Below are 57,208 nucleotides of genomic sequence, written 5' to 3' on the forward strand. Positions count from 1 at the left end.
GCCCCWCTCTAGGGGCAGGCCCTTTCGTGTCGACTCCGTCGCCACGCAGGGACCCGGCTGCCCCTCTCTAGGGGCAGGCCCTTTCGTGTCGACTCCGTCGCCACGCAGGGACCCGGCTGCCCCTCTCTAGGGGCAGGCCCTTTCGTGTCGACTCCGTCGCCACGCAGGGACCCGGCTGCCCCGCTCTCGATGGCCCGTTTCGCTGTTCTACACAGGGACGAAGTACCTTTAAGGGGTGCTGAAAACTGCCCTCAAACCCCGCTGGATCGCAGGACTCGTGTTCGCGATCGCCATTTCCGGGGTCTTTGTGCTGCTCAGCCAGTGGCAATTCGGCCGTTCAACGCAGGCCGAAGCCCCGGTCTCCACCACAACGGAGCAAACGCGGCAGCTCACCTCGGTCCTGCAGCCGGGTGGGTTCTTCCCCGGATCCGTGGCTGACCAGATGGTCTCCGCCACCGGCAGCTACGACCCCCAGAAGCAGGTCCTCGTCCCCGGCCGGCTCAATGACGGGGCGAAGGGCTACTGGATCGTGTCGGCCTTCGCCGTCAAGGATGCCCCGGCCCTGAAAGGCGGCGGGGCCACACCGCAGACCTGGATTCCGGTCGCACGCGGATGGGTGGCGGATCCCGCGGACGCCGTGGCGCCGCCGTCGGGCACCATCGAACTGACCGGGCGGCTGTTGCCGTCCGAGTCCCCGCTGCCGCGGACGGATCCCGGACCCGGCCGCGCCAGCGCCGTCTCGGTTGCCGAACTCATCAACGACTGGAACGTCAGCAGCTACCCGGGCTTTGTCGCAGCGACCACCGAACTGGCCGGCGGCACCGACGTCGGGGCCGCGGCCGCAGGCGGCGACGTCAAACCCCTCCGGATCGGCCCGCAGCCGCCCGCGCAGCAGGTCAACTGGCTCAACCTCTTCTATTCCGTGGAATGGGTGGTCTTCGCCGGTTTCGCGTTGTTCATCTGGTGGCGGCTCGTCAAGGACGACTACCGCCGCGACCTCGAAGACGCGCTCGACGAGGAAACGGCCGGCGAAGAGCCCCCAACCGACCGCCACGCGGCCCACCACAACGCGGCCCACCACCAGGCGGCCCACCACCAGGCGGCCCAAGCGCCCACCGACTCCCATCCCACAGCCCCCCAACCCACAGACCCGAGAGTGCAATCATGATCGAGCCCCAGCCCGCCATCCAGCCGCAGTCCACCAACGGCACGGGGAAAGCCGGAAAGAAGCGCCGCTTCGGCGGCACCGAGGCCCAAATCCGGTCCGCCCTGAAGTTCTACAAGGTGCTCGCCTACCTGACGGGCACAATGCTGCTGCTTCTCTGCGCCGAACTGATCGCCCGGTACGGCTTCGGTCAGTACCTCTTCGCCGGCGGCACCAACGCCGTCACCGGCCAGCCGTTCGGCCTCGGATTCGCCGACGCCGAGCCGCCAGGGGTGATCGGGGGCGTCAACCTCTCCATCACGGTCCTGATCGTGCACGGCTGGATGTACGTCGTGTACCTGATTTCCAACTTCCGGCTGTGGTCGCTCATGCGCTGGCCGTTCACCAAGCTGGTGGTTATGGCCCTGGGTGGCGTCGTGCCGTTCCTGTCCTTCTTCGTCGAGAAGAAGTTCCACGCCGAGGTCGAGGCCGAACTCGCAGCAAACCCGCAGGCGCCCCAGCGGTACTGAACCCCTCCTGACCCGGCGCCCTTTCTGATCCGTCCCGATCAGTCCTTCCGGAACAGTGACACGACGCCGGCAGCCGCCGTCGGGCATGTGAGTTCGCTTACCTCGGCCCGCGATTCGGGCCCGCACCGGCTTCTCAATGTGCGGGCGGGCAGCGGCGCAAAGTAGGCTAGTGGGGTGACTACTCCCACTGCATCCCAGACGTCCCACAGGCCGGTTCTGGTTGTTGACTACGGTGCCCAGTACGCGCAGCTGATTGCCCGCCGCGTCCGGGAAGCGAATGTGTATTCGGAAGTGGTTCCGCATACGTACAGCACCGAGCAGCTGCTGGCCAAGAATCCCGCCGCGATCATCCTCTCGGGAGGGCCCTCGAGCGTCTACGCCGACGGCGCCCCCAGCGTCGGTGCCGACCTCTTCGAGGCCGGCGTCCCGGTCTTCGGCATCTGCTACGGCTTCCAGGCCATGGCCAACGCCCTCGGCGGCAAGGTGGCCCAGACGGGCCTGCGCGAATACGGCGCCACCGAGACCACCACCCTCGGCGAGGGCCGTTCCATCCTGGCCGGCATGCCCCAGCACCAGAGCACCTGGATGAGCCACGGCGACTCCGTCCACGAAGCCCCCGAGGGCTTTGAGGTCCTGGCGACGACGGCGGGCGCCGACGTCGCGGCCTTCGCCAATGAGGACAAGCGCCTCTACGGCGTCCAGTGGCACCCCGAAGTCAAGCACTCGGCCTACGGCCAGCAGGTCCTGGAAAACTTCCTCTTCAAGGGCGCCGGGCTGGAACCGAACTGGACCACCGGCAACATTCTGGAAGAGCAGGTCCAGCGGATCCGTGACCAGATCGGCGACGCCAGGGTCATCTGCGGCCTCTCCGGCGGCGTCGACTCGGCTGTGGCCGCCGCCCTGGTACAGCGCGCCGTCGGCGACCAGCTGACCTGCGTCTTCGTGGACCACGGGCTGTTGCGCGAGGGCGAAGCCGAACAGGTCGAACGCGACTTCGTGGCCGCCACCGGCGTCAAGCTCTACGTCGCCAACGAGCAGGAGCGCTTCCTGAGCGCCCTAGCCGGCGTCAGCGATCCCGAGACCAAACGCAAGATCATCGGCCGCGAATTCATCCGCGCCTTCGAGGAAGCCGAACTGGCGATCATCGCCGAGGCAGCGGCGCACGGGGAAAAGATCAAGTTCCTCGTCCAGGGCACCCTGTACCCCGACGTCGTCGAATCCGGCGGCGGCGAGGGTGCGGCCAACATCAAGAGCCACCACAACGTGGGCGGGCTCCCCGAGGACCTGCAGTTTGAACTGGTTGAACCGCTGCGCGCCCTGTTCAAGGACGAGGTCCGCGCGGTCGGTGCCCAGCTCGGCCTGCCGCAGGAAATCGTCGGCCGCCAGCCCTTCCCCGGCCCGGGCCTCGGCATCCGGATCGTCGGCGATGTCACCAAGGAACGCCTGGACCTGCTCCGCAAGGCCGACGCGATCGCCCGCGCCGAGCTGACCGCGGCCGGACTGGATGACGAAGTGTGGCAGATGCCCGTGGTGCTGCTGGCGGACGTCCGCAGCGTGGGCGTCCAGGGCGACGGCCGCACTTACGGACACCCGATTGTCCTGCGCCCCGTGTCCTCCGAGGACGCCATGACCGCGGACTGGTCGCGGCTGCCCTACGATCTCCTGGCCCGGATTTCCAACCGGATCACCAACGAGGTGGAAGGCGTCAACCGCGTGGTGCTGGATGTGACCAGCAAGCCGCCGGGAACCATCGAGTGGGAATAGCAATCTGAGTGGCCGGCCTTTCGAGGCCGGCCATTTCATTTTGTTTCTGACAATTCAGCCTGAATTTCGCACCGCCCAGTGTTGCGGCCCCGCACCTGCGGGGGATTCGGGCTACCCTCGAAAGCATGCCGGTATGGTCCAAGGCGTCCCGCGCGAGCCTGGCCACCGCGAGCACACAAGATGCGGCCAGGGAAAGCGCGGACGCAACACAGACGAGCGTTGATACGACGAACCCGCCAGAGTCGAGCCCGCCGCGGTCCGGCACAGAGAAGTCGAGCACAGAAAAGAAGGCAGCAGTGTCAGTTGGTCAAGGCCACCCCGAGGGCTCCGAGGAGTTCAGGAAATGGCTGTCGGGGCTCAAGCCCGTCACCGGTGCAGATACCATGCTGCGCTTCACCAAGACGCCCGAAGGCTCAATTGACCTGACTCATGCCCATCCCTCGGGGCTCGCCCAGCTGATGGCAGGGCGGCGTACCCGGCTCTCGACCCTGATCCGCGACCGCCAGCAATTCGTTGTCGCGGCCAGGGCATCACGAAACCTGCGCTCCAAGATTTTCGAACTCGCCAATGACCGCGGCATCGACGCGGGGTATTTCTCTGCCGGCACGGTCGTCTGGACGTCCGCCGTCGGCGGTAAGCCGCAACGGATCTCGGCCCCGGTCATGCTCACCGCCGTATCCCTCACGGTGCGCCCCGGCGAGGACGACTATGAGTTGCAGCTCACCGAACAGGCGCAGATCAACCCGGCGCTTGTCCGGCACCTCAAGACCGTCCACGGGATCGTTTTCGACGTCAACGCGGTGACCAGGATGGCGTACAGCACGGCCCGTTACGACCCGCAGCCCGTTCTGGACCGCCTGGGCACCCTGGTCCAGCCGATTCACGGCGCGGAGGTCGAACACAACCTGCTCGTCTCCACCTTCGCCGACCTCTCCGGCAACCTCGATGATCCGTGGATCAACCAGAACAACCCCTTGGTCACCGCGCTGGCCCGGTCCGGTTCCGGCGAACTGGTCGACGTGCCTGCTCTGGAACCCGGCCGCTTCCCCAGCACGGACGACCGTGACCCCGCCGACGAGCTTCTGCTGCTCGACGCCGACACGGACCAGCAGTATGTGGTCGACGCCGTCCGGGCGGGCGACTCGCTGGTGGTCAGCAGCCCGCCGGGCACGGGCCAGACCCAGACAGTCATCAACACCATCGGCGCCCTGGTGGACGAGGGCAAGTCCGTCCTGGTGGTTGGCGACAGGCGGGCCAGCCTCGCCGAGATCTCCGGGCAGCTGGATGGCCTCGGCCTGGATTCGGTCCTCTTGCAGCTGACGGGCAGCGCCAGCCCGCTGCAGCTGAAGGGCCAGCTGGTCCGGGCGATCGTCCGCAACGAGAAGTCGCTGCAGCCGCAACTGAGCAACCTTCACGCCACACTGACCGGGCACCGCCACGCCCTCATGGACCACGTAGCCTCCCTGCACAACGTCCGGGCGCGCTGGGGTTGCTCGCCGTATGAGGCCATGCAGTCCCTTGCAGAGCTGACCTCCATCCAGCCGGCACCGGCGACGACCGTCCGGCTCAAGCGCAGCGTGCTGGACAATATCCGGGACCGCGAGGAGCTCGCAGGCCGGCTCCGCCGCGCCGCCGAGCTCGGCAGCTTCAGCCGGGCGTCGACCACCAGCCCCTGGCACGGCGCGCGCCTGCTGACCCGCAAGGAGACGCAGGAAGCGCAGGGCGTTGCCCAGTCCGTTGCGGAAAAACTGCCGTTGCTGCGCGGGCGCATGGATGCCGTGGCGGAACACGCAGAGATCCGGCTCGGCCGGACCTTCGCCGAATGGGGCGAGCAGATCGAACTTCTCGTGGCCGTCCGCGAAAGTCTGGACAAGTTCACTCCCGACATCTTTGACCGGCCCGTCCACGACCTGATCTCGGCCACCGCGTCCTCTGCCTGGCGCAGGGAACGCGGGATCGAAATGCCGTCCATGCAGCGCTCACGCCTGCGCAGGGTGGCCAAGGAGTACGTCCGGCCCGGCGTGCACATCGCGGACCTGCACAGCTCACTGGTCCTCGTGCAGGAACAGCGTGCAGCCTGGTCCGGCTACGCGACCACGCAGCGGCACCCGGCCGTGCCGTCCGGGCTGGATGAAATCAGCGGCCTTTACCGGGAGCTCGCAGCGGAACTGGCTGAACTGGGCCTGGCTGTCAAGCACACCGCTGCCGGCGGCGACTTGGACCGCGCACCCTACGACGAGCTCCTGCCCCGGGTGCGGCGGCTCGTCGCCGACACCGCGACCCTTGAAACCCTTCCGGAGCGCACGCTGCTCGTCGAAAGCATGCGAGAGCATGGCCTGGGCGAGCTTCTCGCCGACCTTGCCGAGCGCGAGGTCCCGGAGGGTTCGGTGACCGCCGAACTCGAGCTGGCCTGGTGGCAGTCGGCCCTGGAGGCCATGATCAGCGGCGATGACTACCTCGCCATGTCCGACGGCGACGCCCTGCGCCAGCTTGAGGCGGAGTACCGTCTCGCGGACAACGCCCATATCGCCAGCGGCGCTGCCCGGCTGCGCTGGAACCTGTCTGAGCGCTGGCGCGCTGCCATCGCGGCGTACCCCCGCCAGGCCGAGCTGTTGCGCAGCCTGCTGAAGGACGGCCGGGTGACCCTGGCAGCCCTGAGCGGCCAGGCGCAGGAGCTGCTGCCCACCCTGGTACCGGTGTGGTCCGTCAGCCCCTACCTCATGACGGGTCTGCTGCCGATCGAGCAGACCTTCGATGCCGTCGTGATCCTCGACGCCGAGACGACCTCGTTGCAGGCCGTCCTCCCGGCGATCGCCCGGTCCCGGCAGGTCATCGCCTTCGGCGACGAACAGATCGCCAGCCCCCGGACCTTTACCGTGGGCGTCGAACGGCTCGCCGCGGGGGAGAGCTCCTACCAAAGCGTTGAGAGCTCGTACCGGGCACTCTCTGCCGTGCTTCCGGTCTGGAACCTGAGGACCGTGTACCGTGCGGTCGATGAAGACCTGGTGCGCCAGCTCAGCAAGGGTTTTTACGGCGGGGAACTCACCCGCCTCCCGGAGGGCCAATCTGCCACAGGGCTGGACCGTACCCTCAGCGTGGAGTACCTCCCCGACGGCACGGGGCTGCCCAGCGCTGACCACGACGGCGTCGAATCGGTTGTTGCCGAGGTCAACCGCGCGGTGGAGCTGGTCTTCGAGCACGCCCGGCTCCGCCCCCGGACGTCGCTGGCCGTGGTGACCGGCAGCCTTCGCCATGCCGCCCGGATCGGCGAGGCCATCAGGGCGCAACTGCCCAACTACCCCATGCTGGGCAGCTTCTTCACTGCGGGGGATGAGTCCTTCCGCGTAGTGGATCTGGAACGGGCCCAGGGCCTGGTGCGCGACCACGTCATCTTTTCCCCGGGCTATGGCCGCACCCCGCATGGGCGCACCCTCCACAGCCTCGGGCCGCTTTCCGCCGAAGGTGGCCGAGCAAAATTCGCCCTGGCGATGACGCGTGCCCGCCGGTCCCTGCACGTGCTCAGCTGCTTCCGGCCCGAAGACCTTGATGTCAGCCGCCTCAGCCACGGCGCCGTGGACTTCTACGAGCTCCTGGACCGTGAGATCGCGGGCAACACGGATCTTGGCAGCCCCGCCTCCCGGGCCGCGGCCAGCGAGCAGGCGCTCGGCGCCGATCCGCTCGTGGCCGACCTGGGTGACCGGCTCCGGGCCCGCGGGGCACGGGTGTGGCACCAGTACGACGGCGTCCTGAACATGGTGGCGGCCGCCGATCCGATGACCACGATCGGCCAGGACGATGCGGAGATTCCCCGTCCGGTGGCGATCGAGTCGGACGGTACCAGCCACTACCGGCGGATGAGCGTCCGCGAACGGAGCAGGCTCCGGCCGCAGCTCCTGGAGCGGCTTGGCTGGCGGTACATGCCCCTGTGGACCATAGAGGTCTTCACCGACCCCTCGGCCTGCGCCGACCGGATTGGCGGCTACCTCGGGTTGGAGAAGCCCGCCGTGTCCAGCCGGCTGCGGACATCGCACGGTTTCTTCGACGACGGCATCGAGCATTTGGCTATTGACGAGGCGCGGGCCGCCGAGTACCACGTGGCGGCCGAACCCGCCGGACAGGTATTCCGCGGCCACGAAACTGCCGGCCAAGAATTCCGCCGGCAGGCACCAGCATCAGCAATGACAGGCAATTCAGGCAGTAAGGAGGCCGGCGGCATGAGTGCGGACGGCATCACTAGCAACACTGGCAAGACCGGCGACACCGGCAACACGAACGACACCGGCGCCACGAACGACGCCGTCGCCACCGGCGCGGCGGGCGCCGCGGCCGACACCGCGGGGCCGAAGACCGGTGAGTCGACGGGGGCCGCGGCCGACACCGCAGGGTCGAAGGCCGGCGAATCGACCGGGGAATCGACCGGCGACGGGCCGGAACAGGAGGCCGAGAAGGAGACGTCGCGCCGTTCGGAGGCACAGGCCACCGTTCCGGAGGGTGTGCTGCCGAACAAGGCGGCGGAAGACGACCCCCGACGCTGGGGTGACCAGCCTGATAATTACGATCACGACGCCTGGCTCCAGGAACAGAAGCCGCCGCACTGGGGCTGACGTGCCGGCCCGCAGCCCAGAGCCTGCGGGCGCGGCCCGCGCCGGAGCATACGGCCCGGGCCACTGGCCCGGCGAAAACGCCCTGCTGGCTGGACAGCTAGCCCGGCGGTGACGCCACAAGCACGAAAAACAATTTGCCCTGGGTAGACGCGCCCGCCAGCCTTCGGGCCTGGTCGGCCGTCGCTGCCACCACCACCAGCCCGTCAGTCTCCGCAGTGGCGGGCCAGGAGCCGGCCTTGCCGCCCTGCGTCGACGTCCAGAGCACTGGTACGGCTTCGGCCAGGATTTGGCTTTCGCCGGGTTGTTCCATGCCGTTGCCGGCAGTGAGCACCACGTTGACGAGCTGCCCGGGGGAGACCAGCTGGATGGAGGCCGGATCTGCCATCCTCAGCGGCACGGCCGCAGAGCCTCGCGGGCTTCCGGCGAGCAGGCCCGGTCCCAGGATCTGGGCGTCGGTGAGGAGCTGGCCCTGGCGCAACGGTGCGGCCAGCTGTTTTCCCTCGAACGCGGTCTCGCTGCCGGGGCTGCCCGCAGGAATAAGGCCGGGTGGCACGCTGATCCTGCTGAGATCGCCGGGTTCCAGGGACTTTCCAGCGGGCAGATCGGCCGCGGCGGCGAAGGCTGCGACAGTGTCAGTGGGCGCTGGAGCCAGTTGCTGAACTGTCAGTCCGGCGGGGATGCAGAACAGGAGGGCCGCGATAAGCCGCCGGTTCCGGTTCAGCCAGCCGCGCAGGCGGTGCCACGACGGACGGCCGCGGGGCGGGCGCCGGCGGGGTTTCACGGGACCGATCCGGCTCCGGAACGGAAGGCCCGCGGCGGAAAACGTGGCGGCAGGAAGGCTCGTTGGACGGATACCGGTGCGGGACCAGCGGCCGGGTCCAGCTTCAGGCATTGCGGCGCGGAACGGCCTGAACAAAGGCGTGGAAGACGGCACAGGCGCCGCCGGGGCAGCCGTCTTGAACGAAGGCGGGGAAACCGCGGTGAGGAAAAGTTCCATGCCGCCACGCTACGGATCCGCGCAGAGCGGCGGCAGCTGCGGAACGTCCTATGTGGACAACGGCAACAGCGGCAACGGCAACAGCGGCAACAGCGGACAGGGATTCAGGCAGTGCCGAGAATCAGCCGGCCGTGGCCCAGCCGGCGGCCGGCGCCAACCCGGCAGGTGCCTTAGCTGGCCGCGGCGGCGGGCGCGGGGGTGGCCGCGGGAGCTGCAGGAGCCGGGGAAACCGTGCTGCCCTTGGCGTCGCGCGAATCGGTCCGGTAGAAGCCGGAGCCCTTGAACACTACGCCGACGCTGTTGAACTTCTTGCGCAGCGTGCCCTGGCACTCGGGGCAGGACGTCAAGGAGTTGTCGCTGAACGACTGCACGATCTCGAAGGCGTGGCTGCAGTCCTTGCAGGCGTATGCATACGTGGGCACTGGAAATCCTCCTCAGGGGCAAACGAGCAGGTCCCGTACTGCGGAGTCCGGATCACCGCCGATATTTCTATCGACCTGTTCCGTCCTTAGCAGTCGCAGGGCCTGAGTGCCAATTCTATCACCTTGGCGGGAACCCGGATCAGGCGGGCCGGGATCGGCCGAGCCGGACGATCCCGCCCGGGGTCAGCGCCGTGTCGACTTTCCGGTCGAACGACTCCGCGGGGATGCTGCCTGCGGGCAGCACCTCCGTGTCATAGACGACGGCGGCAGTCGGCGACGCGACAGCGTCGGCTGCAGCGTCGGCCGCCCCGGCGTCCGCCCCGCCGGACGCGGAGGACATGGCAGCCAGGGCGGCAAGGAACTTGTCGTAGTAGCCGCCGCCCTGCCCGATTCGGTTGCCCGAGAAATCCACCGCGGTGGCCGGCAGGAAGATTGCGGTGGCGTCCCGCATGACTTCGGTACCGTGGCGCTCTCCGACAGGCTCCTGGATGGGCGCGTACCGGCTGCGGACAAACCCGGACTGGGGAGTCCAGAACACCCAGCTGAGCTCGATGTCGGGTTCGCAAACGGGCAGCAGCACCCGGTGCCCGGCCTCGACCAGGGCAGTCAGCAGTGGCAGTGTGGGCGGTTCGGCGCCCACACCGAGGTACGCCGCGAAGGTGCCTTGGCGGCCGCGGCCAAGCCCGGAGGCCCAAGCGAGCCCGTGGCTGGCGATGCCCGCCGCGGCGGTGTCCTGTGCGGCCAGCGGGAGTGCGGAACGCGCCGCCCTGTGGCTGGAGCGAATTTCCTCTTTTGACGCCATCTTGGCCCGTCCTCTGCCTTTTGCGGCCGCGCTGCACCGGGGGGCCCGGCAGGCGGTTCGCATAATGATTACGCAATGATTGGTCCCTCCGTTAGATTAGTCGTGTGAATACACCCATCGCTTCCGTCCGCAAGGCCGTTATCCCCGCCGCGGGCCTTGGTACCAGGTTTCTCCCGGCCACAAAGGCCATGCCCAAGGAAATGCTGCCTGTCGTTGACAAGCCGGCCATCCAGTACGTCGTCGAGGAGGCCGTGAATGTCGGCCTGAACGACATCCTGATGATCACTGGCCGCAACAAGCGGGCGTTGGAGGACCACTTCGACCGCGTCCCCGCGCTGGAGTCCACCCTGGAGGCGAAGGGTGACACTGCGAAGCTCGAATCCATCCAGGCCGCCAGCAACCTCGGTGACATCCACTACGTCCGCCAGGGCGATCCCATGGGCCTCGGCCACGCCGTCCTCCGGGCCAAGCAGCACGTCGGGCATGAGCCGTTCGCCGTCCTCCTGGGAGATGACCTCATTGACGCCCGCGATGAGCTCCTCAGCACCATGATCGAGGTCCAGGCCAAGACCGGCGGGTCAGTGGTCGCTCTGATCGAGGTGGACCCGTCCCAGATCAGTGCCTACGGCTGCGCGGACGTCGAGGCAATCGGCGGTGAGGACTACGTCCGCATCAACCAGCTCGTGGAGAAGCCCGATGTCGCGGACGCCCCGTCCAACCTGGCCGTGATTGGCCGCTACGTGTTGCACCCGGCCGTCTTTGAAGTGCTGGAGCGCACCGCGCCCGGCCGCGGCGGGGAAATCCAGCTCACGGACGCCCTGCAGGAACTCTCGGCCGGCACCGGCGAGGGCTACGGCGTGTACGGCGTCATCTTCCGCGGCCGCCGCTACGACACCGGCGACAAGCTCAGCTACCTCAAGGCCTGTGTCCAGCTCGCCTGCGACAGTGAGGACCTCGGCCCGGGCCTGCGCGAATGGCTGCCCGGCTTCGCGTCCAGCCTGGCCCCCAGCCTCGCCAAATAACTCCCGTGGGGGGCAGCTTCACCTGGCCGGTGACCTTGGAGAGCGGCGAAATCGTGTTGCGCCCGATCCGGTACCGGGACCGCAAGGAGTGGACAGCGCTCAGGTCCCGCAACTGCGAGTGGCTGGCCCCCTGGGAGGCATCGAACCCGGTCCCCGGCGGCGGCCTGCCGGACTACCGGCAGATGGTGCGCTCGCTCAAGGCCCAGGCCGCGCAGGCCACGGCCCTGCCATTCGTCATCGCGGAATGGACACCAGGCCATCAGGCGCCGGTGATCGTGGGGCAGCTGACGGTGTCCTCGATCGTCTGGGGATCGGCCATGATGGCGACGCTTGGCTATTGGGTCGACAAGGAACGGGCCGGCCGGGGGATCGCCCCGACCGCCGTGGCCATGGCGACCGACTATTGCTTCGGCACCCTTGGCCTGCACCGCATGGAGATCAACATCAGGCCGGAGAACGCGCCGAGCCTGCGCGTGGTGGAAAAACTCGGGTTTCGTGACGAGGGATTCCGGCCCAGGTTCCTGCACATCAACGGTGAATGGGCAGACCACCGGACCTTCGCGCTCACGGCTGAGGAAGTGCCGGAAGGCCTCCTCGCGCGGTGGCTGAGAACCCGCCAGTCCTGAGGCCCATGAGAGCCGCCTGACCAGCCACGACGCCCCGACGCCGGCCAGTCGCCGCTGCGCGCGCGACACACCCCTGACAATGCGGGGCAGCACCTCATATACCTCATACGGTTTTGAGTGTGGACTTCCCTCTTAGCAGCTCTGTGATCCTTGTCATTGCTGTTGCGCTCTGGATCGTGTGGGTGGCGCCCTACGTTCTCCGGAACGGACGCCACCAGCTGCAGCCTGCAGGCGACTTCCTGGCGGATGTCATTGACATGGAACCAGCAGATCCACATGCGGGGAAGGTTATGAAAATGGCGGCGCAGCAGGAGAAACCCATGATCAGCACACAGCGCGCAGACCCGGCCGGCGGCACACCTGGGCCTGGGGCGGGCAAAGCGGCGACCCCTCGGGTGAATCCGATTGCTGCGTCGGGCTCCCCGGCATTCCGGATTCGTTGGGCGCGGCTGGTGCTGGCGGTAGCCGGGCTCCTGGCTCTCCTCACGGCAGTGGTGTCCGGAGCCCTTCGGCTTTTCGGCATCGGTTCAGGCTGGCTGCCGGTGACCGCCCTCCTGGGCGCCTTCGCCGCAGTGGCGCTGCTTCGTCGTCTTGCCGTCCGCGATCGCCGGCGGAAGATGAACGCTGCATTCCGTGCAGCCATGGGCAGCCCGGAACGCACCCCTGCGCGGCCGTCGGTGCCCGAACAGACCCCCTCCCTTCCCGACGGACGTCCCGCTGCCCGGCCGGAAAGCCCGCTCTTCGACGCCGAAGCGGGCCGCGACACGCCCGAGCCCGCGCCGAAGCCGCTGACCGCACTGGAACTCCGCCAGGCCGCCCTCGCTGAAGCCGTCGCCTCTGGGGATGCCTCGGCGGCCATGGCAGCCGACGCAGGTGCATTAGCGGAGGGCACGAGCTGGGAGCCCGTCGAGGTTCCCAAGCCCACCTACGTCGAAGCCCCGAAGGCCGAACGTGCGGCCCCAATGCCCCTTGACCTTCCCGAGGCGCCGAAGGCCGTAGGGAAACCGTCTCTCAAGCAGGCCTCGGCGCGACCGGCAGCGTCCGATCCGCAGACCGCCGACGATTCTGAGACTAAGCAGCTCAGCAAGGCCCAGAGCGCCTTGAGCAACCTGGATGATGTCCTCCAGCGGCGCCGCGCCTGATCGGCCCCGTCCTTCCGGAGATTACCCCGGGCAGCCAGCGATGGCGGCCCGGGGTTCTTCATTTCCCCGCAGCGTCGCCGGCGGGCTTCGCTGCGGTAGCCTCGGGTCATGACAAGGATCTGCGTTGCCGGTGGAACCGGGCAAGTGGGCCGAGAAGTGGTGCGCCTGGCCGTCGACGCCGGGCACGCCGTGGCCGTCCTCAGCCGCAACCCGCCGGGGGCCGGCGCCGCCGGCAACATCCCGGGCGCGGAGTACTTCCGCGCGGACGTCACGACGGGAGAGGGGATAGCGGCCGCCCTGGCCGGCGCCGACGTCGTGATCGATTGCCTGGAAGGGCGCGCCGGGAAGGCGCGCAAGAACTTCGCCGACGGCGGTGCGCGGCTTCTGGCCGCTGCACAGGACGCGGGAACGGCCAGGGCCGTCATGCTGTCCATCGTGAACTGCGATCGCAGCAACTCCTCCTTCTACCGGTCGAAAGCTGCCAAAGAACACGCCTACGAGCTGTCCGGACTCGAGACCGTGGTGGTCCGGGCCACCCAGTTCCACTCGTTGCTCGCGATGATGTTCGGCGCCGGCTCAAAGCTGCGGATCATCCCCGTGGTCAGAGGTGCCCGGTTCCAGCCGGTATCGCCGGCCGACGCAGCCGCGGTACTGCTGGAGGCCGCCCTTGACCCGGCGCCCGTTCCAGCCGCGGGCCCGCGGCACCGGGTACTGAACCTCGGCGGCCCCGAATCCAAAGACATGGTCGACTTTGCCCGGGAATGGCAGCGGGCCACCCGCGCAAAGGGTCAACTCGTGCGCTTACCACTGCCCGGCGCGATGGGCCGCTACCTGCGCGAGGGGTTGAACCTGGTGCCGGAGGCGCGACACGGCACCGAGACTTTCCGGGGCTGGCTGGAAAACAGCGCAGATAGTTTGTAGCCTAGGGACACCGGCAACGCCGTTCCGTCAGGACCGGCGTTGCTTCGGGGCTATAGCTCAGTTGGTAGAGCGCTTCGTTCGCATCGAAGAGGTCAGGAGTTCGAATCTCCTTAGCTCCACAGATTTCAAGGGTTTTTGAACCTTTGAGTGCGTGGCCCGGCTGCAGGGCAGGATCATCCAGGATCCGCGGCCGTCAGCCCGACTGAGCACGGCTCCGGCACCCACCGAAATCTCCAGGCCTGACCTTAGTCGTTGGCCGCCAGCGGCAACGCCCTTCCCGGTTTGGACAGTCGAAAAGGCCGTTTCTGCGCTGAAGGTCGCCTGCATGAAGCCGGCCCAGCACTGGTCCTGGACCCCGGCCGCGTTGCCCACGGACCCGTGACCGGTGCAGAGCAGCACCATCATTCCAAGCCCCTGACCTGCGCAATCATTGTTGAAATGGTGTCTGGGCATTATGCTCGGCGACGGGGGAGCCGGGAGCCGGCTCAAAGACTTGGGGGAAAATTGAACAAGAAGACCATCCGCTTCGGCATCGCCGGGGCACTCACTGCGCTCTCGCTCACGGCGCTCTCGCTTGCGGGCCTCGCCGTTCCGGCGCAGGCCGATCCCGATCAGTGGGCCATCCCACCGAACATCGATTCCTGCGGCCCGGTGGTCGACTCAGTCAGATTCTGCACGGCGCCGGACGGGCATCCGTATCCGATGCTGGTCAACGGCGGCGCCGTCGCCGGCCCGCGGCCCGGCATCGGCGGGGCCCTCCAGGTCGGCAGCACCCTGACCGTTGTTAACGGCGCCTGGGATCCCGCGGACGCCACGCTCACGCACCAGTGGCTGCGCAACGACGTGCCCATCCCGGGCGCCACCGGCCCCACCTACCTGCTCACCACGGCGGACCTCGGCAAGGGCCTCCGGGTCAAGACCACGGCGGCAGCGCCGAGCTATGCAAAGACGACCCTGCAGTCCGCCAAAGCCAACCCCGTCACGATCGCCGGCGGCGCTGTCCCGTCCGTCGTTGCGGGGGATGTTGGCATCGCTCAATTGGACACCCACCCGGATAGGCCCAGCCGTCTTGTGTTCGCTGGGGGAACTTTCAAGGGCGCTCCGGTCATCCACCGCCAGTACCAGTGGCTTCGCGACGGCAAGCCCATCCCGGGTGCCACCGCGGAAATGTTCGACCCGAAGGGCTGGGGATCAACGGGGCTACTGAGCGTCAGGATCACCGGCCACGCGCCCGGGTTCAAGCCGGCCGCCGCGACCTCTAAACAGCGAAAGGTTTCTGACTTCGACCAAGCCCCCGGCGCCGTGGTCACCGGCGGCACCGGCCTGGGGGAGGTCCTCACCGCCGTAGACGAAGTTCCCTGGACTGCCTGGCGGGGCGAGTACACCTACAAGTGGCTGCGCGACGGTGTCGTGATTCCCGGAGCCACTGCGCTGACCTACACGATCACGGCCAAGGACCAGGGCCACACCCTGGTCCTCGAGTCCGGCACTTGGTACGACACCCACATCTACTCCAACCCGGTCGCCGTGCCGGCGGCCGGGGAGCTGAAGCAGCTGACGAACGTCACCAAGCCGGTCGTGACCGGGGACGCCGTGACCGGCTCTGTGATGAAGGTGTCGGCCGGGACCTGGTCCGTGCCCTCCGACAGGCTGACGTTCACCTACAACTGGCTGGACGGGTCGAAAACGGTCAGCGGCGCGACTTTCACCCCGGAACAGCCCCAAGTTGGCAAGACCCTCGCCGTCCTTGTGACCGCGTCCGCCCCCGGTTACACCACCGCCTGGGTAAAAGTCACCGCACCCAAGCCCGTGACCGCGCGTGAGTCGACGCGGGCCATTACCGGAACCCTGACCGTCGGGTCGAAGGTGACCTTGACTCCCGACCCCTGGTATGACCGGGCGGGGATCACCTCGGACGTACACTGGCTGCGCAACGGCGTCCAGATCGCCGGGGCCTACGGCTGGAGTTACGTCCTGACGAAGGCCGACGCCAGCACGAAGCTCTCGGCCTACGTGAACCCGACTGCAACGGGCGGCAAGTACCAGACGATCAACGCTTCGGCGAGGGTGGCGGGCCTGCCCCTGATTTCGGCCACGCCGACGATTGCCGGTACGGTCAAGGTCGGGAATGTCCTGACCGTGCAGCGGGGCACGTGGAGCTGGGGCACTGCCTTCACGTACCGCTGGCTGCGCAACGGCGTCGTCATCTCTGAGGCCTACGCATCCACCTACAAGGTCCGGACCGCCGACAAGGGCACCAAGCTCACCGTCCGCGTCACCGGCTCACGGTTCGGCTACACCACCGTGTCGCGGACCAGCGGAGCGTACCTCGCCCGCTGACCAACGGCTTTCCCGGGCCCGCCTCATGCCGGCGTGGTCCGGGACGCCAGGCTATCCCGTCCTGGATCCACGCTGGCCCTTAAATGCAGCTGGCCTGACATACTCGTAGTCCGACACTGCCCCGGCCGGCGCACCTGTTGGCCACCGGCCGGGTTGTCCATGCACGCACCAAGGCGACGCCATGGTGCATGCTCACGCCCGAAAGACGAGCAGCAAAACATGGGAGCCGCAACGATGGGCACCCGGGCGGCGTCGAACGGGGCCCGGGTCGGGGAGCTGAAGCCCAAGGTCGTCGCGCCCGCAGCCAGGGGAACGGGCATCGGCTCGATCATGCTCGCGGCCAGCCTGGACTTTCTGAAGGCCCGTGGCTGCCACGATGTCGTGTCCGCATCCTGGGTCTCGGCCGACCCACAGCACTCTTCCCTGGGGATGCTGGAGCGGGCCGGCTTTGCGCAGGTGGCGACGATCCCCTGCTTCTGGGCGGACGACCAACAGGCAGCCGGCTACCTCTGCCCCCTCTGCGGCGCCGGGTGCGTCTGCGTGGCCGTCATCCTGGTGCTCCCACTCGAAGGCAGGGCCAGCCGCGGCTAGAGCGCTTCCTTGGCCAGGGCCGCAGCGCCGGGAGGGGTTGTGCGGCCGAGCCGGTCGTCCAGTCTGACGCGCAGCCTGGCGCCGGCGACCAGAACCCGGTGATGCGAGAGGGCCGCCGAGCCGGTAACTTGCGCAGCGACGTGCTGCCCGCTGCCTGTGCTTTCACCGGCCCCGTACACGGACTCCCACGCGATGTCCAGAAGCTCAAGCTCCTCGTTGCGGGCCAACTCGCTGCGGGCGAGCACGTCCAGCGCAGCCAGCCCCAGGGCTTTGCTGTCCCCGTACTCGTTCAGGGCACGGTCCAGCGCCCATTGGGTCCGTTTCCACCACTCGGCCCGGTCGTCGGCGACGGCCTTCTGGCGCAGAGTCCGCCAGGCCATGAACGCTCCCACGGCCGCCGCTACGAGTACAGCAACAGGGGCAAGCGCGGCAACGATCTGCCACCACTCGGCCGGACCGGTGTGGAGGAGGACTTCAACCGGAACCGGAGACGGGGCTGGTGTTGGCGGCATGCGACCAGCCTAAGCCGCGGCCCGGACAGGGAGGGATGCCGGCGTCGCCACCTCCCTTGGCATGGTCCAGGCGATCAACCTGGATGGTGGCGGTTCCACAACAGCAGTTGCCGGAGAAGCCGTTCTGAATATCCCCCCTGGCGGCGCGGAACGTCCCGTCGGCGGCGCCTTCCTCGTGCTTCCCACCCGAAAGGATGGGCCGAACAGCACGGACAAGTAGCGGCGGGTCTCTCTCCGAGTCTGACGGGAAGTCACAACGAAGCGTACAGCCTGCCGAGTGAGGTCAGCCGGCCGTTCGTTTGGTAGAGCGCAGACGGGCCCATGGCGGGGTCACTGGGATCCCTGGCTTTCCACGCAAACCGTTCGACGAAGGGCATCAGGCGCATGCCGGCGACCGCAACCTGCATGCAGTAGGCGGTCTCGCGGGTCGTGTACCGGGAGGGGCGTGCCGGGGTTGCCTGCCAGTCCGCAACCCCAAATTCCGTAACCCAGACCGGCCTTCCATACCTGTGATGCAAGTACCAGACCTTGGCCAGGAAACTCTCTGGGTTCGGCGAGCCGTAGTGATGCATCGTCATGAAGTCGATGCGGAGGTTCGCCTGCCGCGCCCTGGCCATGAAGTGGTCCAGCCACGGGCTCCTGACATCGACCGTGGCCGGAGATCCCAGACGCAGGCCGGTGGATTGAAGGTGGGGCCATAACCGGATGGCCTCATCGACAGACATGCTGGCCTGGCCTGAGTGGTCCGGCTCGTTGAAAGCGAGGAGGTGTTTGGTCCTCGTCTGGGGAAGTTGCCTGGCAACGTCGCCGAGGGCGTCCTGTCTGAGCAAAGCATTCGCGCTCCACACCATCGGGACAAAGGCCGGGTTGGTCGTGACGGTATACGAGGATCCCCAGGAGTAGTACCAGTTGGCATTGAGACTCCGGATTTGCCTCAATGCCAGCGCATCATCTCCGCTGTGGGCTGCGCCCTTGAGAGCCCGGGAGGCAGAGACAGCCGTACGGGCAAGGGACGGTGTGGAAAGGGCCGGAGCCGGCCCAGGGGGTGTGGCAGCGGAACTGGCCCCGGCCGCCTCCAGAGCAGCCAGCAATGCGGTGAGAAAAGTCCGGCGATCCATGGATTCCTTCTTCCGAAGCGAAGCGGGCCGACACCAATCCTCAACCAGATGTGACGAATGTCACGCTACGCCAGTCGCTCGACATTTGGAACAGCCGCAACGTGTCGCGCTACCGGCGACCCCGGATGCGGGTCAAGAAAGAGTTTTCATGAGATGGTGTGAACCTGCGTGAACGGCGCCGTGGCCGCGCCGGCGCAGCAATCCGCGCGGCAAGACCATCGTGCAATCCAGCGGCAAGGCAGCCGAATCCAGCGCAGGCATCCAAGACAGACATCCAGCGCAGACAAGGCCACCACCGATGAAGAACACCACCCCGATCGCCCTGGCCCTGCTGTCTGTTCTGCTGACCGCGGCCTGCTCCGCCTCCCCGAGCCCCGAGCCGTCCGCCGGGACCCCTGCGGCGGGCCTGCCGGCGTCGCTGCCCAAGCCTGACCCGGCCCAGCAGGAAGCCCTCCTGGCCGCGCTGGCCAAGATCAACCCCCGCCTGCCAGACGACCAGGCAATCGACAAGGCCCGCCGCCTGTGCGGCCGACTGCTGGGGCAATCGACGGCGGACCAGCTCATCGCTGCCGCAAAGACGGAGTTCAGCGGGGACGTCCCCGCCCTCCCGGACGAAGACGCCCAGCGGATCATCTCGGCGATCGGGGCCAACGGGTTCTGCCGCTAGCCTTGTTAACAACACGAGGAGAACTATGACCACCCTGAAAGAACGCCTGCACGCCGACGTCGTGAGCCACATGAAGGACCGCAACAAGGTTGCCCTGACCACCGTGCGCAACGTCCTGGGCGAGATCGAGACCCGGGAGAAATCGGGCAAGACGCCAATCGTGCTGGACGACGCACAGGTGACCGCACTCCTGCAAAAGGAAGCCGCCAAGCGCCGCGACACGGCCCGCATCTACACCGAGGCCGGCGAAGCCGAGCGCGCCGCGGCCGAGATCGCCGAGGCCGAGGTGATCGAGGCCTACCTGCCCAAGCCACTGACCGCGGCGGAAGTCGAGACGATCGTGGACGAGGCCATCGCGGCGCTCAAGGCCGACGGCGTCGAGCTGTCCATGCGTCAGCTGGGGGCAGTGATGAAGCCCGTCACCGCCACGGTGGCCGGACGTTTTGACGGCAAGGCCGTCAGCGAAATCGTCCGCAACCGTCTCGCGCAGCAGTGAGCCTGGTCCGGTTGCACGACGTCAGCGTCCGCTTCGACAACACACAGATCCTCCGCGAGGCGTTCTTCCGTCTGGAGCCCGGGGACCGGGTGGGCCTGATCGGCAAGAACGGCTCCGGGAAGACCTCCATCCTCAAGCTCGTCCTGGACCAGGTCTCCCCGGACACCGGAACGGTCACCGTGGAGCAGGGAACCAGGGTGGGGTACTTCTCCCAGTTTTCCGAGCTCGACGGCGAGGCAACCATCCTTGCGGTCCTTGACGGACTGTTTGTCGAGATCAAGGCTGCCGAGGCCGAGCTGGCAGCCATCGACGCCGCCATTGCGGCTGACCCCGCCGAGGCGGAGCTGGACCGGCTGATCCGGCGCCAGGCCGAGCTGTTCGAGGACATGGACCGCCTCGACGGATGGGATTACAAGCGGCGCATCGACACGGTCCTGACCACTCTGGGGTTCAGCGACGCCCACCGCACGTGCGCGATCGACGAACTCTCCGGCGGGTGGCGCAACCGCGCCGCCCTGGCCAAGATCCTGTTGGAGGGCCCGGACGTCCTGCTGCTGGATGAACCCACCAACTACCTCGACGTGGCCGGTGTCGAATGGCTCGAAAACTGGTTCCGCGACTACCGCGGCGCCGCGATCATCGTCTCGCACGACAGGAAGTTCCTCGACGCGGTGGTCACCCGGATCATCGAAGTGGAAAACTTCCACCTGCACGAGTACCCCGGCAACTTCGCCGAGTACGTGGTCCAGAAGCAGTTCCGGCTCAAGACGCTCGAGGCCCAGTTCGTCCATGAGTCCGAGCTCCTGGCTTTTGAGGCGGAGGGCATCGCCGACCGCCGGGAGGCCGCCAAGGCCGCCAGCCGCGGGTTGGGGAACCAGCTGGCCAAGATCAAGAAAGCGCGGACACCACGTCCCGTGGACCAGATCGTCACCGAGATCTACGGCGGGCTGCACGTGAAGGATGTTCTCTGCAGGGTCGAAGGACTGGGCAAGTCCTATGGCGACAAGGTCTTGTTCGAAGACCTGAGCTTTGAGATCCGCCGCGGCAACAGGATTGTGGTCCTGGGCTCCAACGGCAGCGGCAAGTCCACGCTGCTGAAAGTGCTGACCGGGGAGGAACCGGCGGATTCCGGTGAAGTGGTCTGGGCGAAGGGGCCGGGTTTTGTTTCCTACAACAAAATGCTGGAAGAGCTCGACGACGCCGACACCGTTTCGCACGCGGTGAACGCGCTGCCGGACAGCCTGGCCTTCAGCGCCACGAAGAAGTCCGTCAACAGGTTCCTCGCCATGTTCCAGTTCTCCGAAGCCGACCTCAAACAGAAGATCGGGAACCTCTCCGGCGGACAGAAAGCCCGCGTCGCCATGGCCCAGTGCCTGCTGTCCGGGGCCTCGGTGTTGCTGCTGGATGAGCCCACCAACCACCTGGACATGTCCAGTACCCAGGTGATGGAGCGGGCACTGCTCCACTTCCCCGGCGCGGTCGTCGTGGTCAGCCACGACCGCTTCTTCACCGAGAAGATCGCCACCCGTCAGCTGGTCTTCGGCACCGACGGCGCAGAACCCGGCGAGGTCGACGTACGCGCGGCCTAATGACGTGGTGATTGCCCCGAGGCTCAGTGTTTGCTCAACATTGGCTCAGGATGTGGCCTGAGCGGCTAAAGGGCCGACAAGTGGTCGTTTCCGAGCGGTAGTGTGGCGCTGGCTGCCGACCGGGGGGACGGCAGCGGTCTCCTATCCGCTTTGAAAGGAATCTCCCGTGGCAGGAATCATCGGCTGGCTCAGTGCTCTGGGCACCACAGGCAAGGCAGTAGTAGTGGCCTCCGTCGTCGTCACTGGCGGCGCCGGCGCAGCGGCGGCCACCGCGACCACCAATCTCCCGGCTGACCCGACGTCAACCATGACGGCGACCGGCACCGAAACCTCTGAGCCGGCCGGGTCGGCCGGGTCGGCCGGGTCGGAGACTCCGGTAGTGGGCGACCAGGAAGCCGCCGATCACGAATCGTCTGAATCGTCTGAACCGGGCGATCCGGCTGAGTCGGATGACCAGGAGGCGGACGATCAGGGCACAGAGGCGGACGCGGACGATCAGAACGCGGACGATCAGGGTGCGGACGATCAGGGCGCGGAAGAGGTCGCGGACGACCAGAACGCGGACGATCAGGGCGCGGAAGAGGTCGCGGACGACCAGAACGCGGACGACCAGGGGGCGGAAGGGGTCGCGGACGCTCAGGAGCCTGCTGCCCCGGCTCCGGCCCCCGCTGCTCCGGCCCCGGCGCCCGCCGGACACGATGCGAAGGATTCGGCCGACGCGCCGGAAGCCGACGCGTCCCACGCATCGAACGGCAACAGCGGATGGGCACACCAGAACGCCGCTGAACACCGCGCCGCCGGCCAGGCCAACGCCGCTGAACACCGCGCCGCCGGCCAGGCCAAGGCCGCCGAGCACCGCGCGGCCAGCCAGGCCAAAGCCGCCGAGCACCGTGCCGCTCCGGCCGGACTTGAAAGCGATCACGCCGCCAAGACCAGCAAGCGCGGCGACTCGGGCGGGCACGGCCACAGCAAGTAGCCCAATAGGCATGCATTGACGGGGCCCGGACCACTGGTCCTGGCCCCGTCGTCGTGACGGCACGAAAATGTTTCAGCGCGAAAGTGTTTCAGCGCGAAAGTGTCCAACGGTTCGGTCTCAGGGGCGCGGCGTTTCCGGGCGCGCGGGATAATGGAACCATGACCAATCAGCAGCAGGACCGCGACCCGTGGGAGGAGTTCGACAAGCTCCAGCCCGCCGGTCCGGACCGGGTTGCCGGGTACCCCGGTGGGAAACCGCAGGGCTTCGGCTTCCGCACGGGCGTCCGCAGCGCCAGGGTAGCCCTCGGATTTGCCGTCTACTCCCTGGCGCTGGGGAGCATTCTGGTCCTCACCGGGGCCATCGTTTTCATCGGCAGCGGGAAGTGGCTGCTGCTCGGGCTGATGGTGCTGATCGAAGTCGTGTTCGTCCTGGCGTTCCGACGGCTCATGGTCCAGGTCCGGAACCGCCGCGCCGCTGGCTAGAGCCAGCCCTTCTTCTTGAAGATGGCGTACATCAGCGCCGCCGTGCCGGCCATGAGCGTGATTGCCATCGGGTAGCCAAGCGTCCAGTGCAGCTCCGGCATGTTGTCGAAGTTCATGCCATACAGTCCGGCCACAAATGTCGGCGCGAAGAAGATCGCGGCCCACGACGAGATCTTCTTGACCTGTTCGTTTTGTTCCGCGCTGGCCTCGTTCTGGCGGTTGGCGGTCAGGGTTCCGTCCAGGGTGAGCGCATTCTGCAGCAGGTCACGGAACGAATCGGCGCGGGAAATCAGCCGTTCCACGTGGTCCTCGACGTCGCGCAGGCTGTGCTGCAGTTCGATGTCCACCCGGTACTTCTCGAAGCCCCGCCGGAGCTGTTGCATCATTGCCGGGAGCGGGTGGATGGCGCGCTGGAAATGGATGACTTCACGGGCGAGCTCGTAGATCCGCCGGGACACCAGGGGGTCGCCGCTGAAGAGCTGGTCCTCGATCTCGTCGATGTCGTTTTCCAGCCCGGCTACCACGGGACCGTAGTCATCCACCACCTGGTCCATGAGCGCGTACAGGACGGCCTCGGGCCCGTGGCGCAGCAGATCGGGCCGGCCCTCCATCCGGCGCCTGACCTGGCCCACGACTTTCGTCTCGGCGTGCCGGACGGTGACCACGAAGTTGCGCCCCGTGAAGACGTGGAGCTCGCCGAACTCCACGGTTTCGGTCTCGTCCAGGTACCGGGCGGGGCGGAGCACAGTGAACAGATTGTCGTCGTAGCGTTCCAGTTTGGGGCGCTGATGGGCAGAGATCGCGTCCTCCACCGCCAGCCCGTGCAGGTTGAATTCTGCCGCCACGGCCGCCATTTCCTCAGTGGTCGGCCGGTACAGGCCGATCCAGGCCATGCCCCCGTGCTCGGTCAGGGTCTCAAAAGTCTGCTCGAGGTTCCGCGGCTCGGCGCTGCGGATGCCGTCAACGTAGACGGCGTTGTCGATGATAGTCACCGGGACATTATCCTTTGTCCACCTGGAATTCGGCGGACCCGGCCCGCCGCGACGCGGACCGGCCGGGGGCGAGCGCGTTGCCTTGGGCGAGCCGGCTGATCAGCGGCTCGGTCCGGTACGGGATATGGGTGTGCAGCGCCAGGACGGTCTCGGTGCGGATGACGCCTTTGATCCGAAGGATCGACCGGAGGGCCGCCTGGAGATTGTGCGTATCCGTCGCCACCACCCGGCACCAGACGTCGCCGCGCCCGGAGATCTCGTGGACTTCCAGAACCTGGGCGATCAGCCGCAGGGCCCCCACGACGCCGTCGAGTTCCCGGTGGTTGACCTCGATCGTCACGAAGGCGACGACGTCGTACCCCACCGCCTCCAGATCGATTTCACGGCCGCCGTCGTGCAGCACACCGGAGCGCAGCATGCGCCGCACGCGCGACTGGGCGGTGTTCCGGGCGATGCCCAGGGCGTCACTGAGCTCGCCGATCTGGATCCGCGGATCCCGGATCAGCTCCAGCAGGATCTTCAGGTCGGTGGGGTCCAGACTGTTCAAATCATCACTCCGGTTCACTTGTGCAGTCTGAGAATGACTGTTTTGCTCAATTTTGGCACAGAACTTGGCCATCCAGATCATTGGTATTGCATTCTTTAGGTACCAATCTTTTCGACCGGGCCGTCGGTGTTCCCCACAGGGAACGCATGCGGCCCGATTTCATGCAAGGGCACGGCCATGACAGTCTTTAGCGAACTCCGCATGCGCCCGGCCACAGCTGACCGCTGGGGCTGGGACGCTTCCACCACCGCACGGCTCGTGATGGCCGGGGTTGTGATCTTTACGCTGCTGGTCGGCGCGAATCTTGCGACGCCGCTGTACCCGCTGTTGCAGGCAAAACTTGGAATCACGGCGCTCGATGTCACGGTGGCGTTCTCGGCCTACGTCCTGGCCCTCGTGGCCACACTCGTCCTGGCCGGCCACTGGTCCGATCACATCGGCCGCCGCGCCGCCCTCGTACTGGCAGTGCTGGTGGGCCTGGCCGGCGGCTTTGTCTTCGCCACTGCGGGCAACCTCGTGGCGCTCTCCGCCGGGCGCGCCCTGCAGGGCGTCGCCGTCGCGCTCGCCACCGGGGCCAGCTCGGCTGCCCTGCGCGAGCTGCTGCCCAGCCGGCCGGAGTGGGCCTCACGGTTCACGCTCCTGGCCTCCGCCGGCGGGGTGGCGGCCGGCCCCGCAATCGGCGGAATGCTGTCCCTCCTGCCGGGCCCAACGTCGACGCCGTACTACCTGCACTCCATCGTCCTCGCCGCCGTGCTGGTGCCCCTGTACCTGCTCAAGGCGCGGCCCGCCATCAGCCTGCACGCCGGTCCCCAGACCCTGCGGGTCCTGGCACCGCGGCGGCCCTCGGTCTCCAGCGACGCGCGCGGCGCCTTCTGGCTGGCGTCGTCCGTGGGCTTCCTGAGCTTCACCGTTTTTGGCTTCTGCCTCTCGCTCGCCCCCGGCTATTTCGCCCAGATTGTCCACGCCGATTCGCGGCCGCTGATCGGCCTGCTGGCAGGGCTGACGCTGGGGTCCTCAGCCCTGAGTCAGCTGCTGGCCATCCGGGGACGATTTGCCGTGTCCGCCGGCCTGGCCGTCCTGGGCGTCTCCGTCCTGCTGATCGCCGCGGCCGCCGCCTGGAGCAGCCCGTGGCTGCTGATTCTGGCCAGCATCACTGCCGGCGTGGGGCAGGGCGTGGCCTTCAGGACTGTGTTCAATGACGTTGCCGGCCGGGTGGAGGCCGCGCGGCACGCCCAGATCATCAGCACCGTCTATGTGATCACGTACCTTGGCAGCGCCTTCCCGGTGATCGGGTTGGGGCTCGCGGCCGGGATCGTCGGGCTGCAGAGCGCCGTCGCCGGTTTCGTCACGGTGTGCGCGGCCGCCGCGCTGACGCTGGCGGCCGTTACGCTGCGAGGCGCACTGCGCCGGGGCTAACTGCGCTGGGTCTGACTGCGCTGGGTCTGACTGCGCCGGGTCTAACTGCGCCGGCCGGGCCCGTTAGGGCAGCGGGCCGTGGTTGCCCTGGATGTGGTCGAAGACGAGCGTGGTTTCGGTGTGGCCCACCACGGGGTCGGTGGCCAGGTTGTCCAGAACCCAGTCCCGGAGGTCCTCGGTGGTGGCGACGGCGATGTGCAGCAGGTAGTCCACTGACCCGGACGTGTGGAAGGTCGAGAGCACTGCCGGCAGTTTGGGCACCCGGGCAGTGAAACGGTCGATCTGCTCGCGGTCATGGGCCCGGAGCCGGACCGCAATGAGGGCCTGGACCGAACGCCCGATCGCGGACAGGCTCAGATTGGCCTCGAAGCCCTCGATGATGCCGCGCTCGGACAGGGCGCGGGTGCGCATCAGCGCGGTCGACGGCGCGATCCCCACGAGCTCTGCCAGCTGTTTGTTCGAGATGCGGGCGTCCGCGACGAGGGCAGCGAGCAGGCGCTCGTCGATCGCGTCCAGCGGCTCGCTGGCTCCCGGCCGAACATTCTTCGCGGTGCTGCTCACGGATCCTCCTAGTAGTGTTCTCCGTTCATCATAAACGGCGTTATCCGACAGTTCCATTCAGAACCTCTACAAAAGCGCGAATTATTGCCAGATACTTGCGGAATTCAATGGTGAATATTCGTAAGGAGCAAGGGTGCTTTCTCAAGATTCATTGGCGGTCCACGCAGGCCGGAGCGGGCTCACGGAACTGGGCGTCCACGCGGTGCCCATCGATCTGTCCACGACGGCGCCCCTGCCGTCCGTGCACGACGGAGGCCTTGCCTACGAGCACATGGCCACCGGCGGCTCACATGTGGAGGGGCAAAGCACGGTCTACCAGCGGCTGTGGAACCCCACGGTGGCACGCTTCGAAGAAGGCGTCGCTGTCCTGGAAGGCACGCCCGAGTCTGTCGCCTTTGCCACCGGAATGGCGGCGCTGAGCGCCGTGCTCCTCGCGGTTGTGGCCGCGGGCAAGAAGCACGTTGTCGCCGTGCGCCCGCTGTACGGCGGCAGCGACTACCTTTTGGCCTCCGGCGTCCTTGGCAACGAGGTCACCTTCGCGACGCCGGAGGGCGTCGGCGCCGCCCTCCGGCCGGACACCGGCCTGGTGATCCTCGAGACGCCGGCCAACCCGACCCTCGAGCTGGTGGACATCGCCCGCGTGGCAGCCGCCGCCGACGGTGTGCCGCTCCTGGTGGACAACACCTTCGCCAGCCCGGTACTGCAGCAACCCTTCAAGCACGGCGCGGCCATGGTGCTGCACAGCGCCACGAAGTTCCTGGGCGGCCACGGGGACGCTATGGGCGGCGTGGTGGCCGCAGGCTCTGAATGGGCAGTGCGCCTGCGCCAGATCCGGGCCGTGACCGGCGGCATCCTGACCCCGTGGCCGGCGTACCTGCTGCACCGCGGGCTGGCAACGCTCCCGGTCCGGGTCCGCGCCCAGCAGGCCGGCGCCGAAAAAATCGCGGTTGCCCTGGCAGGGCACGGGCTCGTGAGGCGGGTTTACTACCCGGGACTGGCCGAATGCGACCCGCAGGGCCTGGTGGGCACACAGATGTCCGGGCCGGGATCGCTCATGGCCTTCGAACTCGCCAGCGCCGAGCACGCCGAGCGGATCCCGGCCGCCGTCGGCATGATCACCCACGCCGTGTCCCTCGGCGGGATTGATACCCTCATCCAGCACCCGGCCGGCCTGACCCACCGGCCGGTCGAAGCCGCGGCCAAGCCGCACGCGAACCTGCTGCGGATCTCGGTGGGGCTGGAGGACCCGGCCGACATCGTCGCCGACCTCGTGCAGGCGATCGAGGCAACGCAGTAGCCCGAGGGTCCGGTGCCTAGCCCGATGCCGTGACCCTGCCGGCGGCCGCGGTGCCGGTTGCGGGCACCGGCGCGGGATGCGCGACGGCGGTGATTGCCGCCGTCGCGCCGGCCAGTCCGATGACCGTCAGCGCAAGGGCCGTCCAGCCGAACCGCTGGAAGACCAGGCCGCCGGCCCAGCCAAGCACGCTGGAGCCGAGGTAGTAGGCAAGGTTGTACAGCGAGGCGGCCTGCGCCCGGCCCGTCGTGGCGATCAGCCCGGTCCAGCCGGATCCGATGCTGTGTGCCGCGAAGAAGCCGCCCGTGAACAGCAGCAATCCCGCCAGGATCGCGGCCAGCTGTTCCGTGAGCGTCAGGGCCAGGCCGCCTGCCATCAGTGCGGTGCCGGCGATCAGGACGGTGCGCCGGCCGAACCGCGACGTCAGGCCCGCTGCCCAGCGCGCCGAGACGGTTCCGGAGAGGTAGGCCAGGAAGATCAGGCTGATCGCGGTGGCGGGCAGGCTGAACGGCTCCCCTGACAGCCGGAATCCGAGGTAGTTGTAGACGGCCACGAAACCGCCCATGAGCAGGAATGCCTGGATGTACAGGGCCAGGAGCCGGGGATTGCGGCCATGGCCGGCCAGCGTGCGAAAGGCCCCGCGGAAGCCGCCCGCGGCCGCGGCGGTGAAGCCCTTGGCCCGGGGCACCAGAACAAGGAACAGGACTGCCGCTCCGCTAGCCAGAACGGAGACCGCCAGGGCCGCGGCCCGCCAGCCCCACAGTTCACCCGCGGGCCCGGCGACCAGCCGGCCGGCCAGGCCGCCCAGGGTGGTCCCGGCGACATAGCTCCCGGCGGCGACGGCGGCGTGGGCCTTGTTGACCTCCTCGTTGAGATACGCGATCGCGATCGCCGGGATGCCGCCGAGGGCCATTCCCTCCAGCATCCGCAGGCACAGCAGCACGGGGAAGCTGGGGGCCAGGGGGACCAGCAGGCCCAGGACGGTGGCCGCTGAGATGCCCCACATCATTGCCCGGACCCGGCCGATCCGGTCGGCCAGGAAGGACCAGGGGAGCACCGTCAGGGCCAGCCCTACCGTTGCCAGGGAGATGGTCAGCGCGGCCTCGGCGGCCGAGACGCGAAGATCCGCCGCCAGGAGCGGGAGCACCGCCTGGGTGGAGTAGAGCTGGGCGAAGGTTGCGACGCCGGCAAAGGCAAGCCCGGCGAGGATCCGGCGGTAGGCCGTGGAGCCCTTCGGATGGCCAGCCCATGCGGCAGCGTTGGCTGCAGAATCAGCTGCGAGATTGGCTGCGTCCTTGGCCGCGGGGCGTGGGCCGGTGCCGGTGGGTGCGGAAATGCGTGGCATACCTTCAGGCTAAAGCCTGCCCGAGGGATGCTTCCAATGCATGATTTCCATAGAATAGATAGCAAATATGGATCAGTGTCGGAGGGGAACATGGACGTCGAACACAGGCAGCTCGTGCAGCTGCTGCCCCTGCTGCCGATGCTGGCGGAACTGGGGCGGACGGAGCACATTACCGAGACGGCCGAGCTCCTGGGCCTGCCGCAGTCGACCGTGAGCCGTTCCATTGCGCGGGCCAGCGCCATCGTGGGGACGGAGCTGCTGATCCGGGACGGCCGGGGCGTGCGGTTGACGCCCGCGGCGAAGGCGCTCATGCCCCACATCGAGGCCGCCCTGGCCGAATTCCAGACGGGGCTGGACAGCGTCAGGCACGAGTCGGAGGTGGTCCGCGGCCGGATCGCCGTATCGTTCCAGCACACCTTCGGCGAGGCAATGCTGCCGCTGCTCATCAGTGCTTTCCGGAGCAGGCACCCGCAGACTGCCTTTGACCTCAGCCAGGGTGCACGGGACGGCTGCCTCGCGGAACTGGCCGCGGGCTCCGCCGACGTGGCGCTCACGGCACCCGTTGCCACACCCAGCAAGCGAATCGGTTCGGCCGCGCTGTACCGCGAACCGTTGCGCCTGGTGGTCCACCACCGGCATGCCCTGGCCGGCCGCCGTCGGGCCAAGGTTGCCGAGATCCGGCAGGAGCCCTTCGTAGCGATGGGGTCCGGCTACGGCATGCGCTCGCTGACCGACGCGTTGTTCCGGGAGGCGGGGTTCCGCCCGCGCATTGCCTTCGAGAGCCAGGACTCGCACACCGTCCGCGGCCTCGTCTCGGCCGGGCTCGGCGTCAGCATTCTGCCGCCCGGCGGCTCCGCACCCGGCAGAGCCGCACAAAACAGCCACCACCCGTCGCGGGGCACCGAAGCCGACGACGGCGGACCGGGCTGGGTTGAGATTCCCCTGGATTCAGTCCTGGCGTTCCGCGAGATCGGCCTCGCTTGGCGGGAGCCGGTTTCGCGGAATGCCGTGGCCGATGCCGAGTCCGATCCCGTGCGCTTGTTCCGCGAATTCGTGCTCCGCGACGGTCCGGCGCTCCTGGCAGGCTTCGTGCGCGAACGCTCGGCAGGCTGAGCCGGGCCGGTGCGCTGAGGCCGAGCCGGAGCCGGTCCGCTCAGGCCGGAACGCTCAGGTCGCCGGTTGGCGCCGAGGTCGCCGTAAGGTGACGGCGGTTTGGCACGTTTCCGGCGACTTCGGAGTTCGGCCAGGTCCGGCCGGATTCCGATGGTGGGGGTCGGCGGGGGGTCGGCGGCGGTCAGCGGCCGGCGAGCAGCCCTCGCACGACGCCGGCCACGGGTCCGGCTTGTGCCTTCTGCCAGCCCGTGCCCGCCCACAGGTTCAGGCGTTCCGCGTCGCCGGCTGCGGTGGCCGCGGCCCGGATGGGCGCGGTGAGGTGGTGGACGGCAGGGTAGGCCTCCGGCGCCTCGGGGTGGTCGCGGACGAATTCGTTCTCCAGGGCCCGGGCCTGCCGGCCGGTGAAGGCGCGTGTCAGCCGGGTTCGGGTGAAGTGCGGATCGGCCAGGGCATCTTTGTGCAGCTGCTTGGCGCCGCTTTGGTCAGTGCGGAGAAATGCGGTGCCGAGCTGGGCTGCGACGGCCCCGGCACGCAGCACGGCGTCCAGCCCGGCCGCATCCATGATGCCGCCCGCAGCCACCAGCGGAAGGTCGACGACGGACCGCACCTCGGCGAGCAGCTCCGCCGTCGTGCCGCCCGGCTGCGCAGTTGTGCCGCCCGGCTCCGCTGTGTAAGCCGGTTGCGGCTCCGGGGCCGGAAGGAACGCTGCGCTGTGTCCGCCGGCGCTCGTGTGCTGCACGACGAGGGCGTCCACGCCTTGCCCTGCCGCCTGCACGGCCTCGGCCGCGGTGGTGACAGTGGCCAGCACCGCCGACCCCGCCCGCTGCAGGGCCCGAACGACGTCCGGGCCGGGCAGCCCGAACGCGAAACTGACCAGCTCCACGGGCTCTGAGAGCAGGGCATCGATCTTTCCCTGCCATTCGTCGTCGTCGTCGAGCCGCAACTGCGGAAGCTGGACGCCGTAGCGCCGGGCGTCGGGGCGCAGCTGCTGCCGGTAATCCTCGAGTTCCGCCAGCACCGCCGCGGAGGGTGGCAGCTGGGCCGGATCCGGGACAAACACATTCATGCCGAACCGGGCGCCGGACTCCCGGATGGTGCGGATTTCCGCCTGCATGGCCGCCACGCTCTTGTAGCCGGCCGCGAGGAAGCCCAGCCCGCCAGCCCGGTGTACGGCTTCGACGAAGGCCGGTGTGGAGGTGCCGCCGGCCATGGGCGCCGCGATGACGGGTGTGCCGAAAAGATCGTGGGGCATTGCGGGCTCCTTGCAGCGATTCAGTAACCTGTTCCAGTGACTAACACTGATATGCCGCCGGCGGCGGACTCCGTTCCATCTTCCACCACGCCATCTGCCACGGCGAGGACAGGTGCCGTGATCGGACTGGACATCGGCGGCACCAAAACCCGGGGCGTCAGGTTCGAGGACGGCGCGCCCGTTGCCGATGAATCGGTGGGCAGCTCCAATGTCCAGAACGTCAGCCCCGAGGAAGCCGCCTTCAACCTCGCGGAACTCTTCGCCAGGATCGGCGGGGGAGACGTCGCCCAGGTCTACGCCGGAGCCGGCGGCATCGACACCGATGACGACGCCGCGGCGCTCGCGGCACTGATTGCCCCGCACGTGCCCGGTGCCCGGATCACGGTGGTCCACGACTCCCGGCTGCTGCTTGCCGCAGGCGGTGCCAGCACCGGCGTCGCGGTCATCGCCGGCACCGGATCGGCCGCGTGGGGCAAGAACGGCCGCGGCGAGGAGGCCCGGGCCGGGGGCTGGGGCTACCTGCTCGGCGACGAGGGCAGCGGCTACTGGCTGGGCCGGGAGGCAGTCCGCCACAGCCTGCGCCGGATGAACCAGGGGCTGGAACCCGACGAACTCTCCACTGCCCTGCTGGCATCCTGCGGGGTGGATGACCCGAACAAGCTGATCGCCATGTTCCACTCGCCCGAGACCGGGCGCCGGTTCTGGGCCCAGCAGGCCCGTCTCGTGGTGGAGGCTGCAGACGCCGGGCATGCGCCGAGCCGGGCCCTCATGGAGCAGGCCGGGCGCGACCTCGCCGACCTCGCCGCGCAGACCGTCCGGCAGCTCGGCATCGAGGGCCCCGTCATCCTGGGCGGCGGACTCGGCATGAACGTGCCGGGGCTCCAGGAGTCGTTCCGCACGGCACTGGCCGCCGCGGGGATCACCGATGTCCGGGTCCTGGCGCAGGAGCCGGTGTTCGGGGTGCTGCAGCTGGTGGCGGAACAGGAGTAGGCGGAGGCAATCCTCCGGCCACTACGCTGGGGGGATGAGCATGCAATTCGACACCCGGCCCGCCGCCTACGCCGTCATAATCCGGGATGCCGGGATCCTCCTGGCGTACTGGAAGCAGGACGGCCGCGAGGGCTGGACGCTGCCCGGCGGCGGCCTGGACCTGGCTGAACACCCGGTGGACGGGTGCCGACGCGAGATTCACGAGGAAACCGGTTACGACGCCGAGGTCGGCGCCATGCTGGGGATCGACGTCGGGCACTGGCCGTCCGAAGTCCGGCTCGACGGCGGCGTACGGGACTTCCAGTCGCTCCGGCTGGTCTACGAGGCGACGATCACGGGCGGGGAACTGCGTCACGAAGTGAACGGCAGCACCACCCACGCGGCCTGGATTCCACTGGATGAGGTGGCGCAGCTAAACCGGGTCTCGCTCGTGGATGCCGGGCTGCGTCTGTACCGTGAGCGGCCGCTGAACGGAAAACTTTCCGGCTAAACCGCTGGCCAGGCACGGGCACCATCGCTATCCTGTAGAAACCGCCGGCCGCAGCAGACCGGCAATTGACGGGGAGGTGGAAGCAATGAATGCGATATTTCTGAGCGCGCAGCGCACCGATACAAGCAATGTCATTACTCCTGCCCCGTCCCACGGCGCAGCCTAGCCATCGAGCGCTAGTCTCCGCGCGCGGCATCCAAACCGCCGCAGCCCGCAATGCGCCGCACCACGGGGCCCCACCAAAGGGTTTTCGTTGACCATTTATCCTGCATCCCGGGGCGCCGGCAGCGCCCTCATTACCAATTCATCCGAACCTCATTTATCTGTGCCTCATACGTCCGTGCCTCATACGGCCGTGCCCTCCGATGAGGCTGGCCCCGAAGGTCCTGTCCTCTACGGCTACACGGCCGGCGTCGCCGAGCGGTTCGCGGCCCAGCCGGTGCCGGGCGGCGACCGCCCTGGCCGCGTCATCCGGGTGGACCGCAACCTCGTCCTGGTGGCCGAGGGCGGCGGAACCGCCCACCTGCCCTACCCGCGCGGCGGGGAGCTTCCCGCCACCGGGGACTGGGTCTGGCTGGGTCCGAACGCGGCGGGGGAGCCCGCCATCGTGGGCATCCTGCCCCGCCACTCGGAGCTGAGCCGCAAGCGTGCCTTCGAGGCCTCGTCCGAGGCGCAGGTCCTTGGCGCCAACATGGACGTCGTCGGGATCGTCGTTCCGGTGGATCGTCCGCTCACGCACAACCGGCTCGAACGGACCCTGGTTGCGGCGTGGGACTCCGGTGCCACGCCGCTCGTGATCATCACGAAGGCGGACATTGTGGACCTCGCGGACGACGTCGTGGCGACGGTCGTGCGCCAGGCAGCCGGCGTCGACGTCGTCACCACCTCTGCCGAGAACGGCGATGGCCTCGACGAAGTGCTGGGCCATCTGCCGCCCGGCGGCACGCTGGTGCTGCTGGGGCCCTCTGGCGCCGGAAAATCCACGCTCATCAATGCCCTCGCCGGCGTCCCGGCCCAGGAGACGGGGGCAGTGCGGGCGGGCGACGGCAAGGGCAGGCACACCACCACGTCCCGCGCGCTCGTTCCCCTGCCCGGCGGCGCCGTCCTGATGGACACGCCGGGGGTGCGCGGCTTCGGGGTCTTCGACGCCGAGGGAGGAATGGAGGAGATGTTCGGCGACCTCGAAGAGCTCTTCGAGCACTGCCGCTTCTCGGACTGCGCGCACGGCCGGGAACCCGGCTGTGCCGTGCAGGCGGCGCTCGCCGACGGCGTACTGGAGGACCGCCGGTGGGCCAGCTACCTGAAGCTGCAACGCGAACTCGCCGCCCTGGCGCGCCGCCACGACGCGGCCGCGCGGCGCGCCTACCAGCGGGAATGGCACCAGAAGATCGTCGTAGCGGGCAAGAGCCAGCGGTCAGCCGAACGGGACAACCACGAGAACGCGCACGGCGGCGGAAAGAGCCGCCAGGACGGAAATAGCAGAAACACCAGTGGCGCGAAGGGTGCGCGGCGGCCCCGCTGAAGCACACCGCCGGGTGAGACAAGGGCCGCGGTGGCGCGCCGGAAGGATTTCCGGCGCGCCACCCATCCAAAATCGTTGTGCTTCCGAAGCCTTACGGGAGCCCCGCGCCGCTGACATAGTCCGGGGTGCTGGTTAGTCTATGAGCTAACTGCTTTATGGCCAGCACACTGACGAAACCGTGCGCTGGCCCGACCAATGTTGCCGCCAACAGTTAGGTAAGCCCGGAAATGGCCGAAGCCATGATCGAGTTCCAGAACGTCACCAAGCAGTACCAGGGCGGTCAGGCCGCCGTTGACGGGCTGACCATGTCCATCGATAAGGGCGCCATCACTGTCTTCGTCGGACCCTCCGGCTGCGGTAAGACCACGTCCCTGCGGATGATCAACCGCATGGTGGAGCCCACGTCCGGCGTCATCACCGTGGACGGGGCCGATGTCACTTCAGTCCCTGCCGCGCAGCTGCGGCGGTCCATGGGCTACGTCATGCAGTCCTCCGGGTTGATGCCGCACCGCTCCGTGCTGGACAACATCGCCACCGTTCCCCGGCTCAACGGCGTGTCCAAAGCCGACGCCCGCAAGCGCGCCCAGGAACTGCTCGACGTCGTCGGGCTGGCCTCCTCGCTCGGCAAGCGGTACCCGTCCCAGCTCTCGGGCGGACAGCAGCAGCGCGTGGGCGTGGCCCGGGCACTCGCGGCCGATCCTCCGGTGCTGCTCATGGACGAGCCCTTCAGCGCCGTGGACCCGGTGGTCCGCGACGAACTCCAGAAGGAGCTCCTCCGGCTCCAGCATGACCTGGCCAAGACGATCGTCTTCGTCACTCATGACATCGACGAGGCCACCGTCCTGGGCGACAAAGTGGCCGTGTTCGCCGTCGGCGGCAAGCTGGCGCAGTACGCCGCCCCGGCGGAGATCCTGCGGGCCCCGGCGAACGAGTTCGTGGCCTCCTTCGTGGGCCGTGACCGCGGGTTCCGGCACCTTGCGTTCAGCCCCTCGGACGGTGTCACCATCCACCCCGTCCCCACTCTCACGCCCGATCAGCTCAGGGGTGAGGGCAGCTCCGATGAATGGCAGCTGGTGGTCGACGACGCTCTCCGGCCCCTGGGCTGGGCCGGGCCCCGCAGCGCCACCGGAACCGCCCCGGCGATGGTTCCCGGAGGCTCCCTGTTCCGGAAGGGGGACACGCTCCGCCGGGCACTGGACGCGGCCCTGTCCTCACCCTCGGGCCTCGGCGTCGCCGTGGACGACGACGGCCGGGTGGCCGGAGTCATCGGAGCCGCCGAAGTCCTCGCCGTCATCGAGTCAGACCGCAACGTCCGGCACGGAGGGCTCTGATGGAGTGGTTCCTGGCCAACAGGGCCGAAGTCTTCAGCCTCGCCGGCCAGCACCTCATCCTGGCCATCCTGCCGATGGTGTTCGGGGTCCTCATAGCCGTTCCGCTGGCCCAGCTCGCCCGGCAGAGCCGCGGGCTCCGGTCCTTGGTGCTCACCGGGTCCTCGCTGCTGTACACGATCCCCTCGCTGGCGCTTTTCATCATCCTGCCGACCATCCTCGGAACCCGGATCCTGGATCCGGTCAACGTGGTGGTGGCCCTGACCATCTACGCCATCGCCCTGCTGGTGCGCGCCACGCTGGATGCCTTCGACTCGGTGGACGAGGACCTGCGGCAGGCCGCCGTCGCCATGGGGTTCAAACCCTTCGCCCGCTTCATGCAGATCGACCTGCCGCTGTCCTTGCCGGTGCTGTTCGCCGGGCTGCGCGTGGTCTCGGTCAGCAATATCTCGCTGGTCAGCGTCGCGGCACTGCTCGGCATCGGCAACCTCGGAATGCTCTTCACCTCCGGCCTCCAGCGTGACTTCGTCACCGAAGTGGTGGTGGGCATCATCGCCATCCTTCTCCTGGCGCTGCTGATGGACGCCGTCCTGGTGCTGCTTGAACGGCTGCTGACGCCCTGGACCCGGGCCGCGGCGGCCACGGGTGGCGGCACCGGTTCGGGAGCGGGCCCGGACAGGACTGGCCCCGCCGCGGCGGCGATGCGGTTTTCGCGTCCCAAGACCGGAGGGGGAAACGCGTGAATAACGTCGTCACGGACACCTTTGCCTGGCTCAGCGATCCGGAGAACTGGTCCGGCAGTGCCGGAATCCCGGTGCGCCTGGCCGAACACCTGTTCTACACGGGCCTGGTGATGGTGATCGCCATCGCCATCGCCGTCCCGATCGGCCTGTTCGTCGGGCATACCGGCCGCGGGCGGGTTGCGATCGTGTCAGTCGCGGGCGCGCTGCGCGCCCTGCCCACCCTCGGCTTGCTCACCTTGTTCGTCCTGCTCGCCGGCATCGGGCTGATGCCGCCGATCTGGGCTCTCGTGATCCTGACCGTGCCGCCGCTGCTCGCCGGCACCTACGCCGGAATCTCCAGCGTCGACCGCAATGTGGTGGATGCCGCCCGCGCCATGGGCATGACCGAGTGGCAGGTCCTGTTCCGGGCGGAATTCCCGAACGCGCTGCCGGTGATGTACGGCGGGTTCCGGACCGGGGTGCTCCAGGTGATCGCCACCGTTTCCGTGGTCGCCTACATCAACCTGGGCGGCCTGGGCCGTTACCTGTTCGACGGGCTCGTGCTCTCCGACTTCCCGCAAATGCTGGGAGGCTCGCTGCTGATCGCCGCCCTTGCCATCAGCGTCGACCTTATCCTTGCCCTTATTCAGAGGCTGTTCCTGTCACGGGGCGCCTCATCCAAGCCGAACCGCAGCCAGCAGGCTGCGGTTGATCTCACAGACCCCGTGATCGCGGAGACTGTTGTTCAAGGAGGTACGTCATGAAGGAATCCCGCCAACGAGGCCTTGGCCGGCGCGCATTCGGCGGCCTGGCCGTCGGCGTCGGCCTGGCCATGGCCCTGTCCGCCTGCGGAGGCTCGTCAAACCCGCTGAGCTCGGCCCCGGCCAGCAGCGGTGCCGCCTCCGGTTCCGGCGGTGCCCTGGTGATCGGGTCGGCTGATTTCCCCGAGAGCCAGATCCTGGCCGAGGTCTACGCCGGTGCCCTGAACGCCGCGGGCGTCACCGCCAGCACCAAGCCGAACATCGGCTCGCGCGAGGTCTACATCAAAGCAGTCCAGGACGGCTCGGTGGACGTTGTTCCCGACTACAGCGGCAACCTGCTGCTGTATGTAAACAAGGACGCCACCGAGGTCTCCGCCGAAGACATCGCGAAGGCACTCCCGACCAAGCTCCCGCAGGGCCTGGCCGTGCTCGATGCCTCCAAGGCTGAGGACAAGGACGCCATGGTGGTCACCAAGGCCACGGCCGAGAAGCACCAGCTGAAGTCCATCGAAGACATGGCGAAGGTCTGCGGCGATCTCGTCATCGGCGCCCCGGCGACCTTCGCCGAGCGCGCCTACGGCCTGCCGGGCCTGGCGAAGAACTACAACTGCGTGCCTAAGAAACTCGAGCCGTTCAGCGACGGCGGCGGCGCCGTCACGCTCAAGGCGCTGCTCTCGGACCAGGTCCAGGTCGCAGACATCTACACCACCACCCCGTCCATCCCGGACAACGACCTCGTGGTGCTGGAGGATCCGAAGAACAACTTCATCGCCCAGCAGGTGCTGCCGCTGTACAACTCGGCCAAGATGACGGACAAGGCAAAGGAAACGCTCAACGCAGTGTCCAAGGTCCTCACCACGGAAGACCTCATCAACCTCAACCGTGCCGTGAGCGGCAGCCAGAAGCAGAACCCGAAAGATGCCGCCGACGCGTGGCTGAAGGAAAAGGGCCTCGCCCAGCAGTAGGCCACTGGCGACCCTGCGACGCCGGTGTCCGGGCTTACAGCCCGGGCACCGGCGTCGTTGTTGTTACTGCGGCGCCCGCGTGTGAGTCATGTCTCAGCGGAAGTACATCCTCCATATGGCATATTTGATGAATGGCAGAATTCAAGCAGTCCACCAAGCTTCATAATGTCCTTTACGACATCCGTGGACCGATTCTTCAGGCCGCCCAGCAGATGGAGGCGGAGGGTCATCGCATCCTCAAACTGAACATCGGAAACCCGGCCCCGTTCGGGTTTGAAGCGCCGGACGCGATCCTGGTGGACATGATCCGCCACCTGCCGCATGCCCAGGGCTACAGCGACTCGCGCGGCATTTTTTCGGCCCGCACCGCCGTCTCGCAGTACTACCAGACCCGCGGGATCCAGAACATCCACGTGGATGACATCTACCTCGGCAACGGCGTCAGCGAACTGATCACAATGTCGCTCATGGCCCTGCTCGACGACGGCGATGAGGTCCTCATCCCCACCCCGGACTACCCGCTGTGGACGGCCTCGGTTGCCCTGGCCGGCGGGAAACCCGTGCACTACCTCTGCGACGAGGAATCCGGCTGGCAGCCCGACCTCGAGGACATGGAAGCGAAGATCACGCCGCGCACCAAGGGCATCGTGGTCATCAACCCGAACAACCCGACAGGTGCGGTGTACCCGAAGGCGACGCTGAAGAAGATCGTTGCCCTCGCGGAGAAACACGGCCTGGTGCTCTTCGCCGACGAGATCTACGAGAAGATCCTCTACGAAGACGCGGTACACGTAAACCTCGCCTCGCTCACCGGCGACGATGTCCTGTGCCTGACCTTCAGCGGGCTCTCCAAGGCCTACCGGGTCTGCGGCTTCCGGGCCGGCTGGATGGCCATCTCCGGGCCGAAAAAGGCCGCCGCGGACTACCTCGAGGGCATCAACCTGCTAGCCAACATGCGCCTCTGCGCCAATGTGCCGGCCCAGCACGCCATCCAGACCGCCCTCGGCGGCTACCAGAGCATCAACGACCTCATCCTGCCCGGCGGGCGCCTCCTGGAACAGCGGAACAAGGCCTATGACATGCTCAACGCCATCCCGGGCGTCAGCACGCAGCAGGCGCGCGGGGCCATGTATCTGTTCCCGAAGCTGGACCCCGAGGTCTACCACATCCGCGACGACGAGAAATTTGTCCTGGACCTGCTCCGCGAGCAGAAGATCCTGCTGTCCCACGGAAGGGCGTTCAACTGGGTCCGGCCGGACCACTTCCGGATGGTGACGCTGCCGAACGTCAAGGACCTCGAGGAAGCAATCAACCGCATGGCGGACTTCCTGAGCCGGTATAAGGGGAACTAGGCTTCGGTCAGCAGCGGAGCTCGGGGACTCGCCCGCGAAGCGGCTGCACGAAACTGGAAAGAGGCTTTCCATGACAGATGCTGTGATGTTCGAGCGGCACCCCGCCGAGACGCTGCTGGTCGGAAAAAAATTCAAGCTGAAGGACTGCGACCCGGATTCCACCCCGGGCTACCCGGGCGGGAAATCCGACGGCGAGGCGCTCCTGGCAGAGCTCGATGGCAAGCTGACCACCCTGCAGGAGCAGCTTTTCGCCGAATCCCGGTTCGGCGGCACCAAGCGCATCCTGCTGGTCCTGCAGGCGATGGATACCGCAGGCAAGGGCGGGATCGTCAACCATGTCATGGGCCAGATGGACCCGCAGGGTGTCCAGCTCAAGTCCTTCAAGGCGCCGACCCCGGAGGAGAAATCCTACGATTTCCTCTGGCGGATCGAGAAGGCAGTGCCGGCGGCCGGCATGGTGGGCGTCTTTGACCGCTCGCATTACGAGGACGTCCTGATTCACCGGGTCCACCGCTGGGCAAGTCCCGAGGAACTGGAGCGGCGCTACAAGGCCATCAACGAATTCGAGGCAAGGCAGGCGGCAGCCGGGACCACGGTGGTCAAGGTCATGCTCAACATCAGCCGGGACGAGCAGAAGGACCGGCTGCTCGCCAGGCTCGATGACGAAACCAAGGTGTGGAAGTACAGCAGCACCGACCTCAAGGAGCGCGCCTTCTGGAACGACTACATGGATGCGTACCAGGAGGCGTTCGAGAAGACGGCCACTGACATCGCGCCCTGGTACGTCGTGCCGGCCAACAAGAAGTGGTACGCCCGCATCGCGGTGCAGCAGCTGATGCTGGACGCCCTGGAAGGGCTGAAGCTGCAGTGGCCGGATCCGGAGTTCGACGTCGATCTGGAACGGGATCTGGTCGAGCGCTCCTAATACGGAGGGAACCGGCACGCCGCGGCGTGCCGGTGCCTAGTTCTTGTCCGTGGCCTGCTCCCGGGCCGCGGCGAGCCGCTTGCGGGCGCCTTCCAGCCACTGTTCGCAGCGCTTGGCCAGCGCTTCGCCGCGTTCCCACAGCGCAAGCGATTCCTCCAGGCTTGCGCCGCCGGCCTCCAGCTTGCCCACCACGGCGACCAGCTGCTCGCGGGCGTCCTCGTAGCTGAGGGCCTCGATGTCGGCGTTCGGGTTGGGTTCTGCTGCCATGTGGGTGCTCCTTGATTGTCGCGGTTTGTGCCGCGGTGACGCTGTCTGTGGTGCTGACGGTGGTGCCTGTTCGGGGCGCTGACGGGTGGCCGTGTGGGCACGTCCGTCCGCCGGGGTTATTCCTCGGCCGGTTCCTGGCCGCCGGTGGATTGGGCCGTGAACCGGCCGCCGGCCACCCGAACCGTGAGGTCCGTGCCGGCGGGCACCTGGGACGGATGGCGCACAACGTCCCGGTGCGCCGCGGGGGCGTTTCCGTCGCCGGCGAGCTGGACCACCGCGTAGCCGCGATCCAGTGTCTTTTGCGGCGAGAGTGCGCGCACCTGCGCCTTGAGGTGGACCAGTTGGTCCGCTGCCCGCACGACGGCGGCGCTGATCGCCGAGTGCGAGCGGACCTTGAGCCGTTCGACGTCCTCGTGGCGCTGGCTGATCATGACGTCGGGGGAGAGCAGCACGGGGCGCGAACGCAGGGAGGCCAGCCGGTCGCCCTCGCGTTCAACGAGCCGGGTGACCCCGCGACGGAGCTGGTCCCGTGCCTGCCGGACCCTGACAAGCTCCTCGGCGACGTCGGGAACTATCCTCTTCGCGGCGTCGGTGGGCGTTGATGCCCTGAGGTCTGCGACGTCATCGAGGATAGGCCGGTCCGCTTCGTGCCCGATCGCGCTCACCACGGGGGTGGACGCGTCCGCGACGGCCCGGATGAGCTCCTCGCTGCTGAACGGCAACAGGTCCTCGAGGGCGCCCCCGCCGCGGGCGATGACGATGACGTCGACCACGGGGTGGGCGTCGAGTTCCCGCAAGGCCGCGATCATCTGGGCTACGGCGGTGTTCCCCTGGACCGCTACTTCGCGGATCTCGAATTCGACGGCCGGCCAGCGCAGGGCGGCATTGCGCAGTACATCCTTCTTGGCGTCAGAGTCGCGGCCGGTGATCAGGCCGATTCGGTGCGGGAGCAATGGAAGCCGCTTTTTGCGCGAATCGGCAAAGAGTCCTTCGGCGGCGAGGGCCTGGCGCAGCCGCTCGATCCTGGCCAGGAGGTCGCCGAGGCCCACGGGCCGGATGTCCTTCACAGACATGTTCAGCCGGCCCGTCTTGAGCCAAAATTCGGCCTTGATCAGGGCTACAACCCGGGAACCGCGTTCCAGCGGGGCGGCCTGGCGGTCCAGCACTGTGGTCCAGACCGATGCCGGCAGCGAGATTTCGGCGTCGATGTCCCGCAGGGTCAGGTAGGCGTTGCTGCCACGCCGGTTGAGTTCGATTACCTGCCCCTCAACCCATGCCGAGGGCGCGCGGTCGATATGCATCTTGAGCTTCTGGGACAGCAACTGCAGCGGCCAGGGGTTGTCCGGACTGGTTTGGGCCGCGGTGGCCGGTAGCGTGGTGGCCGCCGCCGCGTCCTCAGGCATGCGTGGGCTCCATGGCCGGGAGTGCCTGGTGGAGTGCCTTGTGCATATGTGTGCGTGTCCTTTGCTGCGTGCCGTTTACTGCATGTCCTTACACCGCGACTGCCGGCGGCCCGCTCCCCGGCGGGTGGGCCAGCCGGCAGCCGGAAGTTGTCTCTGTCAACTCTATCCATAGCTCTACCACCGGGGTCCGACTTTATGGCCGCGCCCGGCCCCGCCCTAGGATGGGAGGGATGCCATCAACCTCCTAGGAATCCCTTGCGCACTTTTGTCTCTGCCGTCGCCGTCCTCATCGGGCTCCTGATGGCAGCCGTCGCCGTTCCAGCCATGTGGGTGGACCAGAACATCGTCCAGGAAAAGGGCTTCGTTGCCCTGACCGCGCCGCTGGGCAAGGACCCGGCGTTCCAGCAGCGGCTGGCCGCGGCCGCCGTTGACGGCCTGGCCGCCAGCGCCGGCATTCCCGAAGCCTTCACGGAGCTGGCCCGGCCGGTCCTGGACAGCGCGGCGCGCTCGCTGACGGGACTGCCCGGCTACCCCGAGGCCTGGGCTGAAACCCTGCGCAAGAGCCACCGCCTCACGTTCGCCGACCCCAGCACGCTGCCGCCGGAGGTTGACGGGTCGTCCTCGCTCACCCTGGATGTCGCGCCGCTTGCCGGGCTGGTGGCCAAGCAGGTCACTGCGGCGACCACCCTTCCGCTGGAGGCGCCCGGCCAGGTGCTGATCCATATCGGGCAGTCCGACCAGCGCCAGATGATCGAACGCGTCACCGTCTACGCCCCGATGGGCTACGCCGTTGCCGTCGGCGCGGCCATCGCCTTCATTCTGGCGTTCGTTGCGGCCCGACGCCGGTGGACCGTGCTGGTCGGAATGGGCGTTGGGACGCTGGTGCTCGCGGGGGTATGGAAGCTTGCCAGCGATGCCGCCGGCGCCGCTGTCGCCGGGACCTCGAGCGGTAACGATGTGGCGGAGCTGTTCAAGAACGAGTTCGTCGCGGCGTGCTCTGCCAGCTTCGGCCAGTGGATCGTCGTTGGTGCCGTCGCGGGAGCAGCACTGGTAGCCACGGGAGTGGCTGTCCGGGTCGCCGGCGGCCGCAAACGGGGCAGGATTGAACACCGGTAGCATGGGAGCATGACCACCACCGCTGTCTCCGTTCCGATGCCATCCGTTCCGCGCAGGCGGCGTTCCCCGGAAGACGTCCTGGCCGCGGCCCCGGTCGCCGGTCCCAAAAAGGTCCTCCTGGCAGCCCCGCGCGGCTACTGTGCCGGCGTGGACCGTGCAGTCATCGCGGTGGAAAAAGCCTTGGAACACTACGGCCCGCCGGTATATGTCCGCAAGCAGATCGTGCACAACGTCCATGTGGTCAGCTCCCTGGAGGAAAAGGGCGCCATCTTCGTCGATGAAACCGACGAGGTTCCGGAAGGCGCCCTCGTGATCTTTTCCGCGCATGGAGTCTCGCCCGCCGTCGTCCAGTCCGCCGAGGACCGCGGCCTGCGCACCATTGACGCGACCTGCCCGCTGGTCACCAAGGTGCACCGCGAAGCCGTCCGGTTCGCCAAGGATGACTTCGACATCCTGCTGATCGGCCACGACGGCCATGAGGAAGTCGAAGGCACCGCCGGCGAGGCCCCCGAACACATCCAGATCATCAACGGCCCGCACGAGGTCGACAAGGTCACGGTCCGCGACCCGGAAAAGGTCATCTGGCTCTCGCAGACCACCCTCAGCGTGGACGAGACCATGGAGACCGTGCGCCTGCTCAAGGAGCGGTTCCCCACCCTGCAGGACCCTCCCAGCGACGACATCTGCTACGCCACCACCAACCGCCAGGTGGCCATCAAGAAGATCTCGCCCCAGGCGGATCTGGTGATCGTGGTGGGCTCCGCCAACTCCTCAAACTCCGTCCGCCTCGTGGAGGTGGCGCTGGAATACGGCGCCAAGGCCTCCTACCGGGTCGACTTCGCCAACGAGGTTGACGAGACGTGGTTCGAGGGCGTCGCCACGGTGGGCGTGACGTCGGGGGCCTCTGTCCCGGAAGTCCTCGTCAAGGATGTGCTGCGGCTTCTCGCCGACTACGGCTACGGATCGGTCGAGGAAGTCGTCACGGCCGAGGAAGACCTCCTGTTCTCCCTGCCGAAGGAGCTCCGGGCCACCCTGAAGCAGGCCGGCGACGTCACCCGCGCCCTCGGCGGCCGCGGCACCCGCCCCGAACAGTCCTAGGCACCGGACAGTCCTAAGCACTGGACAGTCCTGGGTACTGGACAGTCCTGGGGTACTGAGACCCAAGCGCAGGGCACCTAGGCCGCGGACTCTTCTGACTCGTCACGGGACTGAAGTTCCGGGGCCGCGACTGCCCGCGGTGTAACTTCGACGGCGGGGGGAGTGGCCAGTCCGGCGGCTTCCAGGGCGTTGAGTTTCCTCGCGGTCGGCAGGACGCGCGCCTCAAGGGTCCCGACCATGGAGTTGTACCGCTCAACCGAGGTCTTCAGCGAGGACCCCAGCTTGGTGACGTTCTCGCCGAGCGTGCCCATCCGGTCGTAGAGCTGCCGGGCGAGCTCGAAGAGTTCCCGGGCGCTGTCCGTCAACACGTCCTGCCGCCACGTGAACGCCACCGACTTCAGCACCGCCAGCAGGGTCCCGGGGGAGGCCAGGACCACGTTCTTGGCCAGTGCGTAGTCCAGCAGGGCCGGGTCGGCCGTGAGGGCGGCGGCCAGGATTGATTCCGCCGGCAGGAAGCAGACCACCAGCTCCGGAGAGTTGCCTGGGATGTCCCAGTACTTCTTGCTGCCCAGCGCGTCCACATGGGCCTTCAGGGCCTTGGCATGGGCGGCGAGGTGCGCCTGCTGGCTGCCGGGCAGCTGCGAGGACTGCTGGCCCGCCTGGGCGGCGCCGAGGTCCTGGGCGGCAAGATACGACGCCAGCGGGACCTTTGCGTCGACCACCAGCTGCTTGTCGCCGGGCAGCTGCACCACGAGGTCGGGCCGGAGGCTGCCGTCCGTGCCGGAGCTGTGGGCCTGCCCGCTGTGGAGCTGTTCGTGGAAGTCCACGTGCCGCAGCATGCCTGCCGCCTCGACCACCCGGCGCAGCTGGACCTCGCCCCACTGGCCGCGGGCGCTGTTGGAGCGCAGAGCGGACTCCAGCGCATGCGTGGACCGCAGCAGCTGCTCATCGGACAGGCGGGCCTCCTGCAGCTGCTGGGCCAGCTGGCCGTACTGCTCCAGCCGGTCGCGTTCGAGCAGGGATACCTGCTGCTGCACGGCAGTGAGCTTTTCTGCCACCGGCGCCAGCGCACGGAGCACACTGCCGTCGTGGTTCCGGGACTCGCCGAGTTCCCGGTTCTGGGCCGCGAGCAGGCGCCTCTCGGCGTCGGCGGCGGCGAACTGGGCGCTGATCTCGGACAGCCGGGCTGACACGCCGTCGAAGTCCTGTTCCACGGCCAGATAGCGCCGGCGCAGCAGGACATAGACGACGGCGGCGCCGGTGACGGCGCCCGTGAGCAGCATGAGCAGGGCGAGAATCAGAGAAAAAGCTTCCATGTCTTCACTGTGACATGCCCCTGTGACAGTTTTGGCTTCGACGCCCGGAACACCCTGGAACACCCTGGAACACTCCGGGATGTACCCGCCGCACCACCCGACAACGCCCCGGGAACACCCCACACCGCCCCGCGCCCGCGCCGGCACCCTGCCGCGCCACAGGCGCAGCCGCAGGCCGCAGCAACGGCCGGCGGCTGGTGCGGGTAGAATATATGCTCGTGGCTCTTACTATTGGCATCGTCGGACTGCCCAACGTCGGCAAATCAACCCTTTTCAACGCACTGACCCGCAACCAGGTCCTCGCGGCGAACTATCCGTTCGCCACGATCGAGCCCAACATCGGCGTCGTGAACCTGCCGGATGCCCGGCTTGAAAAGCTGGCCGGCATCTTCGGCTCCGCGCGCCTGCTGCCCGCCGCCGTGTCCTTCGTGGATATCGCCGGCATCGTCAAGGGCGCCTCCGAGGGCGAGGGCCTCGGCAACCAGTTCCTCGCCAACATCCGTGAGGCCGAGGCCATCGCGCAGGTTGTCCGCGTGTTCGATGACCCGGACGTCATCCACGTCGACGGCAAGGTCGATCCCAGCTCCGACATGGAGACGATCAACACCGAGCTGATCCTGGCCGATCTGCAGACCATCGAAAAGGCCATCCCGCGGATCGAAAAAGAAGTCAAGATCAAGAAGCGGGAGGCCGCCGAACTGGCGGCCATCCTGGCGGCGCAGGCAGTGCTGGAACGCGGCGACACCATCTTCTCGTCCATCAAGAGCGACAAGCTGGAGATGGAGCACCTCAAGGAACTCGGCCTGCTCACGGCCAAACCCTTCATCTATGTCTTCAACTCCGACGAGGGAATCCTTGGCAGTCCGGAGAAGCAGGCGGAACTGCGGGCCCTCGTGGCCCCCGCCGACGCCATCTTCCTGGACGCCAAGCTCGAGTCCGACCTGGTGGAGCTCGACGAGGCAGAAGCCCGCGAGATGCTGGAAATGAACGGCCAGGATGAATCCGGGCTGGACCAGCTGGCCCGCGTCGGCTTCCACACCCTCGGACTGCAGACCTACCTGACGGCCGGCCCCAAGGAAACCCGCGCGTGGACCATCCGCCAGGGCGACACTGCCCCGCAGGCGGCTGGCGTGATCCACTCCGATTTCCAGCGCGGTTTCATCAAGGCCGAGGTCGTCTCCTTCGATGACCTGATCGAGGCCGGTTCCATGGCCGAGGCGAAGGCCCGTGGCAAGGTCCGGATCGAAGGCAAGGAATACATCATGGCCGACGGCGACGTAGTGGAATTTAGATTTAATGTGTAGATTCTTCGCCTGAATCAGTAGAAATGCCGCCCTCCGTGAAACGTACGAGGGCGGCATTTCTTGTAACAGAATTGATAGTCGTAGCGTCGGTGACCTTCGGACGGAGTCCGGGTGCATAGGAAATTTTGGGGTTTTTCCCCGGATACCCAATGACCTGCGACTCCAACGCGAGGCGATGCGGGTCTTTCCCTTACCAGCGCTCACGAGTCATTTCACAGCTAACCCCTTGATGCCGACCGGGGAGGGGGCCATCCCGGTCGTTTCCTTATGGCCCGATTCCGTCGGAGGCAGATCCGGTACGCTCCGTGGACCTGCAGTCCACTCCCGGTCCAGTATTCCGAAGACGAACTCGCTTCCCCACGTACCTTTGAAAAAGACGTTTTCGTGGAAGTGGGCTTCCCTCCGCATTCCCACCCTCTCAAGAAGCCGGGCCGCAGAATCGTTGAGCGCGTCGGTGACAGCTAGTATGCGGTGGAGATGCAACTGCTCGAAGGCGTAGCCGAGGAGCCCCAGAACCGCCTCACGGCCATACCCGTGCCCCTGGTGCTCGGGCGCTAGCGTAAATCCCAATTCCGCCTCGCTCTTTTCAGTGTCGTTCACCTTTAATGCAACATCGCCGATGAGAATGCCGTCGGCACGTCTTTCGAGGGCGAACTGGTACCACTCTCCCGGTATGCCGGGCTGGATGTTTTGCATCGAGTTGATGAGGGTGCGACCTTGTTCAAGGGTGTAATTGCTCCAGCTTTGGTACCGCTCGACCTGGGGCTGGGCGCGATAGGCGGCAAAGGCTTCTGCATCTGCCGGATGGAATGGGCGGGCATGAAGGCGCGGTGTTTCGAAATGGGCGACAGCGGGTCCTGTTTCGGGGCCGTTGAACGTCGGCATTTAGTTTCTTCTCCTCGTAGGAACTTTGGATTTGTTTCGGGAGTGCTGCGGCCCGTTCGCACGGTGGTGAGGCTTGCTGCGCCGGGTTCACCGGAAGTGTGCCGGGTCGCCGTCCGTGGCGGAGAATCGCGGCGATGACTCCAATCCACAGGCTCTGCCTTCACTATTGGCCGGGGACCTTGCACAGTGAGAAACTGCAATCTAGACGGCTCATTCGGACAGACGCCAACTTACCTCGTCTGCCTCCAAGCGCTGGCGTGCGGTGTTCAGTCCCGCTCCCACTGGTACGTGACCGGTAGCGGCTGCCAGCCCGAAGACCGGCATATCGCTATACACGCTTTCCCTGCCACCGGGCATCGTCTCGTAGGTTTCGTGCCATACGCCGATGTCGCCAGTACCGGCGGATTCGCGCATGAATCGGCGCCAGGGCTCAAGGTGCGGCGCCGACCGGTCGGCCGCGAACCGCTGCAGATGCTCCGGGCTCCTCCAGTAGCTGACCATGATGGTCGTCCGCCCGAACCATTGCTGGTAGCCCAACAATCCAGCCTCCGGCGTCTTGGCCAGGTGGGCAAGCATCCTGGGCATGGCCGCCCCCACCCTTGCCACTTTCCCGAATTTCCACCACCGGTTGGCGCGCATCCCAATCAGGAAGATTGTCACCGGGCCGCCTCCGGGATCGGCAGTGAAACGTCCTGCGTGCACTTGCTCCGACATGGGCCTCTCCTATTCATAACGCTGTTACAGAACAGTGTTATGCAATACTTGTCCTATGGCAAGACCCATAGTCCACGATGAGACCCTGCGTCGCACGCTGCTCGACACCGCAGCCTCCCTCATCGCCCGCGACGGCGCCGCCTCCTTATCGCTGCGCAGTATTGCCGCTACCGCTGGGACGTCGACGACGGCGGTGTATTCGCTCTTCGGGGGCAAGGCGGAGCTGTTGACTGCCGTGCTCGACGATGGCTTCGCTTCCTTTGCTGCCTCCCAACAAGAGGTCGCCGCTGCCGGCCTCGAAGCATTGGGCCGGGCTTACCGAACTTGGGCACTGGAGCATCCGATCCTCTACGGCCTGATGTTCGGCGGCTCACTGGCCGGCCAGGTGCCGTGTCGGCCGACGCCGGGTGCCACTGAGCCGTCGATCGCGCCGCTGTTCGCCGCGGTTGCCGCAGCGCTGCCCGGAGCAGCGGATGACGAGATCGCCTCGATGGTCGCCGTCGTGTGGGGCCAAGTCCACGGGCTGGTGTCACTGGAGCTGACCGGTGCACCGGCTGCTGGCTGGATCTGGGATGTGGCCTATGATGCCGCTATCAGCCAGATTGGCCGCTCGCTGCGACGCTAGGGAACATTAGTCCTCAAGCAGCCGGCGGACCATGGGGTCGCAGTAGCCGTCGAAATCCGGATCTCGTGATGGTCGACCAGTATGTTCGTCAGCGTACCCCCTGTTCTACAACGGGTTGTCTGGTGACGGAACGTGGTGGAGTTCCGCTTTAACGTCTGAGTCAGCTCCGCTACCTCCCGGGAATCCTCGGCCGAAGTGTTGGGGAACTTAACGTTCTTCCGAGACGGTGATTGTTCCCGAGGCGGTGGCGGCTCGGAGTGCGCTAGCCTGAACGGCGTGGACCGCATAGACATGGATGACGCTGCAACGCTCGTGACCCTGCTGCATGATGGGAGGCGCTCCTCGTCGCTCCGTGCGCTGCTGCCGGGGTGGGACATGCTGCAGGCCGACGTCCCTTCCCGGGAACGGGTAGAGACGGCAATAGCGGTCCTGGTCGGTTCCAGCCTTGCTGAGGTCGACTCATCCTGGGGGATGCGGCTCACGGAGCAGGGCGTGCAGCTCAGGCGGTCCGTGAAAGGTGCTCGGGGGATGCGGGAGATCCCGGGGGCAATCAGCGATCTGCTGGTAGGACGCCAGTTGAGCCGTGCAACGCTGAGTCTTCCTCACGAGGTCTTTGATGCGGCGCGCGAGGACTATCTGGACGCGGCCCAACGCAGGGCTGAGCGCCGATCGCGACATCGCTGGTGGTGGCCCGACCCATCCAGGCCCCGTCCAAGGAAGCCGCCATCCTCGACCTCCTGAGAAGCACGAACGGCCACCCGTGACGTTGTTCGACTGCGGAACGTCGTGGAGTTCCGCTTCAACGTCTGGTTTCTGATCTCCCTGAGGCCAAAAGCGATAGCCGCTAAGAACATGTGTTCTTGGCGGCTATCGCTTTTGCGAGCGGGTGAGGGCTTCACGGACAGTTGGCTATGTGGCGGACTCAAGCCAGGAGCTAACGGCGTCCCGTGCGGCGGCGGGCTGCTCGTGGAACAGGAAGTGGCCGGCACCCTCGACGACGGTGAACCGGGCCGTGGGCAGCGCTTCTGCCATTTCTTCCGCAGCGTTCAGAGGGATGAGGCGGTCCTGGGCTCCGTGGATGATCGCTGTCGGGCAGGCGATGGACGGCAGAATCGAGCGAAGATCGGCGCGCTGCACGACTGCCTGCTGCTGTCGGAGGAAGGCTTCTGCACCGACTGGGCTGGTCATGGAGCGCCAAGTGGCTAGGAGTGCATCGTCGGATTCGTTGTCTGCCGCGACGACGCCAGGGAAGGCGGCGTCGACAAGAGCGTCGAAATGCCCGCCTTCAACGAGCGCGGACTGGCGCGCCCGCGCTTGGAGCTGCTCCGCGGAGTCGGCTCGGGCGGACGTGCTTACGAGTGCGAGAGCGGTGACGCGATCGGGCGCCTGGCGGATGACTTCGAGGGCGACGTACCCTCCCATGCTTGTTCCGAGAACAGCAATGTCGCCGACGTTCTCGCGGAGGATCCGTTCGGCCATGGCCGCAATGGTGTCGTCGTGCCGGGTGTCGGCCAAAGTGACTTGCCCGCGCGTCCAGACGGTATCGATCACCGGGGCGTAAGCGAGCGGAGAGCAGAGCAGAGGCGGTATCAGGACAATATTCACGGTCTCAGTCTTGCTGCACCTGCCGACAATAAACTATCGACGCAGGCGTTCTGGCTCACGGTAATCATTTCGACCACCAGAGCAGGCCAACCGCGTTGATCCAACACACGAAACCGAATCTGTTATCAACGGGCGATGCTTACGGGCTTTACGGTCAGGTTGTTAGGATCGGGCCGACCGTACTGACCATGAGCGTTTACGCGAGAGCGAGGATCCGTGAAAGCCGACCATTATGACAGTTTTGCCGAGAGCTACTCGGCGGAAAACGAGTCCAGCCTCCTCAACGCCTACTACGAGCGGCCGGCGATGATTGGCCTCGCCGGCGACGTCGACGGCCACCGGGTCCTGGATGCAGGGTGCGGCTCCGGGCCCCTGTCCGCGGCACTGAGCGCGAAGGGCGCGATCATGACCGGATTCGATTCCAGTCCTGCGATGCTCGAACTGGCAAGACAGCGACTTGGAGGAACCGCGGATCTATACTTGGCCGACCTCAGCAAGCCGCTGCCTTTCGCGGATGGCTCCTTCGACGACGTTGTCTCGTCTTTGGTTCTGCACTACCTGGAGGACTGGTCAGCGCCGCTTGGCGAACTGCGGCGCGTGCTGAAGCCGGGCGGTCGCCTGATCCTGTCGGTCAACCACCCCACGGTCAGCGTGATCACCCAACCAGCCGAGGACTACTTCGCCATCCGGCGGTACTCGGAGGATTACGAGTTCGATGGCGAGCCTGCGGTTCTGACCTTCTGGCACCGACCACTTCACGCGATGATCAACGCCTTCACATCGGCGGGATACCGCGTCGCCACCGTGAGCGAACCAGGGCCATCTCCAAACACACCGCACGAACTCCTTCCGCCGCGCATCCTCACCGGCGAGAAGACAGCGTTCCTGTCCTTCATCTTCTTCGTCCTCGAAGCCGGCTGATGGCAGCTGAGGAACGTGAGGACACGAGCCGCCGCCGTCCCAGTTCACGCCAACGACCTGTCGCGATGGTCAGCCGTGATGAGACGGAGGCTCTCCGCCGCCCGGCAGCGCGGTAATTCTGCCAAGTAATTAAGGATTAACTGGAGGAGCCCCGATTCTCGGATCGGGGTTTTTCCTGTGTGCGGCGCTTTTATCTTTTTGTTACGCCGCCGTCAACGTTTTGTGGGAAAGCTGGCCCTGTGGAACCTGCCCAATGTTGCAGCTCCATAACGAACTTTACGGTGAGTCAACTTTGGTGGCTCCGGACGGTCTTTGGGGTTACGCTTCATGCCATGTGAGACGGGCCACACTGCCGCTGGGGGAGTGTGGACGTCTGTCTGGCGCCTTCGGCGCCGGTCTCACCCACACCACAGAAACAAGGAGGCGGAATGCGCTTGGGTCGTATTTCCAAAGCAGTGGGCGTGGCGGCAGCAGCTGCCATCGCCCTCAGCGCCTGCGCGGGCAACAGCGGCGGGACAACCCCGACCACTGCGGCGGCAGCAAGCAAGCAAGGCGGATCGGCAACTGTAGTAGAGGTCAACGCGTTTAATACGTTCAACCCGAACACGGCCGATGGAAACACTGACATCAATTCAAAGGTCAGCTACGCCACGCACTCGGGCTTCTTCTACATCGACAACAAGCTCAACGTTGTCCGCAATGAGAAGTTCGGCAAGATGGAAAAGGTCTCTGACGATCCGCTGACGGTGAAGTACACCATCAACGACGGCGTGAAGTGGTCCGACGGCACTCCTGTTACCGCAGCCGACCTTGTGCTGCAGTGGGCCGCCTTCTCCGGTTACTACAACGACGCCGACGCGGAAGGTAAGACCGGAACGTCCTACTTCTCCTACGCCGGTGACCCCACCGGTATCGCCCTCACCGACTTCCCGGAACTCGGTGACGACGGCCGCAGCATGACGCTGAAGTACTCCAAGCCCTTCGCGGACTGGGAAATCGCCATCGGCGGCCCCGGCGTCGACATCCCCGCCCACGTCCTGGCCAAGAAGGCAGGCCTGGCGGACACCAAGGCGTTCATTGACCTGCTGAAGGGCATGCCCCGCGGCGATTCCAAGGCCCCCAAGCCGGCGAACGCCCAGCTCAAGGCTATGGCGGACCTGTGGAACACCGGCTTTGACACCAAGACCCTGCCGGCCGATCCGAGCCTTTACCTCTCCAACGGTCCGTTCATCGTCAAGAGCGTCAACCAGGACCAGTCCCTGACCATGGTCAAGAACAAGGACTACAAGTGGGGACCGGAAGCCAATCTGGACGAAATCACCGTCCGCTACATCGGTGAGGCACCCGCCCAGGTCCAGGCTCTCAAGAACGGCGAGGCCGACATCATCGCCCCGCAGGCATCCGCGGACACCGTGGAGCAGCTCAAGGCACTCGAAAGCCAGGGCGTGACGGTCGACGTCGGCAACCAGCTCGCGTACGACCACATCGACCTGAACTACTCGGGCCCGTTTGCCGACAAGAACGTCCGCGAGGCGTTCATGAAGGCCGTCCCGCGTACGGACATCGTCGACAAGATCGTCAAGAAGCTGGACCCGAAGGCTGCACCGCTTGACTCCCAGCTGTTCGTTCCGGACCAGGCCCCGTACGCCGACTCGGCCAAGAACAATGGTTCCTCCGCCTACCAGGGTGTGGACATCGAGGGTGCCAAGAAGCTCCTCAACGGCGCCACCCCCGAAGTTCGCATCATGTACAACAAGGACAACCCCAACCGTGTTGATGCTTTCTCCCTGATCAGCGAGTCCGCCACCAAGGCCGGCTTCAAGATCGTCGACGGCGGCCTCGGCAAGTCTGACTGGGGCAAGGCCCTCGGTGACGGCAGCTACGATGCCACCATCTTTGGCTGGAGCAACTCGGGTGTCGGCGTGTCCGGCGTTCCGCAGATCTTCAAGTCCGGCAACGACTCCAACTTCAACCAGTTCAGCGACCCCGCAGCCGACAAGCTGATGGACGAACTGATTGTCACCACCGACAAGAGCAAGCAGGACGGCCTCGTTGCGCAGATCGACAAGATGATCTGGGATTCGGCCTACGGCCTGCCGCTGTTCCAGTCGGTTGGCGTGGACGCGTACAGCGACCGCATCACCGGTGTGAAGTACATGCCGAACCAGACCGGCGTTTGGTGGAACTTCTGGGAATGGGCGCAGAAGTAACCCGCGACCCCAAGTAACACTGCTGGAAAGGCGTCGGGACCACAGCTTCTTCGGTCCCGGCGCCTTTCTGGCGACATCCCTGACGATGCCGTGGTCCCGCCGCCACATCGGCGGGAACCGGCCAAACTCCGCGACCGGTCCGGGCAATCCCTGGGCCCGAATTCCGAGGTTCTATTCCAATGGTGACCTACATCTTCCGGCGGCTCGTGACTGCCGCCCTCATCCTTCTCGGTGCGTCTTACCTCGTATATCTCCTGACAGCGGCGTCCGGCGATCCCCTCGAGGAATTCCGCGCCAACCCCACGCCCCAGAAGCAGCAGCTCATGGACGCGAGGACCGAGCTCTTGCAGCTGGACACCCCGGCCCCGCTGCGGTACTTCAAATGGTTCGGCGGCGCTGTCCAGTGCCTCGTTCCGTTCGCCAACTCCTGTGACCTCGGGAAAAACATCGCCGGTCAGCCCATCACCGAGGCCCTCGGCTTCGCGCTCGTCCAGACCCTGACCCTCGTCACCGCGGCAACGGTGCTCGCCATCCTGATCGGCATCACCCTGGGCATCGTCACCGCCCTGCGGCAGTACAGCACCCTGGATTACGGCGTGACGTTCATGGCCTTCCTGTTCTTCTCACTGCCGATCTTCTGGGTCGCCGTCCTGCTCAAGGAATTCGGCGCCATCGGCTTCAACGACTTCCTGCGGAACCCCGACGTGCCGCTGCCCGCGGCCCTCGGGATCGGCGTCGTCGTCGGCGCAGTGACAGCCGTCGCGGCGGGCGGGACCATGCGGCGCCGGCTGCTGGCCGGCGCCGTCGCCTTCGCCTTCGTCACCGCGGTGCTCATTTACTTCTCCGCCACCGAATGGTTCAAGACCCCGGGCATGGGCCCCGTGGTCATCGCCATCGCCGGTGTCGGCATCGCGTTCGCCGTGACCCTGCTCTCCGCCGGGCTGAAAAACCGCAAGGCCCTGCAGTCGGCCCTCATCGCCGTCGGCGTCGGAGTCGTGCTCTACTTCCTCCTTCAGCCGCTGCTCAACGAGGCTACGTTCCTGATGATCGTGCTCCTGGCGGTCGCCTTCGTCCTGATCGGCATGGGCATCGGCTACCTGGTGGGCGGCTACGACCGCGGGCAGTCCATGCGGGCGGCAGCCATCACCTCGTTCCTGGTCGGCTTCCTGATCCTGCTGGACCGGTACATGCAGGCGTGGCCCAGCTACTTCAACAACAGCCGTGTGCGCGGCCGGCCGATCGCCACCATCGGTGCCAGCACGCCGAACATCCAGGGCGACTTCTGGGTCCTGAGCCTTGACTCCTTCACCCACCTGATCCTGCCCACCCTGGCCCTGATCCTCATTTCACTGGCCAGCTACACCCGCTTCACCCGGGCCTCGATGCTCGAAATCATGAACATGGACTACATCCGCACGGCCCGGGCCAAAGGCCTGAGCGAGCGGACCGTCATCATGCGCCACGCCTTCCGCAACGCCCTGATCCCGATCGCCACGATCGTGGCCTTCGACATTGGGGCGCTGATCGGCGGTGCCGTCATCACCGAAACCGTCTTCTCGGTCCGCGGCATGGGCTTCCTGTTCCTGGACGGGATCGCGCACACCGATCCCAACCCGGTCATGGGCGTCTTCATCTGCGTGGCCATCACGGCCATGGTCTTCAACCTCATCGCGGACCTCGCCTACTCCGCACTGGATCCGCGCGTAAGGGTAAAAGCATGAGCCAACCAAGTCAGCAGGAAGTAATCATGGCCGAAGACGAAGCCTCGCGGATATCAGCCGCGGCCGGCGTTGAGCCGGTCCTTGAGGCCAAAGGTCTCAGCCAGGGCCAGATCGTCCGGAAGCGTTTCCTCGGACACTCCGGCGCCATTATCGGCCTCGTGGTGTTCGCCTTCATTTTCATCCTGGCCTTCACCTCGGTGGGTTACCTGGGAATCCCCGGCTGGTGGAAGTACTCCCACACGCAAGTCTCGCCACTGGTCAACGGCGGCGCACCGACCTCCTCGCTGTGGCCGCTGGCCTGGGGCGAACATCCGTTCGGCCAGGACCGGATCGGCCGCGACCTCTTCGCCATGACCATGCGCGGCGCGCAGCAGTCCATCACCATCATGATCGTGATCGGCCTCATCGCCGGCCTGATCGGCGTCGTGGTCGGTGCCATCTCCGGGTACTTCCGCGGCTGGTCCGAGGCCATCCTGATGCGCCTGACCGACGTCATCATCATCATTCCGGCCCTGTTGCTGGCCGCCGTCATGGCCGCCCTCGCCGGCCGCCGGGACCAGGGGAGCTGGTTCGCCTCCTTCGCCAGCACCAACGGCGTCCTGGCCCTCGGAATCTTCCTGGGCCTGATCAGCTGGGTCGCCTTGGCCCGACTGATGCGCGGCGAATTCCTGTCCCTGCGCGAACGTGAGTTCGTGGATGCGGCCCGGATTTCCGGCGCCAGCAACGCCAGGATCATCTTCAAGCACATCCTGCCCAACGCCGTCGGCGTGCTGATCGTGAACGTGACCCTGACCATGTCCGCCGCGATCCTCACCGAAACGGCGCTGAGCTACCTCGGCGTCGGCGTCAAGGCCCCGGACACGTCGCTGGGCCTGCTCATCTCCCAGAACCAGCAGGCCTTCGCCACACGGCCCTGGCTCTTCTGGTTCCCGGGCATGTTCATCGTGCTCATTTGCCTCAGCATCAACTTCATCGGCGACGGCCTGAGGGACGCCTTTGACCCACGGCAGAAGAAGTTCAATGCCAAGAAGGCGGCCGATCATGGGGGTGCCGCGGTGCAGGCAGGTACCGTCACCGGACTTGGCGCCTCGGCGCCTGAGGATCCCCGCAACGACGGGCCGGCTGACGGAACACGGGGCCAGTAGATGCCGGCCCCGTGCAGGACCGCTCTAACCGGCGGTAATCGCCAGGTAGCTTGCCGCCAGGAGAAGTACGACGGCGCCAATCGCCACCCAGCGGACGGTCACCGTTGCCGCGGTGCTGGCGGCGTCGCCGGCGGCGAGCTGCCCGCCTTCCACGAGGTCATGCCACCGGGCCCGCACCAGCATGGCAGCCTGGCCGGAATCCGTGGTCTTCAGATCTCCCGGACGGACCGACTTGCCGGGACCGTAGGTGGTTGCCGGCAGGCCGTGGAGGTCCTCCGGGCGGGCATGGCGGCCGCCCCAGATGCCGGGGGCCGGCGCGGCCCAGGAGGTGTAGCTCTTCCGGGCGGTGACCAGCGTCAGCGCAAAACGGGTATCGACGTGCACCAGCGCTGCCCACGGCACCTCAATCGAGCGGAACGGATTCTCCAGGGTGACGCCGGCATCGTGGACTACAACGGACGGCATCCAGAACAGTTGCCAGCCCATGAAGGCAATGAAGGCCAGCGGGGCGATGCCGCCCAGCGCCCCCGGACCCGCCGTGACGACCGTGACCACGAC

52 protein-coding genes, 1 tRNA gene and 1 pseudogene (1 of these 54 cut by a window edge) are annotated in these 57,208 nt (G+C 67.0%); 37 read left to right on the plus strand and 17 right to left on the minus strand.

Features of this window, described 5'->3' with window-relative positions; genetic code table 11:
• Positions 1-235 precede the first annotated feature (235 nt).
• The 4 genes from AC1DFR_RS14870 to AC1DFR_RS14885 all read left to right on the plus strand — a co-directional run bounded on the left by AC1DFR_RS14870 (position 236) and on the right by AC1DFR_RS14885 (position 8,042).
• Complete coding sequence (locus tag AC1DFR_RS14870; RefSeq protein WP_476873757.1) at positions 236-1,168, plus strand: SURF1 family protein; 933 nt, start codon at positions 236-238, stop codon at positions 1,166-1,168.
• Complete coding sequence (locus tag AC1DFR_RS14875) at positions 1,165-1,674, plus strand: DUF3817 domain-containing protein (RefSeq protein WP_028275738.1); 510 nt, start codon at positions 1,165-1,167, stop codon at positions 1,672-1,674. Before AC1DFR_RS14870 ends, AC1DFR_RS14875 begins: the two co-directional genes overlap by 4 nt.
• Positions 1,675-1,848: 174 nt before the next feature.
• The gene (gene guaA, locus AC1DFR_RS14880) at positions 1,849-3,438 is read left to right on the plus strand and encodes a glutamine-hydrolyzing GMP synthase (protein WP_079550220.1); all 1,590 of its coding nucleotides are present in this window, start codon (positions 1,849-1,851) and stop codon (positions 3,436-3,438) included.
• Between the two features lie 296 nt (positions 3,439-3,734).
• Complete coding sequence (locus AC1DFR_RS14885) at positions 3,735-8,042, plus strand: AAA family ATPase (RefSeq protein WP_476873758.1); 4,308 nt, start codon at positions 3,735-3,737, stop codon at positions 8,040-8,042.
• 97 nt (positions 8,043-8,139) lie between these two features.
• Here AC1DFR_RS14885 and AC1DFR_RS14890 read toward each other — a convergent pair whose 3' ends face one another.
• The 3 genes from AC1DFR_RS14890 to AC1DFR_RS14900 form a co-directional block, all read right to left on the minus strand.
• Positions 8,140-8,823, minus strand: coding sequence for an RcpC/CpaB family pilus assembly protein (locus tag AC1DFR_RS14890; RefSeq protein WP_476873759.1), 684 nt, complete (start codon positions 8,821-8,823; stop codon positions 8,140-8,142).
• Between the two features lie 386 nt (positions 8,824-9,209).
• The gene (locus tag AC1DFR_RS14895) at positions 9,210-9,461 is read right to left on the minus strand and encodes an FmdB family zinc ribbon protein (protein ID WP_018773751.1); all 252 of its coding nucleotides are present in this window, start codon (positions 9,459-9,461) and stop codon (positions 9,210-9,212) included.
• Between the two features lie 139 nt (positions 9,462-9,600).
• A complete protein-coding gene (locus AC1DFR_RS14900) occupies positions 9,601-10,263 on the minus strand; it encodes a 5-formyltetrahydrofolate cyclo-ligase (RefSeq protein ID WP_476873760.1) in 663 nt (220 codons plus the stop codon).
• Between the two features lie 104 nt (positions 10,264-10,367).
• Between AC1DFR_RS14900 and galU the strand changes: the two genes are divergently transcribed.
• The 7 genes from galU to AC1DFR_RS14935 all read left to right on the plus strand — a co-directional run bounded on the left by galU (position 10,368) and on the right by AC1DFR_RS14935 (position 16,905).
• Entirely contained in the window at positions 10,368-11,285 is a 918-nt protein-coding gene (galU, locus tag AC1DFR_RS14905) for a UTP--glucose-1-phosphate uridylyltransferase GalU (protein ID WP_476855733.1), read from the plus strand.
• Between the two features lie 5 nt (positions 11,286-11,290).
• A complete protein-coding gene (locus tag AC1DFR_RS14910; RefSeq protein ID WP_018773754.1) occupies positions 11,291-11,911 on the plus strand; it encodes a GNAT family N-acetyltransferase in 621 nt (206 codons plus the stop codon).
• Positions 11,912-12,054: 143 nt separating this feature from the next.
• Positions 12,055-13,053 carry a hypothetical protein gene (locus AC1DFR_RS14915; RefSeq protein WP_476873801.1) on the plus strand — a complete coding sequence of 333 codons (999 nt, stop codon included), beginning with the start codon at positions 12,055-12,057 and terminating at the stop codon, positions 13,051-13,053.
• A gap of 108 nt (positions 13,054-13,161) precedes the next feature.
• Complete coding sequence (locus AC1DFR_RS14920; RefSeq protein WP_476873761.1) at positions 13,162-13,974, plus strand: SDR family oxidoreductase; 813 nt, start codon at positions 13,162-13,164, stop codon at positions 13,972-13,974.
• Positions 13,975-14,020: 46 nt separating this feature from the next.
• A tRNA-Ala gene (locus tag AC1DFR_RS14925) sits at positions 14,021-14,093 on the plus strand.
• Positions 14,094-14,478: 385 nt separating this feature from the next.
• Positions 14,479-16,314, plus strand: coding sequence for a hypothetical protein (locus AC1DFR_RS14930; protein ID WP_476873762.1), 1,836 nt, complete (start codon positions 14,479-14,481; stop codon positions 16,312-16,314).
• Positions 16,315-16,533: 219 nt separating this feature from the next.
• Positions 16,534-16,905: an N-acetyltransferase family protein gene (locus AC1DFR_RS14935; protein ID WP_476873763.1), complete on the plus strand. Its 372-nt coding sequence runs from the start codon at positions 16,534-16,536 to the stop codon at positions 16,903-16,905.
• Here AC1DFR_RS14935 and AC1DFR_RS14940 read toward each other — a convergent pair.
• Positions 16,902-17,417, minus strand: coding sequence for a hypothetical protein (locus tag AC1DFR_RS14940; RefSeq protein ID WP_476873764.1), 516 nt, complete (start codon positions 17,415-17,417; stop codon positions 16,902-16,904). The two genes, AC1DFR_RS14935 and AC1DFR_RS14940, sit on opposite strands and share 4 nt — an antisense overlap.
• A 58-nt stretch (positions 17,418-17,475) precedes the next feature.
• Between AC1DFR_RS14940 and AC1DFR_RS14945 the strand changes: the two are divergent.
• A pseudogene (locus AC1DFR_RS14945) lies at positions 17,476-17,637 on the plus strand (phosphodiester glycosidase family protein); the annotation flags it as partial.
• A gap of 31 nt (positions 17,638-17,668) precedes the next feature.
• Here AC1DFR_RS14945 and AC1DFR_RS14950 read toward each other — a convergent pair.
• A complete protein-coding gene (locus AC1DFR_RS14950) occupies positions 17,669-18,535 on the minus strand; it encodes a glycosyl hydrolase (RefSeq protein WP_476873765.1) in 867 nt (288 codons plus the stop codon).
• Positions 18,536-18,833: 298 nt separating this feature from the next.
• Here AC1DFR_RS14950 and AC1DFR_RS14955 point away from each other — a divergent pair, with 298 nt between their 5' ends.
• From AC1DFR_RS14955 to AC1DFR_RS14975, 5 genes are all read left to right on the plus strand, one after another.
• On the plus strand, positions 18,834-19,202 hold the full coding sequence (locus AC1DFR_RS14955; protein WP_476850315.1) for a hypothetical protein: 369 nt from the start codon (positions 18,834-18,836) through the stop codon (positions 19,200-19,202).
• Between the two features lie 25 nt (positions 19,203-19,227).
• Positions 19,228-19,698: a GatB/YqeY domain-containing protein gene (locus AC1DFR_RS14960; RefSeq protein WP_018773763.1), complete on the plus strand. Its 471-nt coding sequence runs from the start codon at positions 19,228-19,230 to the stop codon at positions 19,696-19,698.
• Between the two features lie 11 nt (positions 19,699-19,709).
• A complete protein-coding gene (locus tag AC1DFR_RS14965) occupies positions 19,710-21,287 on the plus strand; it encodes an ABC-F family ATP-binding cassette domain-containing protein (protein ID WP_476873766.1) in 1,578 nt (525 codons plus the stop codon).
• A 166-nt stretch (positions 21,288-21,453) separates the two neighbouring features.
• Entirely contained in the window at positions 21,454-22,263 is an 810-nt protein-coding gene (locus AC1DFR_RS14970) for a hypothetical protein (protein ID WP_476873767.1), read from the plus strand.
• Positions 22,264-22,421: 158 nt separating this feature from the next.
• The gene (locus AC1DFR_RS14975) at positions 22,422-22,745 is read left to right on the plus strand and encodes a hypothetical protein (RefSeq protein WP_476850318.1); all 324 of its coding nucleotides are present in this window, start codon (positions 22,422-22,424) and stop codon (positions 22,743-22,745) included.
• Here AC1DFR_RS14975 and corA read toward each other — a convergent pair.
• Complete coding sequence (gene corA, locus AC1DFR_RS14980; RefSeq protein ID WP_230009012.1) at positions 22,742-23,737, minus strand: magnesium/cobalt transporter CorA; 996 nt, start codon at positions 23,735-23,737, stop codon at positions 22,742-22,744. The two genes, AC1DFR_RS14975 and corA, sit on opposite strands and share 4 nt — an antisense overlap.
• 7 nt (positions 23,738-23,744) lie before the next feature.
• A complete protein-coding gene (locus AC1DFR_RS14985) occupies positions 23,745-24,284 on the minus strand; it encodes an Lrp/AsnC family transcriptional regulator (protein WP_476850369.1) in 540 nt (179 codons plus the stop codon).
• A gap of 177 nt (positions 24,285-24,461) precedes the next feature.
• On the opposite strand from AC1DFR_RS14985, the gene AC1DFR_RS14990 reads away from it, so the two are divergent.
• Complete coding sequence (locus AC1DFR_RS14990) at positions 24,462-25,700, plus strand: MFS transporter (protein ID WP_476873768.1); 1,239 nt, start codon at positions 24,462-24,464, stop codon at positions 25,698-25,700.
• 63 nt (positions 25,701-25,763) lie between these two features.
• Here AC1DFR_RS14990 and AC1DFR_RS14995 read toward each other — a convergent pair whose 3' ends face one another.
• Positions 25,764-26,261 carry an Lrp/AsnC family transcriptional regulator gene (locus tag AC1DFR_RS14995; protein WP_018773770.1) on the minus strand — a complete coding sequence of 166 codons (498 nt, stop codon included), beginning with the start codon at positions 26,259-26,261 and terminating at the stop codon, positions 25,764-25,766.
• A gap of 133 nt (positions 26,262-26,394) precedes the next feature.
• On the opposite strand from AC1DFR_RS14995, the gene AC1DFR_RS15000 reads away from it, so the two are divergent.
• A complete protein-coding gene (locus AC1DFR_RS15000; RefSeq protein WP_476873769.1) occupies positions 26,395-27,558 on the plus strand; it encodes a trans-sulfuration enzyme family protein in 1,164 nt (387 codons plus the stop codon).
• A gap of 16 nt (positions 27,559-27,574) precedes the next feature.
• Here the strand turns inward: AC1DFR_RS15000 and AC1DFR_RS15005 are convergent, their stop codons facing one another.
• Positions 27,575-28,900 carry an MFS transporter gene (locus tag AC1DFR_RS15005; protein ID WP_476873770.1) on the minus strand — a complete coding sequence of 442 codons (1,326 nt, stop codon included), beginning with the start codon at positions 28,898-28,900 and terminating at the stop codon, positions 27,575-27,577.
• A 90-nt stretch (positions 28,901-28,990) separates the two neighbouring features.
• Here AC1DFR_RS15005 and AC1DFR_RS15010 point away from each other — a divergent pair, with 90 nt between their 5' ends.
• Positions 28,991-30,013, plus strand: coding sequence for a LysR family transcriptional regulator (locus AC1DFR_RS15010; protein ID WP_476873771.1), 1,023 nt, complete (start codon positions 28,991-28,993; stop codon positions 30,011-30,013).
• 181 nt (positions 30,014-30,194) lie between these two features.
• Here AC1DFR_RS15010 and AC1DFR_RS15015 read toward each other — a convergent pair whose 3' ends face one another.
• Positions 30,195-31,265, minus strand: coding sequence for a nitronate monooxygenase (locus AC1DFR_RS15015; protein ID WP_476873772.1), 1,071 nt, complete (start codon positions 31,263-31,265; stop codon positions 30,195-30,197).
• Between the two features lie 51 nt (positions 31,266-31,316).
• On the opposite strand from AC1DFR_RS15015, the gene AC1DFR_RS15020 reads away from it, so the two are divergent.
• From AC1DFR_RS15020 to AC1DFR_RS15060, 9 genes are all read left to right on the plus strand, one after another.
• Positions 31,317-32,255, plus strand: coding sequence for an N-acetylglucosamine kinase (locus tag AC1DFR_RS15020; RefSeq protein WP_476855787.1), 939 nt, complete (start codon positions 31,317-31,319; stop codon positions 32,253-32,255).
• 34 nt (positions 32,256-32,289) lie between these two features.
• Entirely contained in the window at positions 32,290-32,745 is a 456-nt protein-coding gene (locus AC1DFR_RS15025) for an NUDIX hydrolase (RefSeq protein WP_028275721.1), read from the plus strand.
• Between the two features lie 340 nt (positions 32,746-33,085).
• Positions 33,086-34,267 carry a ribosome small subunit-dependent GTPase A gene (gene rsgA, locus AC1DFR_RS15030; protein WP_476873773.1) on the plus strand — a complete coding sequence of 394 codons (1,182 nt, stop codon included), beginning with the start codon at positions 33,086-33,088 and terminating at the stop codon, positions 34,265-34,267.
• 227 nt (positions 34,268-34,494) lie between these two features.
• A complete protein-coding gene (locus AC1DFR_RS15035) occupies positions 34,495-35,598 on the plus strand; it encodes an ABC transporter ATP-binding protein (protein ID WP_476858938.1) in 1,104 nt (367 codons plus the stop codon).
• Complete coding sequence (locus AC1DFR_RS15040; protein WP_230008996.1) at positions 35,598-36,338, plus strand: ABC transporter permease; 741 nt, start codon at positions 35,598-35,600, stop codon at positions 36,336-36,338. The genes AC1DFR_RS15035 and AC1DFR_RS15040 overlap by 1 nt, the downstream gene beginning before the upstream one ends.
• A complete protein-coding gene (locus AC1DFR_RS15045) occupies positions 36,335-37,081 on the plus strand; it encodes an ABC transporter permease (protein ID WP_223913873.1) in 747 nt (248 codons plus the stop codon). Before AC1DFR_RS15040 ends, AC1DFR_RS15045 begins: the two co-directional genes overlap by 4 nt.
• Positions 37,078-38,043, plus strand: a complete 966-nt coding sequence (locus AC1DFR_RS15050) for an ABC transporter substrate-binding protein (RefSeq protein ID WP_223913874.1) — start codon at positions 37,078-37,080, stop codon at positions 38,041-38,043. Before AC1DFR_RS15045 ends, AC1DFR_RS15050 begins: the two co-directional genes overlap by 4 nt.
• A gap of 131 nt (positions 38,044-38,174) precedes the next feature.
• Positions 38,175-39,395, plus strand: a complete 1,221-nt coding sequence (locus AC1DFR_RS15055) for a pyridoxal phosphate-dependent aminotransferase (protein WP_079550274.1) — start codon at positions 38,175-38,177, stop codon at positions 39,393-39,395.
• Between the two features lie 70 nt (positions 39,396-39,465).
• On the plus strand, positions 39,466-40,320 hold the full coding sequence (locus AC1DFR_RS15060) for a polyphosphate kinase 2 family protein (RefSeq protein ID WP_476873774.1): 855 nt from the start codon (positions 39,466-39,468) through the stop codon (positions 40,318-40,320).
• A gap of 36 nt (positions 40,321-40,356) precedes the next feature.
• Here the strand turns inward: AC1DFR_RS15060 and AC1DFR_RS15065 are convergent, their stop codons facing one another.
• Together AC1DFR_RS15065 and xseA are read right to left on the minus strand one after the other, a co-directional pair.
• Complete coding sequence (locus tag AC1DFR_RS15065) at positions 40,357-40,587, minus strand: exodeoxyribonuclease VII small subunit (protein ID WP_476873775.1); 231 nt, start codon at positions 40,585-40,587, stop codon at positions 40,357-40,359.
• Between the two features lie 116 nt (positions 40,588-40,703).
• Positions 40,704-41,990, minus strand: a complete 1,287-nt coding sequence (gene xseA, locus AC1DFR_RS15070) for an exodeoxyribonuclease VII large subunit (RefSeq protein ID WP_230009060.1) — start codon at positions 41,988-41,990, stop codon at positions 40,704-40,706.
• Between the two features lie 255 nt (positions 41,991-42,245).
• Here xseA and AC1DFR_RS15075 point away from each other — a divergent pair, with 255 nt between their 5' ends.
• Complete coding sequence (locus AC1DFR_RS15075; protein WP_476873776.1) at positions 42,246-43,106, plus strand: hypothetical protein; 861 nt, start codon at positions 42,246-42,248, stop codon at positions 43,104-43,106.
• A 9-nt stretch (positions 43,107-43,115) separates the two neighbouring features.
• Complete coding sequence (locus tag AC1DFR_RS15080; protein ID WP_018773787.1) at positions 43,116-44,204, plus strand: 4-hydroxy-3-methylbut-2-enyl diphosphate reductase; 1,089 nt, start codon at positions 43,116-43,118, stop codon at positions 44,202-44,204.
• 77 nt (positions 44,205-44,281) lie between these two features.
• On the opposite strand, the gene AC1DFR_RS15085 is transcribed toward AC1DFR_RS15080, so the two are convergent.
• Complete coding sequence (locus tag AC1DFR_RS15085; protein WP_476873777.1) at positions 44,282-45,520, minus strand: DNA recombination protein RmuC; 1,239 nt, start codon at positions 45,518-45,520, stop codon at positions 44,282-44,284.
• Positions 45,521-45,738: 218 nt separating this feature from the next.
• Between AC1DFR_RS15085 and ychF the strand changes: the two genes are divergently transcribed.
• On the plus strand, positions 45,739-46,824 hold the full coding sequence (ychF, locus tag AC1DFR_RS15090; protein WP_028275710.1) for a redox-regulated ATPase YchF: 1,086 nt from the start codon (positions 45,739-45,741) through the stop codon (positions 46,822-46,824).
• Positions 46,825-47,031: 207 nt separating this feature from the next.
• Here the strand turns inward: ychF and AC1DFR_RS15095 are convergent, their stop codons facing one another.
• Positions 47,032-47,709, minus strand: coding sequence for a GNAT family N-acetyltransferase (locus tag AC1DFR_RS15095; protein ID WP_476850332.1), 678 nt, complete (start codon positions 47,707-47,709; stop codon positions 47,032-47,034).
• A 210-nt stretch (positions 47,710-47,919) separates the two neighbouring features.
• Complete coding sequence (locus AC1DFR_RS15100; protein ID WP_230009803.1) at positions 47,920-48,423, minus strand: DUF4188 domain-containing protein; 504 nt, start codon at positions 48,421-48,423, stop codon at positions 47,920-47,922.
• A 55-nt stretch (positions 48,424-48,478) separates the two neighbouring features.
• Between AC1DFR_RS15100 and AC1DFR_RS15105 the strand changes: the two genes are divergently transcribed.
• Positions 48,479-49,048 (plus strand): TetR/AcrR family transcriptional regulator, encoded by a 570-nt coding sequence (locus AC1DFR_RS15105; protein WP_476873778.1) that lies wholly within the window; start codon positions 48,479-48,481, stop codon positions 49,046-49,048.
• Between the two features lie 909 nt (positions 49,049-49,957).
• Here the strand turns inward: AC1DFR_RS15105 and AC1DFR_RS15110 are convergent.
• A complete protein-coding gene (locus AC1DFR_RS15110) occupies positions 49,958-50,653 on the minus strand; it encodes an alpha/beta fold hydrolase (protein ID WP_476850335.1) in 696 nt (231 codons plus the stop codon).
• A gap of 216 nt (positions 50,654-50,869) precedes the next feature.
• Between AC1DFR_RS15110 and AC1DFR_RS15115 the strand changes: the two genes are divergently transcribed.
• From AC1DFR_RS15115 to AC1DFR_RS15130, 4 genes are all read left to right on the plus strand, one after another.
• Positions 50,870-51,574 carry a class I SAM-dependent methyltransferase gene (locus AC1DFR_RS15115; protein ID WP_476873779.1) on the plus strand — a complete coding sequence of 235 codons (705 nt, stop codon included), beginning with the start codon at positions 50,870-50,872 and terminating at the stop codon, positions 51,572-51,574.
• 428 nt (positions 51,575-52,002) lie between these two features.
• The gene (locus AC1DFR_RS15120) at positions 52,003-53,784 is read left to right on the plus strand and encodes an ABC transporter family substrate-binding protein (RefSeq protein ID WP_223913883.1); all 1,782 of its coding nucleotides are present in this window, start codon (positions 52,003-52,005) and stop codon (positions 53,782-53,784) included.
• Between the two features lie 179 nt (positions 53,785-53,963).
• Complete coding sequence (locus AC1DFR_RS15125) at positions 53,964-55,505, plus strand: ABC transporter permease (protein ID WP_476850338.1); 1,542 nt, start codon at positions 53,964-53,966, stop codon at positions 55,503-55,505.
• A gap of 26 nt (positions 55,506-55,531) precedes the next feature.
• The gene (locus AC1DFR_RS15130; protein WP_476850371.1) at positions 55,532-56,650 is read left to right on the plus strand and encodes an ABC transporter permease; all 1,119 of its coding nucleotides are present in this window, start codon (positions 55,532-55,534) and stop codon (positions 56,648-56,650) included.
• Positions 56,651-56,674: 24 nt separating this feature from the next.
• Here the strand turns inward: AC1DFR_RS15130 and AC1DFR_RS15135 are convergent, their stop codons facing one another.
• Positions 56,675-57,208, minus strand: the 3' portion of a protein-coding gene (locus AC1DFR_RS15135) for a PH domain-containing protein (protein ID WP_476873780.1). Its footprint extends 96 nt past the window's final position; the window shows 534 of its 630 coding nt (coding positions 97-630); the start codon falls outside the window, past its right edge; its stop codon occupies positions 56,675-56,677.

Source organism: Arthrobacter sp. 05T410 (assembly GCF_056396505.1).

Excerpts from the sequence above, each read along its gene's own strand:
- AC1DFR_RS14920 (WP_476873761.1), top strand. The coding sequence starts at position 13,162 with ATGACAAGGATCTGCGTTGCCGGTGGAACCGGGCAAGTGGGCCGAGAA.
- AC1DFR_RS15040 (WP_230008996.1), top strand. The coding sequence starts at position 35,598 with ATGGAGTGGTTCCTGGCCAACAGGGCCGAAGTCTTCAGCCTCGCCGGC.
- AC1DFR_RS15010 (WP_476873771.1), top strand. The coding sequence starts at position 28,991 with ATGGACGTCGAACACAGGCAGCTCGTGCAGCTGCTGCCCCTGCTGCCG.
- AC1DFR_RS14940 (WP_476873764.1), bottom strand. The coding sequence starts at position 17,417 with ATGCCGCCAACACCAGCCCCGTCTCCGGTTCCGGTTGAAGTCCTCCTC.
- AC1DFR_RS14975 (WP_476850318.1), top strand. The coding sequence starts at position 22,422 with ATGACCAATCAGCAGCAGGACCGCGACCCGTGGGAGGAGTTCGACAAG.
- xseA (WP_230009060.1), bottom strand. The coding sequence starts at position 41,990 with ATGCCTGAGGACGCGGCGGCGGCCACCACGCTACCGGCCACCGCGGCC.
- AC1DFR_RS14875 (WP_028275738.1), top strand. The coding sequence starts at position 1,165 with ATGATCGAGCCCCAGCCCGCCATCCAGCCGCAGTCCACCAACGGCACG.
- AC1DFR_RS14990 (WP_476873768.1), top strand. The coding sequence starts at position 24,462 with ATGACAGTCTTTAGCGAACTCCGCATGCGCCCGGCCACAGCTGACCGC.
- AC1DFR_RS15025 (WP_028275721.1), top strand. The coding sequence starts at position 32,290 with ATGAGCATGCAATTCGACACCCGGCCCGCCGCCTACGCCGTCATAATC.
- AC1DFR_RS15055 (WP_079550274.1), top strand. The coding sequence starts at position 38,175 with ATGGCAGAATTCAAGCAGTCCACCAAGCTTCATAATGTCCTTTACGAC.
- AC1DFR_RS15050 (WP_223913874.1), top strand. The coding sequence starts at position 37,078 with ATGAAGGAATCCCGCCAACGAGGCCTTGGCCGGCGCGCATTCGGCGGC.
- AC1DFR_RS15005 (WP_476873770.1), bottom strand. The coding sequence starts at position 28,900 with ATGCCACGCATTTCCGCACCCACCGGCACCGGCCCACGCCCCGCGGCC.
- AC1DFR_RS15125 (WP_476850338.1), top strand. The coding sequence starts at position 53,964 with ATGGTGACCTACATCTTCCGGCGGCTCGTGACTGCCGCCCTCATCCTT.
- AC1DFR_RS15035 (WP_476858938.1), top strand. The coding sequence starts at position 34,495 with ATGGCCGAAGCCATGATCGAGTTCCAGAACGTCACCAAGCAGTACCAG.
- AC1DFR_RS15020 (WP_476855787.1), top strand. The coding sequence starts at position 31,317 with ATGCCGCCGGCGGCGGACTCCGTTCCATCTTCCACCACGCCATCTGCC.
- AC1DFR_RS15095 (WP_476850332.1), bottom strand. The coding sequence starts at position 47,709 with ATGCCGACGTTCAACGGCCCCGAAACAGGACCCGCTGTCGCCCATTTC.
- AC1DFR_RS14960 (WP_018773763.1), top strand. The coding sequence starts at position 19,228 with ATGACCACCCTGAAAGAACGCCTGCACGCCGACGTCGTGAGCCACATG.
- AC1DFR_RS15015 (WP_476873772.1), bottom strand. The coding sequence starts at position 31,265 with ATGCCCCACGATCTTTTCGGCACACCCGTCATCGCGGCGCCCATGGCC.
- AC1DFR_RS15100 (WP_230009803.1), bottom strand. The coding sequence starts at position 48,423 with ATGTCGGAGCAAGTGCACGCAGGACGTTTCACTGCCGATCCCGGAGGC.
- AC1DFR_RS15080 (WP_018773787.1), top strand. The coding sequence starts at position 43,116 with ATGACCACCACCGCTGTCTCCGTTCCGATGCCATCCGTTCCGCGCAGG.
- AC1DFR_RS14900 (WP_476873760.1), bottom strand. The coding sequence starts at position 10,263 with ATGGCGTCAAAAGAGGAAATTCGCTCCAGCCACAGGGCGGCGCGTTCC.
- AC1DFR_RS15105 (WP_476873778.1), top strand. The coding sequence starts at position 48,479 with ATGGCAAGACCCATAGTCCACGATGAGACCCTGCGTCGCACGCTGCTC.
- AC1DFR_RS14955 (WP_476850315.1), top strand. The coding sequence starts at position 18,834 with ATGAAGAACACCACCCCGATCGCCCTGGCCCTGCTGTCTGTTCTGCTG.
- AC1DFR_RS14950 (WP_476873765.1), bottom strand. The coding sequence starts at position 18,535 with ATGGATCGCCGGACTTTTCTCACCGCATTGCTGGCTGCTCTGGAGGCG.
- AC1DFR_RS15120 (WP_223913883.1), top strand. The coding sequence starts at position 52,003 with ATGCGCTTGGGTCGTATTTCCAAAGCAGTGGGCGTGGCGGCAGCAGCT.
- AC1DFR_RS15065 (WP_476873775.1), bottom strand. The coding sequence starts at position 40,587 with ATGGCAGCAGAACCCAACCCGAACGCCGACATCGAGGCCCTCAGCTAC.
- AC1DFR_RS14935 (WP_476873763.1), top strand. The coding sequence starts at position 16,534 with ATGGGAGCCGCAACGATGGGCACCCGGGCGGCGTCGAACGGGGCCCGG.
- AC1DFR_RS15060 (WP_476873774.1), top strand. The coding sequence starts at position 39,466 with ATGACAGATGCTGTGATGTTCGAGCGGCACCCCGCCGAGACGCTGCTG.
- AC1DFR_RS15130 (WP_476850371.1), top strand. The coding sequence starts at position 55,532 with ATGGCCGAAGACGAAGCCTCGCGGATATCAGCCGCGGCCGGCGTTGAG.
- AC1DFR_RS15085 (WP_476873777.1), bottom strand. The coding sequence starts at position 45,520 with ATGGAAGCTTTTTCTCTGATTCTCGCCCTGCTCATGCTGCTCACGGGC.